Source organism: Lactococcus sp. FSL K6-0773, assembly GCF_038006485.1.
Taxonomy (GTDB): Bacteria; Bacillota; Bacilli; order Lactobacillales; family Streptococcaceae; genus Lactococcus; species Lactococcus lactis.
Genome location: NZ_JBBOVF010000004.1, coordinates 1 through 47,508, shown reverse-complemented (window position 1 = coordinate 47,508; position 47,508 = coordinate 1). Strand labels below are relative to the sequence as shown.

Here is a 47,508-nt window from a genome sequence, read left to right as displayed (position 1 = left end):
CGCAAATTGTAAAATGAAGTTAGCCACCTTGAGTCAAGCAAAAAACATCTGAATCTCTTATACTAGAAGTTCGACCAAATAGTATAAAAAGGAAATTCAGATGCAAGACTATTCTATCACAAGCCAGAGCAAAGGGAAACACCTGACCAATCAAGACCGTTTAAACATTGAACGTTGGCACAATAAAGAAGGACTGAGCAACCGTGAGATTGCGCGCTTATTGAATAAAGCTCATGGGACGATTGACAGAGAGATGAAGCGAGGGGAAATCCAGCTCAAGCGGAAGGTAAAATACTCTGCTAAAAAGGCTCAAGAAAATTATGAAGGATTGAGGGCTCACAGTGTTCGTCCGAGTAAACTCACGACTGAGATTGATTGTTATGTGAGTACACGTCTTAAAGAAGACAAGGACTCTTTGGAAGTCATTCATCAGGCTCTAAAAGGAGTTTCTCTGAGCAGCCTCTACAATTGGGTCAACTGGGGCTGGTTAGAAGCCAAGCGTCATCATCTTTTCTATCCGCAGTATAAGGCGGCAAAGAAAATCAAACCTCGTGCGCCAAAGCATCCTTTTGGCAAGTCTATTGAAGAACGGCCTGAGTTCATTAACAATCGCTTAGAAGTGGGGCATTACGAGATTGACACGGTCATTCTTACGAGAGCTAAGAACAAGGTGCTTTTGACGCTCACAGAGCGAAAATACCGCACGGAGATCATTCGCTTGATTGATGGGAAAACAGCACAGGCGGTCAATGATGAGCTGGTGGAACTTCAAAAAAGTTATGACTTCAAATCCATTACCCCTGACAATGGCCATGAATTTGCAAGGCTCTCTGAGGTCGTAAGCTGTCCAGTTTACTATGCACACGCCTACGCGAGCTTTGAGCGAGGGACGAATGAAAACCATAACCGAATGATTCGTAGGCATCTGCCAAAAGGCACAACAAAGACGACCCCTGAAGAAGTCGCCGCTATCGAGTATTGGATGAACCATTATCCAAGAAAAATGTTCAACTATAAGAGTTCATATGAGATGAGCTTGGCTGGCTAACTTGGACTTGCAATTTGCGATCATAATTTTTTAAAGAAAGGGCACTTTTAAAAAGTGTAAGTATAATATTATGGGAATTGTGACACCAACACCTACTCCACCTCCTTAAAATGATAACTTTTTTAAGCAAATAGAAAAATTACAAGCCAATTTTTCAAAAGAAGATAATAAAATTTGGACTGATGTCAATAAAGAATATAAAAAACTAAAGAATAAAAAGTCCAAAACAGAGCAACATGAAAAATAAAACAATAATAAAAGCAGTTTTTAGTATGATTACTGCTTTTATTATTTCCTCCAAAACTGTTGTTTTACCTTTGTGTCGGTAGATTGTCGTTCTTTTGTCGTCTATCTGTCGTGTACATGTTTAAAAAAATAGTTTATTATATATTCATGAATAAATATAGAGTTGCTGAGTTAAGAAAAAAAAGAGGTTGGACGCAAGAAGTACTGGCTGAAAAAGCAAATATAACTGTTAGAACGGTTCAGAGAATAGAAAATGGAACGGATGTTAGTTTAGATACTTTAGCCTCAATATCTAATGCTCTTTTAGTTCCAGTAAGTGAACTATTTGAAAGCATTGAGGAAGAAGCAAAAGAGGTAGAAATCATGGATATGTCTAAAGAACAGCTTATTCAACTGAAATATAGACAAACTATAACCGTCTCAATTACTTTATTGGTTATAGCAGCTATACTTTTGGTTATGTCAATTTTAGGTGTTGAAATTAATGAATTAGCATCTGGCTATAATACTACACTTTCTTGGCTGGCATGGGTAAGTTTATTATTATTGTTAATAGGTCTAGCAAATTATTATTTAGGAGTTAAATTAAATGAAATGCTTGACCAAAAGTACCCTCTTACTAAGGGCATAAAATTAAAAGAAAAAAAAGAACGCTTTGAAAACTTTTGGCAATTTTTTTCAATTTATTGGTGGATGATTTTCCCAATTTTTGGTTTTATAACTTGGTTCATTTCTTTCTTTAATAATCTATAAAGTTTTTTTATCGAGCGGAGAGACAATATAATGATTAAAAAAAAGTCACATTTTTTTGTGGCTTTTTTTGGCTTTACCATGGTAAACCCGTTGCTTGCCCAGTCTTGAAAAAGTTACTGGCAAGCAACGGGTTTGTGTACACAACCCTCAAAAAGTAACGTTACGTACATTTTTGTTTAGGAGTACCTAATACAATACCCTTTAAAAAGAGTGTTTTGAATAAAACTCGCTTTCGCTCGTGGTAACGTTGAATGGATAAATTTTTTATCTCATATTTTAAAAAATAAATTGATAAATTGAGATTTTAATGTTGACAAAAAATTTAAAATTAAGAAATCCAGAGGATAGAAAAGCTCAAACACAAAGATAAGTCTTGAAAATAAAATAAAAAAAGAATATTATAAAATTATCTATAATAAGATTCCCGAACTAATTAAAATACCTTCAATCAATGAGATTATACCACTCAATAGAAAGAGACTACTATGGGATTTGGATTTAACTTTAAGGATTACAATGATCGTTTAACATTCAAAAAATCAACGCTCAAGGATGTAAAACAAACTCTAGATGAACGAGATTTTGTAAAAGCCGAAATATCCAAAAAAGAAAAGAAGTTAGTTAAAAAGTAATAGAACAATAGGGATTTGGTCACTTCCAAAATCAACATAAAATTCAAATAAGCGTCAACACATGGTTTTGAGTTTTTATTTTTTTGAGCAAGTGAGTACCCACTTGCTATGACCGCGAGAGCAAAACTCTCCCCAAAGTGGGTTTTTAGAAATTAGAAAATAAATGGGTTGGCAAAAGATGACTAAATTTTGAAGTAGCTTTACAAACTCATATTTTTCATTTTAAAAAGTCTTAAGTAGTTTATCGTAAAGTAACATTCAAAACGGATAAAAACATCACATTGAGCCTAATATAAGTCCTTCCAGGGTATTCCAACAAATACTTACGTTTTTTCAAGACTATCATATGATTTTTTGTAATAAGGAATACCCACGGAGCAACAAACAATTACAGGAGGAATGACGATTGAAATATTTTGTGACCACTTTATCTCCATCAAAAAATATGGGAACAATGAATTGGCAAACGATGATATTGAGTGATTATTGTGTCAATGATTCTTATTGGGAGAAGGCAAAACGAGAATTATCAGAAGAAGTTCAATGGGTGACACAAAGTGACCTTTATAAAAAGATAAAGTGGAATCATGATTCGAACGATGACATTATATTATCAAAACCAGTAAGTATCATTTTAGAAACGGTAAAATCAGATTTTCCGCATGCCAATGTCTGGGTTTATCAATAAAAAATTATTATGAAAGCAAAGTATAAGCTTGATTATTGAGTCTTTTTAAGCACTGTACAATCCTTTAAAAAGACTATATTATGAGATTTTTCTAATTTCTCTATTTTATATAAAGCTGTGGTTGAGCGATTTGAAACACTTTACAAACACTATAAATGAGAAAAAATCTTATTCCTCGCTAAAACAAGTCGTACTGCGGCTTTAACCAACTTTTGGGGACACTTTCCCTTATGCTCTTGGATAAAAAATAGGAAAATAAAATGAGAAACGTTTTGATAATTATGAGAACATTATCATAACTATCAAATCATCTTATGAATCTGATATAAATTATTGATAAACGTATGACGTTCACATACTGGATTAGTCCGATTGTATTTTGATGCTGTTTATCAAGAGCGTAAATATGGTTCTAAAATCGACGAGGAAACAGGCGAAATTTTATAAATATAATTTAGTGATTCTATTTTTACAGCTAAATTAGTGAAGTTATTCTTGATAATTTTTTTATTAACAATTGTTAATGATTTTTTTAATTAAAGAATTATAATCAAATTATTAACAATATCAAAGGAGTTAGAAAATGGAAATTCAAACAAATTTTCAAATTATATCTGATGAAGAACTTTCAGAAATAGTTGGGGGTGGTTATCCTAATAATCAAAGTATGAATGATGTTCTTCATTGGCTTAATGGTCATAATGATGGGAATCCTAAACAATTACCTAAATGGATGTGTGGATTGGGGTGAATTAGATTGACAAAATATATTTACCCTAATTTAAAAGATAATCAAAAATATTTATTAAAAATTATTGATGGGATTTTAACTAGCAATAATATTTCAAGCGAAGAAAAGAAGCTTTTTCTGATTGCAAAAAGCAATATTGAAAAGGGTAGAAATTTTGATCCCCAAATCAGTGAATTAATTTCTAGTTTACAGTACCTTGTTCATTCAGATGATGTGCTTGTTTTTTTTGAAGAAGCACGAAAAATAATGCAAATTAACCCAGGAACCGGTGGTTCTCCATATGGTTGGTCAAATTTTGAAAGTAAATAGTCATTTACGGCCCAGCGTACACATAACCCCCTAAAATCCATATAAGAGATTTGAACTTTATTTTTTGTTATATAATCCATAAACAAACAATATTTCTATTCTTTGTAAGCCTCATAAACGCTCGTTTAGGGCTTTTTTAGTTTCTTCGCACATTTGAGTTTATAGAATATCTTATTAAACAAACTCATATGTATGCATAACTTAACAGTTTTGCATATGATATTAAATTGTGATAAAATCAACTCATGTGGATGTGCAAATATTATATGCGAATCAAAGGAGCGAAATATGGTAAAAAAAGAGTATCTTAGTCGAAAAGATTTAAACAGTAGAGAAACTTTAGCATATGAATATATGCTTGACGGATTGAGTCTTAAACGAATAGCTAAGTCTACGGGTTATCAGTGGAATACGATCAAACGTTTTAAAAGCCTTTGGTTTGATAATGAAGGTAATTCAAGATTGGAGAAATTTTAATGATGAAAAAGTCAGGGGAGCTATTACAGAATACGCTTATTCCGTTTTTAAAGGGTACTTTTGATAATTATCAGGAAGAACATCAAAATAGTGAGTATGAGAGTTTTTCTTTTAGCATTAATCAATATAGTTTTCGTAATAGACTTGCTAAGAAAACACCGACTAAAAAGGGATATTTCGTTGTTTTCTGGGAGAAAGATAATAACAATAAAAATAAAGCATTTGATTATAAAAACAGTCCTGATTTTTTAATTGTTAATGTGTTTGATAATGAACACAAAGGACTATTTGTATTTCCGAAGTCAGAGTTATTAAAGCAAAAAATATTAAGAACATCTCAAGTTAAAGGAAAAATGGCAATACGAGTTTATCCTTTATGGGAACAAAGTTTAAATAAAACAGCTGAAAAAACACAACAATGGCAACTGGATTATTTTATAGATTTATCTTGTAAGACTGTAGATTACAATAAATTAGAAGATATCTTAAAACTAGGTGAAGTACAATGAAATATGGTTATGCAAGGGTTTCAACAAATGAGCAAGATTTAGCGAATCAATTAGAACAGTTAAAGAATGCTGGGGCAGAAAAAATTTATAGTGAAAAATACACAGGAACAAAACGTGACCGCCCCAAACTCGATGAATTGCTTTCTATTCTTTCAGAAGGTGATGAATTAATTGTCGCAAAACTAGATAGACTTTCGCGTTCTGTCCAGCAAGGAACAGAATTAATTTCAGAGCTACAAGAAAAGGATGTTGTTGTAAATATTCTTAATATGGGAAGAATTGATAGGACCCCCAACGGTAGCCTTATGTTGAATATGTTTTTAGCCTTTGCGCAATTTGAACGAGATATGATTGTTCAAAGAACCCAAGAAGGTAGAGAATATCAAAGACAACATAACCCAAATTATCGAGATGGTCGAAAACCAAAGAAAACAACGCAACAGATTAAAGAAATACTGGACTACTTAAGAGTTCATACGTATACAGAAACAGCTCGATTGTTTGAATTGGATAAGTCAACAATCGTGAGATATAAACAAAGGTATGGTCAAAATAAAAAGTAAAGGAAACAACATTTTATCACCTTACCAATAAGGAGGCTTAATATTTGGGCGCATATAAACTGACTTCATCGGCACAGCAAGAAGCATTATTATCTTTAGATAAACTATCAAAGGATGAGTTTCAGGGATATTTTAGCTTTTCACGGTCGGATGTGAAGTTTATTCTCTCTCACAGAGGTGTTGAAAACAGATTAGGAATCGGTCTGCAGTTGTGTCTTGCTCGATATCCAGGAATTTCTTTAAATTCGGTTGATAAAGTATCAAAATCTTTAGTTGAGTACGTTGCTGACCAACTAAAGATATCAACTATAGACTTAGATAACTATTTAAGTAAGAAAAATACCCCCTTAGTGCATTTAAAGAAAATTTGCAGACACTATAATTATTCCCTATATTCTTCAAAAGCATCGGATTATTTGAAAAATATTCTAAATGAAGCGATACAAGAAAATAATGATGAACTTTTTCTAATTAATTTAGCTATTTATCGATTAAGAGAACAACATATCTTACTTCCAGAACTTTCAGAGATCGAACGTTTGATTTCAACTATTCGACAGAATCACGAAAAATATCTCTACAAAAAAATAATTGAACTTTTGTCTGAGAATCAAAAGGAACAATTAGATAGCTTACTAGTAGTAAATTTGGATACCAAAAAATCTAAACTAGCCTGGTTGCAAGATATTAGTGGAAAACCAAGTAAAGATACCATTCTATCAATTTGCGACCGGATATCGGTTATTAAAGAGTTGAAACTGGAGCAGTTAACATTTTCGTTTACCAATGAGAAGAGATTAAGTCAGATAGCAAGATTAACAGAACGATATCATGCTTTTGACCTACGCAGATTTGAAGAAACAAAAAGATATGCTTTGCTTGTAGTTTATTTAATTCGTTATAGAAAAGCTCTAATTGATTTGGCAATTGAAGTACATAATAAAATTGTACAATCAATTAAACGAAGTGGGTTACACAAGAAAAACGAAGAAAATAAAAAAACGGGCGAGCAATCTAACCGCATGTTAAAGCACTTTTCTCAGGTTGTTAGTATGCTGGATCACGCAATTTGTAATAATGATTTTCAAAACTTAGCCCGCCAATTAAAACAATCATTCGATTGGAACGAGCTGATTGAAGAAGGACAACAAGCAGCTCTAATTGCTAGTCCCAGAAAGAGAACTTATATGGGTTTAGTACAGTATAAAGCTCAATATATTCGAGGATACTTACCAAGACTAGTAGAAACACTTGATTTTAAATCACCTAGAATGGATGATGATGGTTTAATTAATGCGCTCAGATTAATTACTGTATTGAAGAAAGAAAACAAACGGAAAATACCTGTAGATATTGAATTAAATTTTGTTAAAAAGCCATGGCAATCTCTCGTCAAAAACCCAGATGGGACAATTGATCGTTCTTATTTTGAATTAGTTGCTGCTACTGAATTAAATGATCGACTTCGATCAGGAGAAGTTATCGAGCCTCAAAGCGTCTTACACCAGGAATTAGATAATTATCTTGTGAGTTCAGACGCCATGATGGGATCGCATACAATTCCAGATACTTTTAAAGAATATTTATCGTCGAGAATTGAAGTTTTAGAAGAACGACTAGAAGCTTATCAGAAACTTGGAAAATCGTTTGATAGACTTACTATTACTAAAAAAGAAAAAAATACTCCTGAAGAAGCTGAATATTACAAAAAATCATTGTACAAACTGTTACCAGATGTAAATCTTGTCGAATTACTTATTGAAGTCAATAACTGGACGGGGTTTATGGACGAATTTATTCATGAGGCCACCAAAGACTCAGCAAATAAAGAGGAATTAGAAGTATTATTTTCTACATTAATGGCTATGGGCTTAAACATTCGCTTTCAAGATATGGGAAAATCTACGCATATTACTTCCGCTCAAATGGCAAATGCTAAACAATGGCGTATGTCTCCTGAGTCTTTCAAACGAGCACAGTCAGTATTAATTAATAAGCAGATTACTTGTCCTTTTAGTGAATTTTGGGGTGATGGATCAAAGGCTTCCTCAGATGGTCTTCGCATGCAGCTAGGAGTTTCGTCTATTCATTCGGATTTCAATCCTCATTATGGAAATAAAAAAGGGACAACTATCTATCGTCATACTGCAGATAAATATATTTCGCATTATGTCGAAGTGATCGCAACAAATCAACGAGAAGCTGCTAGTGCTATTGATGGTGCCATTGGACATGATACGGAATTAAATATTGAAGAACATTTTTCTGATACAAATGCTTATACTGACACCGCATTCGCGTTATTCCACTTGTTAGGATTCAAATTTGAACCACGAATTAGAGATATTGGTTCAATGAACTTATATACAATAAAATCTCCTGATCAGTATAAAAAAATGCAACCTCTAATTAAGCGCGCTGTCAATTTAAACTTAATAGAAAAGCATTACGATGAAATTAAACAAATCGCTTATTCCATTCAAACAAGAAAAACTAGCGCTAAAATAATTTTAAATAAGCTTGGTTCTTATGCTCGAAAAAATAAAGTCGCCCAGGCATTGAGCGAACTGGGAAAAATTGAGAAAACTATTTTTTTGTTGGAGTATGCGATTAATGAAGATTTACGAAAAGTAATCACACAAATGCTAAATCGTGGAGAACTTATTAATGATTTAGCCAGGGAGTTATTTAATGGTCAGAGAGGAAAGTTTATGGAGAAGGATTTTGAAAAGCAACTTCAAAGTGCAAGTGCTTTGAATATCCTGATTAATGCGATAAGCCTTTGGAATACTGTATATTTGCAACAAGCGTATAACTATTGTAAAAATAGCGAACCAGAAATAACGAAGTATTTAGAGTATACGTCTCCTATAATTTGGAGACACATTAATTTGTTAGGAGAATATAAAATTGATTTAACTACTTTACCCGAAGAACTTCGCGAATTAAATCAAGGTAAGTAAAAAGCCTATCATTTTTAAAATGATAGGCTTTTTACTAAGATTCAGTGATAGAAAAAGACCGATAAATCAATAATATAATCTCTTATATGGATTTTAGGGGGTTATGTGTACGCTGGGCCTTTACTAAAAGCAGAGAACAAAAGAGACAGGAAACTGTCTTTTTTGTTTGCTTGGGGTCTGGGGCAAACGCCCAATTTTGGCAACTGCAGTTGCCAAAACTTTCCGCAGGAATCGTCAGACAGATCTTACCTTTATGTTAATAAAGTCTAGTAAGTTATACTTTTTATTTTCTTGATAGTTATCAATTTTTATCTGTAAGGGTAGCGCTATACTAGTATCATAAAGAAAATTAAAGGAAGTAGAAAATATGGCAAAAATAACACTGAACTTTCAAAAACGACTTCAACAACACAGTAATCACTTGGTTATCCTCTCAGCCATTCTCATTGTACTCGGATACCTTGGTAAATATGGTGTAAATCAAATATGGATTTGGAATTCGACAATGATTATTGCAAGTATTATCGGTTTTATACCTGTTGCAATTCATGCCTATCAAGCAATCAAAGTGAAACAAATTTCGATTGACCTGCTAGTTTCTATTGCAGTTATCGGTGCTTTGTTCATCGGTGAATATGAAGAATCAGCAATTGTCACTTTTCTCTTCGCTTTCGGTGGATTTTTGGAGAAAAAAACGCTTGAAAAAACGCGATCAAGTATCAAAGAACTCACGAATATGGCACCCAGCACAGCCCTATCTGCTGATGGCGAAGAAATGGACATTGATGAAGTTGAAATTGGCGACAAACTCTTAGTAAAAACCGGACGTCAAGTTCCTGTTGATGGTCGTATTTACCAAGGATCTGGCTATGTCAACGAAGCCAGTATCACAGGTGAATCACGTGAAATCAGAAAGGAAGCTGGTACCAAAGTTTTTGCAGGTTCTATCTTAGAAAACGGTACAATTTACGTAGAAGCAGAAAAAGTCGGCGAAGATACAACCTTTGGTAAAATTATTGAACTTGTCGAAGAAGCCCAAGATACCAAATCTCCTGCTGAGAAATTCATCGACCGCTTTGCTAAGTATTACACGCCAGCGGTACTTGTTATTGCAGCTATTACTTGGGTTTTTAGTCATAATCTAGAACTAGCCATCACGATTCTCGTACTTGGTTGCCCTGGTGCCCTCGTGATTGGTGCACCTGTTTCAAATGTTGCAGGAATCGGTAATGGTGCAAAAAGAGGCGTCCTTATCAAGGGAGGTGATGTTATGAATACCTTCAGTCACATTGATACGCTTCTGTTTGATAAGACGGGTACTCTGACGAAAGGCAATACAGAAGTTGTTGTTGTCAAAAATTATGGTGCTTCAAAAGAATTGATTGATGCAGTTGCTTCAGCAGAAAATGAATCTGATCACCCATTAGCAACGGCAGTTGTACGCATGATCGGAAAATTCAATCCTATCAAATTTGAAAAAACGGACGTTGTTAAAGGACAGGGAATCATCGCAGACGACCTATTGATTGGTAATGAAAAAATGATGGTGGTTAATCATATTATGATCTCTCCCGAGCAGAAACAGGACATCACAGAAATCACTGATTCAGGTGCATCAGTTGTTTTGGTCGCAGCTGATAACAGATTGCAACTAATTTATGGTATTGCGGACGAAATACGTTCTGGTGTCAAAGAATCCCTCGAAGAACTACGCCACGAAGGTATTTCTCGTATGATTATGCTGACTGGAGACAACGAGACAACAGCTAAAGCAGTCGCCGCCCAACTCGGCATCGATGAAGTACGTGCCAATCTCATGCCTGAAGAAAAAGCTGAAGTTGTCAAATCACTCAAAAACTCTGGTAAAAAAATTGCTTTTATCGGTGATGGTGTCAACGATTCTCCTAGTTTGGCACTTGCTAATATAGGTATCGCAATGGGTTCTGGTACTGATACTGCGATTGAAACGTCCGATATCGTGCTAATGAAGTCTAGTTTTGATGAACTTGTCCACGCATATGGTTTAAGTAAACGCACGGTTGCCAACATGACACAAAATATTGTGATTGCGATTGTAGTTGTGCTCTTTTTACTGGCTAGTCTAATCCTTGGAGGTACAGGCTTAGTACCTAGTTTCGTCAACATGGGAACAGGTATGTTCGTCCACGAAGCTAGTATCCTCATCGTCATTGTCAATGGCATGCGACTGATTAGGTATCGAGAGAAATAGAAGAATGGAAACAAACCAAAATTTACGCGGTTTGTTTTCTTTTTTTTTGAGAGGAATTAATTTTTTGGTATCAATAAATTTTATAATAACTTTATCAAAAATAATTTGATAAAATCATCGAGACATTTTCGATGGCTTCTAGAATCTTTACAATTAAAGTTTTCCTTGCTAATAGGGACGTTCAATACGAGATTGAATTTGAGGTCGTGAAGTAGACTATCGCAGGCAATGTAGCAAGTTAGGGATTTGAACTTATTTAAAAGCTTTGATAGCTATCTCAATATAACTTTTTTATAAAAATAGATAGTGAGTTCCAAATGACAATTATTTAAAAAAGGGAAACTCGCACATTTACTAGATAGGAGGATTATCAGGTAAGAAGGTATATGTCGTTTTCAGAGCACTTCAAACATTTTATGGATGAAGGACGCTTACAAAAAGTGACTAATGGATTTGCTCTTTTAATTTTATACAGGCAAAATTAGGGAATAATTTAAACACCGTTCCGCGGACCGTCTCGGTAGACTCTAGTTGATGCTACTTTACGCTCCTCATATCAGGTTATTCAGCGTTAAAAAAGAGAGTTGAGAAATTTTATCATTTTGTAGATAAAAAAATAAAACTGTTATTCTTGATAGATATCAATTTTTTGTTAGTACTGACGAGCTATAATTAATTTATAAAGAAAGAGAAAGAGGTAAATCTTATGTCAAAAGTAATTATGAGACTCAATGAATTAAGCTGCCCATCTTGTATGGCAAAAATCGAAGCTGCAATGACTACAACTAAAGGCGTAGCAAATGCAAAAGTACTTTTCAATGCATCAAAAGTTAAAGCAGAATTTGACGAAAATGTTGTCAGTACTGATGAACTTATCAGCAAGGTTGAGAAACTTGGATATCCTGTTTTGAGTAGCAAAGTAACTGTTGTGTGATTTATACCAGGAAAGATACCACTATAAATTGAATAAAGGAAAAAAATGATGACTAAATTAATGATTGATGAAAAATATGCTAAAGAACTTGATAAAGCAGAGATTGACCACCACAAACCTACGGCTGGTGCGATGCTAGGACATGTCTTATCCAATTTGTTCATAGAAAATATACGACTGACTCAAGCAGGAATATACGCGAAAAGCCCAGTTAAGTGTGAGTATTTACGTGAAATTGCACAAAAGGAAGTTGAATATTTCTTTAAAATTTCGGATTTACTTCTTGATGAAAATGAGATTGTACCAAGTACAACTGAAGAATTTTTAAAGTATCACAAGTTCATTACCGAGGATCCAAAAGCCAAATATTGGACTGATGAAGATCTGCTTGAAAGCTTCATTGTGGATTTCCAAGCACAAAATATGTTCATTACGCGAGCAATCAAGCTAGCAAACAAAGAAGAAAAATTTGCTTTGGCGGCTGGTGTAGTCGAACTTTACGGCTACAATCTTCAAGTTATTCGCAACTTGGCAGGTGACTTGGGTAAAAGCGTTGCTGATTTTCATGACGAAGATGAAGATAATGATAATTAGTTTTTACGAAACTGTAGGCTTTAGTTGAATGAGGCTTGCAGTTTGATAATTTTAGCGCGATAATAAGATAAGGAGAATCCCCAAAATGAGTAAGTATAAACATCATTTTAGTCATCATGAACACCACTGTGTACAGCTCGTGCCACTATTTGGTTTACTTTCAGAAAGTGAATTAGTGCAAGTTGAGCAGGTTGTTAATCATAAAATTTTTGAAAAAGGTGAAACAGTCATCAGCCCCTTTGCAGTGCCTCAACTTGCAATTGTGGCGCATGGTACCTTGAAAATATACCAGCTTTCTAGTGCTGGTAAAGAGCAGTTACTACGTGTGATTGAACCTGGTGGATACGCAGGTGAAGACGCCTTGTTTGGAGTAATGAATGATAATCTCTATGGTGAAACATTGGAAGAAACGCAAATTTGCTTTTTGCGACAACAAGATTTCAAAAATTTGTTGTTAAAATATCCCGAGCTCAGTTTGAAATTGCTTGAAACCACCGTGAGAAGAGCTGCGGAAATGCAATATCAAGCACAATTTCTCATGATGGAAGATGTTGAAAGTCGAATCGCTAATTATCTTTTGCAACTCGTCAAAGTAGTAGATTCAAATTCTGTTATGATTCCAATGAAAATGAAAGATCTTGCAACGTTCATCGGAACAACTCCCGAAACTATTTCTCGTAAGTTCAAAATACTCGAAGAAAAAGGATTCATTGAGCGCCGAGGAAAGATAATCAAAATACTAGATATTGATAGCCTTGAAGATGATTACGCTTAAAATGGTCTAAAGAGCCAATAGATTCTGATCCTACACAAGATCCAGACCTAATGCCAGATTGGACCAATGTCAAATATTTAGACACAAAATGAAAGGGTATTTACATTATTTGCAATTGCTCAGGCAATTCCGGTATTCAATGTAGCAGTAGATGCAATTTCTTTAACTTTAACCACACTTTGGGGAGGAAGAATAGGAGCAGAAGATATAATCTTACTGGTATCTTATATAATTAATTTTATAAATTATCAAAATGGAGCTTCTTCATGTTTTAACTCATTATGAAAATTATAACCGCAACTTTACTTTTAGTAATTTCTTTATTAGGAATTTTAGGAACAGCATTTCTCTACTTAGGAGAATTAACTCAAGGAAAGGGGGAGGGTATTTATTTATTCTAGGATGTTTTCTAATACTAGGAATTCAATCCTTTACCTGGCTTGAAATCATTTTCGGAAAAAGACAAAATGGAGAAGTTAAAAAATATGACTATTTTTTATTTAACATTCTGAAAGTCATTTTTTCAATTGGAGCCCTTCAACTTTTTATTCAATTGTGCTTCTTTCAAGTTTAAAAAAAAACACCTTTAAAAAATTTAGCAGAAAATACAAAAAGGCTAGCATATCAATCGTTTAGTCTTTTTTATGTTCCTCACTATACCAAAGTTAAACAGTAGGTAAAGAAATAAACATGGTTAAGCTAGTTTCATTTTTTTAATATTTTAGTGTTTGTTAAAAAATAGATAATTGATCTTTTAAACCAACTAAAATCTAATCAGCTCATAACTTAATCGTTGTGAGCTGGTCTTTTATTTTATTCTAAAACTTATTAATATATCTATAAATTGTGGTTCTTGAAACTCCCCAAGAATCCGCAATCGACTTAATCGGCGTACCACTTTCTACCAAGGTTTTAAGAAGCTTTACGTCTTGCTCCGAAAATTTCTCAGGTCTTCCTCCAAGTCGTCCTCTTGCACGTGCGGCTTCTCTACCAGCGGCAGAACGCTCCAAAATAAGATTTCGCTCAAATTCCGCAAAAGCCGCAAACAAATGAAACATCAATTGTCCAGTCGAACTTGATTTATCCATTGTAATATTTTCTTGTAGACTATGAAAACTTACCCCTTTATTATTAAGAGAATTAACAATATTAATGAGATCTTCCATATTTCTACCTAGTCGATCCAATCGCCAAACAACAATCGTATCACCAGGACGAGAAAATTCGATGGCGGATTTTAATCCAGGTCTTTCTCTGTTACTTCCTGACATATGGTCAGTAAATATTTTTTCACAGTTATATTTTTTGAGACTATCTTTTTGTAAATCTAAATTTTGAAGTCCAGTTGAAACTCGTGCGTATCCTATATTCATTTTTTTCTCCTTCATTTTAATTTATTGTATTGTATCATAACTTAGAAAGATATGTATAAATGAACATAGAATAAATCACGGGTTTATGAACAATAAATATAAATGTTTTTGAGAATTTTAATAAGAAAAGAAGAGTGTCCATAAAATGACCTTTTTCTGGACAGAGGATAGAAATATTTTTATAAGTTTATTAAATAACGAAGGAGCAACTTTAGCTACAAATCTTGCTATTTGTAAATCTACATTTTTTTATTGAAAAATAGATAGTTTATAGTTACAGTTGCAACTGCTTTAGCCGCGATTAAAATACTTTTCTCATTCATTTTAAATAAAGGGCTATGATGGGGATAATTTCCGCCGTCTTCAGGCTGTGCACCAATGTAAAAGAAAGTACTTGGTACAACTTGCCCATAATATGAAAAATCTTCAGAAGGATTTTGTGGTCCTAAATCGACTATATTGTTGACTTCTGAAATATTCTGATCTTTTAAGCTGTCAACTACAAAGTGAGTGAGATTTTCTGAATTAAAGAGTACAGGATAGTTATCGTCATAATCTACAATCACTTCAACCCCAAAGGTTACTCCAACGCCTTTAGCAATTTGTTTCACTTGGTCTCGGATGACTTTTCTAGTTGTTTCTTTCATCATCCGAACATCCCCTTTTAACACTACTTTATCTTGTATAGCATTAAAACTTCCTGCTCCATCAAATGATCCAATAGTTACAGTACCCATGTCAAATGGATCTATTCTTCTTGAAATTACTGTTTGGAGTTCAGTTACAAAGTAACTAGCGGCTACTATTGCATCATTACTTAATTGTGGCATAGAAGCGTGACCTCCGTTTCCTTTGATTGTAATGGTGAAATTAGAACGTCCCGTTTGAGTTTCTTTATTATGATAGGCAATGACCCCTGTTTTAATTGTAGTCATCACATGAACCCCGATCATATTATCGACACCGTCAAGAGCTCCTGCTTTAATCATACCTTTGGCACCACCAGGAGATACTTCCTCTGCTGGTTGATGGACAATTCTAACTCTTCCCGGAAGTTCTTGTTTTATTTTTACTAGTTCTCTAGCAAGTACCATCAAATATGCAGTATGTGCATCGTGTCCACAGGCATGCATTACTCCTGGATTGACCGATTTAAAACTTAAATCATTATCTTCAAAAATAGCAAGAGCATCAAAGTCTGCTCTCAACGCAAGAGTTTTTCCGGATTTTCCACCTTCAATATCAACGATGATTCCAAATCCCTTTCCGATAAGTTTTGGTTCACAGTCAAGTTCTTTATAAAAGCCCATAATATACTTAAATGTTTCTTTTTCTTGAAAAGAAATTTCTGGGTATTGATGAAGATGACGCCTAATTTGAATCATTTCATTCTCATATTGTGTTAAGCTAGTCAACAAATTATTAAGTAGTTTCATATGATACCTCTAAACTTTCTACCCGAATTGCTAGTTAATTTCATTGGAAAATAAATAAGTCGTGCTATCCTAATTTTAAAGCACTAAGCATTAGAAAGCGCACGACTTATATGACTTATAATAGCACACTTCCAAAAGTTTTTGTTTATTTACTGACAACCATTGAGACGCTTTATCAAACGAGTGTTCCCCTTGAGGTTCAAAACCGAAAGAACGTCCATCTCGCAACATCAGATTGCTTAGTTATCGCTTGTTACCTATGGGGCGTACTGCATTTTAGTGAAACACTTAAAGCTAAGCACCAACTTGCTCAAAGTGGTTCTGTTGCAAAGTTTTCCAAAAAATCTATTTTAGTGTAAAATTGAGTAAAAAGACAGAGAGGACAGAGTAATGAATCATTTTAAAGGCAAACAATTCAAAAAAGACGTCATTATTGTCGCTGTTGGTTACTACCTGCGTTACAATCTAAGCTATCGTGAAGTTCATGAATTGTTATATGATCGTGGAATAAATGTTTGTCATACTACGATTTATCGTTGGGTGCAAGATTACAGCAAAGTCCTCTATTATCTTTGGAAGAAGCAAAATAGACAATCCTTCTATTCATGGAAAATGGACGAAACCTATATCAAAATTAAGGGACGTGGGCATTATCTTTATCGTGCAATTGATGCGGACGGCTTAACCTTAGATATCTGGTTACGAAAGAAACGGGATACGCAAGCAGCCTATGCTTTCTTAAAACGACTCCATAAACAGTTTGGTGAGCCGAAAGCAATTGTGACCGATAAAGCACCTTCTCTTGGCTCCGCCTTTAGAAAGTTACAGAGTGTGGGTTTATATCCTAAGACAGAGCACCGAACTGTGAAGTATCTTAACAATTTAATAGAACAAGACCATCGACCTATTAAACGACGGAATAAATTTTATCAAAGTCTCCGTACAGCCTCTTCCACGATTAAGGGCATGGAGACCCTTCGAGGAATATATAAAAAGAACCGAAGAAATGGAACGCTCTTCGGCTTTGCGGTGTCTACTGAAATCAAGGTATTAATGGGAATACCAGCCTAAGATATTTGGAGTTCAGAGAGGGCGAGTTTGATTTTCAAACTTCGCAACAGAACCAAAATAAGCATAACTTTTAAAGTGCTCCATAACTGTTAGATTTCTTGTCTAACAATTATGGAGCACTTTAGGTTCCCTGTGCTTTTTTATTTGTTCAAAAACAGCAACCGTAATTTGTTTTTTCCCAGTACTATAGCTAACTTAAATGTACTTTTCATTAGCCAACGTTAAAATTCGTCTTATACTAAAATTTAATTGTTTAAATGTGATAATCAATGTGATATTATTATTATATGACAACAATGGTTGTTAACAACGTTTAAATTATTCGTATACTTATTCGTATACTATCAAAAATGGAGGAATAGGTATTGAAAACAAATCGCTATGTTGTTGCGTTTGCAGGTGTCATGTTTCATTTAATGATTGGTTCCGTTTATGCTTGGAGTGTTTTTACTAATCCAATTGCAAAACAAAATGGTTGGGCAGAATCCTCAGTCGCTCTTGCATTTAGTATCGCTATTTTCTTCTTGGGAATGTCAGCCGCCTTTATGGGCAAAGTCGTTGAAAAAATAGGCCCTAGACTAACGGGAACTATTGCTAGCTTTCTTTACGGAACTGGAACCATTATGACTGGTTGGGCTATCCATCAAAATTCAATTTGGCTATTATATCTCTCATATGGTGTCATAGGCGGCTTAGGACTGGGAGCAGGATACGTTACCCCTGTATCAACAATTATTAAATGGTTTCCAGACAAACGCGGTTTAGCAACGGGGTTAGCTATTATGGGATTTGGTTTTGCAGCAATGCTGACTGGTCCTGTTGCTCAACAGCTAATGGCTAGTGTTGGTCTTGAACAAACATTCTATCTCTTAGGAACATTTTATTTTGTTATTATGCTGCTCGCTGCACAGTTTATTGTTCGTCCAAATCTGGCACTATCAAGCACTACTGAAAATAGCATTTCTCAAAAAAAGGGAACACGTCTAACCCGAGGACCGGAGCTAACAGCTAACCAAGCCCTCAAAACTAAATCCTTCACTTTTCTTTGGATAATGTTATTTATCAATATTACATGCGGGATCGGCCTTGTCTCAGCTGCATCCCCCATGGCTCAAAGTATGACCGGCATGTCTGTCCAAACAGCCGCAATTATGGTTGGAATCATAGGCCTTTTCAATGGCTTTGGACGTTTGATATGGGCAACTTTGTCTGATTATATCGGGCGCCCTGCTACTTTCAGTGCCATTTTTATTCTCGATATTGTAATGCTTTCAGCCATGCTCATCTTCAAATTACCGCTCCTATTTGTCATTGCATTATGCTTGTTGATGTCTTGTTATGGAGCAGGCTTTTCTGTCATCCCAGCCTACTTAGGTGATGTCTTTGGTACTAAAGAATTAGGAGCTGTTCATGGATATGTACTGACAGCATGGGCTGCTGCCGGAGTTGTTGGACCATTACTATTATCATTAACACATCAACTGTTCCACAATTATACTTTGACATTAGCTGCCTTTATTTTGATTGATCTATTGGCACTGCTAATCTCATTCTGGATACAACGAGATTTCATTAAAGCCAGCAAATTAATAAAAAGCAAATCATAAAAAACTACTTTAAAGCGCATTAAATTATTAAAAACTAAGACAAAATTGCATAAAAAAGAGTCTAAAACAGCATGAGCCGTAAAGTGCAACACAAAAGTTAGACAAAATTGAATATTTATAAACTGCTAAGGCATGTTCCCTGTATTCGCAGGGAGTCATGCCTTTTGTTTTCTGTGATATTCGTCGATTGTTAAACCAATCGACGTAATTCTTTGTGATTTCCTTGAATTCTCCAATAGGTTCTGTTGCAAAGTTTTCCAAAAAATCTATTTTAGTGTAAAATTGAGAAAAAAGACAGAGAGGACAGAGTAATGAATCATTTTAAAGGCAAACAATCCTGAAAAGTATCAGTATGATAAAAGTGAAGTTGTTGCTCATAATGGTTTTAGATATCGTCAATATTTAACAGACGTTGGTGTAGATACAGATGTTATTCTGCAAGAAATAGTACAATGGATTCGTGAATCTAATTGTTATGAATATGGCGACTTGGTTGATGAAAAGTTTGATGAATGGTTTCCTACTGTTAGAAGTCAGACGATCTTTTTAACTGCTTATTTACGTTCTAATCGGTATAAGCCTTTTAAAAAAATAGATAGAGAAACTGGAGAAATATTGGAATGATGGATAGAGAAAAATTTGTATTTTGAAAGGTTTCATAAGACAGTTGATAAATTATGGAGTGACTATTCAGTATAAAATTTGAATAGGGAGTTAATAAAAATGACAATAAATTTCAGTATAAGTAAAGATATCGATATTAAGCAATTAGAAGAATTATATAATGACGTTGGTTGGAGTGCGTATACTCAAGATTTGGAAGTATTAAAGCAAGCTATATTACAATCGTTAGATGTTATAACTGTTTGGAATGACGATAAATTAGTAGGGCTTATTAGGGCTATTGGAGACGGATTAACGATTGTGTATATACAAGATATACTTGTTTTGAATGCTTATCAGAATAAGGGTATTGCAAGTGAATTATTGCAAAGAATATTAAATAAATACAAAAATGTTCGTCAAAAAGTTCTTTTAACTGAAGAAGCTTCTGGTGTTAGATATTTTTATGAAAAGAATGGTTTCGAATCCTGTGATCAGGGATTGTTAGTTGCGTTTGCTAAAATGAACTAAATTGTGATCTTGAGAGTGGCTTAGCCTCTCTTTTTTTGTTTTGGCTTTATTGAACGAAAAAAATTGATAAATTTTTGAGTGAATTATCGCCCATTTTTTGGGCGGATTTTTTTGTGATTGGCACAAAAAAAGGTGTTTTTTGACACGAAGTGTCAATTTTTGCGCTAGCAAAAACAAGCCTCGCAGAGCCCACACTTTACCATGTGAAGAAATGGAACGCTCTTCGGCTTTTCGGTGTCTACTGAAATCAAGGTATTAATGGGAATACCAGCCTAAGATATTTGGAGTTCAGAGAGGGCGCGTTTGATTTTCAAACTTCGCAACAGAACCTTTCATGCTCTCAGCATTATTTTCTAGCTTTGCAAATTTTTTTGAAACAAGTTATATTGTAGTTAAAAAAACTACAGGAGGATTTATCACATTTTTATTTGGAGCAATCGTTTGTGTCATTGCACAAGTATTACTTATTCCATTATTTGGCTTGAATGGTGCTGGATTAGCTTCAATGCTTGGATTCTTAACAACGTTTTTATTTCGTGTCAAGGATACGCAAAAATTTGTGGTGATTCAGATTAAATGGCGAACTTTTATAAGTAATTTTGTGATCATTTTGGTACAAATTCTTTGTTTATTTTATCTGCCGAGTAAAGTCTTGTATCTATGCCTTGCCCTATTATTTTGTGGCATGTTAGTGGTTAATCAGCGTACAATTTTATACATTATCATGGCGCTAAAAAATAAAAAATAAGACATTTGGAATGAAATCCTCATAAAAATAGACAGGAGATATATCTCGATACCATTCGAGATATATCTCCTGTCTATTCTTATGCTACTTTTGGGTTAGCTCAACTCAACCGCCTTTTAATCTCCCAACAACAATAATACCCAATCAAACAACCCAAAAAATTCAAGATAATATCACTAATGGCAAATGTGCCCAAATAAAAGATAAATTGAATCGTTTCAATTCCTAAAAGTGTGACCAAACTGACAATGACAAACTGTTTGAAATCAGTATTGATACAGTAAAGGCCACCTAAAGGAATGAAGTAGATAATATTTAGCACTGCCTCTTGAATCGTTCTGGTATCCGCTTTTATAAAGTCAAAAGGATTCAGTGATATCGCCTGAAAATCCGTTGTTTTAGTAAAAAGCACCATGAATAACAGTAATAAATACACACTGAAAGCAAGATAGAGATAAATAACTGAAAAATGTTTGAGGTGATACTGGATGCCAAACAACCAGATAATCAGCGTTAATAAGAGTATTAAAGTTAATGCGGTATAGTCAAAGTGGTTAATCAACCTAGCCAGGCTTTGATAGCGAGTGAGAACGGGCATAATCAGCCAAGTAATCGTCGCATAACTCAGGATAAATGTGACCAATAAACTGCTGAGGTAGATCATATATTTTCGCAACTGTTTCTAACTCCTTTTCTTGATGAGATTAACCCTATTTGGTTCTGTTGCGAAGTTTGAAAATCAAACGCGCCCTCTCTGAACTCCAAATATCTTAGGCTGGTATTCCCATTAATACCTTGATTTCAGTAGACACCGAAAAGCCGAAGAGCGTTCCATTTCTTCGGTTCTTTTTATATATTCCTCGAAGGGTCTCCATGCCCTTAATCGTGGAAGAGGCTGTACGGAGACTTTGATAAAATTTATTTCGTCGTTTAATAGGTCGATGGTCTTGTTCTATTAAATTGTTAAGATACTTCACAGTTCGGTGCTCTGTCTTAGGATATAAACCCACACTCTGTAACTTTCTAAAGGCGGAGCCAAGAGAAGGTGCTTTATCGGTCACAATTGCTTTCGGCTCACCAAACTGTTTATGGAGTCGTTTTAAGAAAGCATAGGCTGCTTGCGTATCCCGTTTCTTTCGTAACCAGATATCTAAGGTTAAGCCGTCCGCATCAATTGCACGATAAAGATAATGCCCACGTCCCTTAATTTTGATATAGGTTTCGTCCATTTTCCATGAATAGAAGGATTGTCTATTTTGCTTCTTCCAAAGATAATAGAGGACTTTGCTGTACTCTTGCACCCAACGATAAATCGTAGTATGACAAACATTTATTCCACGATCATATAACAATTCCTGAACTTCACGATAGCTTAGATTGTAACGCAGGTAGTAACCAACAGCGACAATAATGACGTCATTTTTTGAATTGTTTGCCTTTAAAATGATTCATTACTCTGTCCTCTCTGTCTTTTTTCTCAATTTTACACTAAAATAGATTTTTTGTAAAACTTTGCAACAGAACCTACTAGACAAAAGATCGGCTCCTAAAAATGGGTTTGTGATAAACACCATTTTAAAGGAAGCTGGTCTTTTTTGTCCGAACAGCGTCGGATTAATTTTACAATCTACCTATTAACCAAAATATCAAAAAAAGCGTATCATTGAAAGCGTAATGATTAAAACGTTTTTTACAAACGTTATAGAGGGGAGAAGTTAATATGGACTTAGTCGAAGAACTAGTCAATGTTGTTGGTAAAAAAAATGTTATTACTAACAAAGCAAAATCTTTACGTTTTAGGAAAGGGTACCGCTCAGGTAAGGGCGATGCAGTTGCAGTCGTATTTCCAACCACTTTAATGGCAATGTGGCGTGTGCTTAATGTTTTGCATGATAACAATATTATCATTATTATGCAAGCAGCCAACACTAGTTTGACTGAGGGATCCGTACCAGCCCCAGGTTATGACCGTTCTGCAGTTGTTGTGAACGGCATGAAAATTAAAGATTTACAGTTAATCAATAATGGGGAACAAGTACTAGCATTCCCCGGTACGACACTGTTTCACTTAGAAAATGAATTGCGACCACTTAAACGTGAACCACATTCAGTCATTGGCTCATCTAATTTGGGTGCATCGGTCATTGGTGGTATTAACAACAATTCTGGTGGTGCTTTGATCAGAAGAGGTCCAGCTTATACAGAGCTATCATTGTATGTTTGGATTGATGAACATGACGAAATGCACTTAGTTAACCATTTAGGCATTGATTTGGGCAAAACGCCCGAAGAGATTATTACTAATTTGCAGAACCGCAATTTTGATTTGAATCAAGTACCAGCTACTGAACATCATGGTTCAATGTTCCATCATGAACAGGTTGTGCGTGACGTTGAATCTGATAAGCCTATTCGATACAATGCAAATCCTAAAGAATTGTATGAAGTATCTGGATCGTCCGGTCACGTTGCGGCATTGGCTGTCCGCTTAGATACATTCCCAATGGATAAAAAAACACAAATGTTTTACATTGGAACGAATAATCCCGATGAGTTGGAAGATATTCGTCGCCATATTATGACGACATTCAAAGAATTGCCTGTTTCTGGTGAATATATGCATAAAAATGCTTATAAATTGGCCAAGAAATATGGTAAAGACTCACTAATTGTGATTGAAAAAATTGGTACGGGTCATTTGCCCCAAATGTTTGCGCTAAAAGCATGGGGCGAACGCTTTTTGAAGCACATTCCGTTTTTCAAACCTTATTTCCCAGATCGTTTGCTTCAAACATTAAGTAATTTATTTCCTAATCAAATGCCAAAGCGGTTAGATGATTATTACGAAAAGTACGACCATTACCTACAATTGAAAATGGCTGGTAATGGTATTGAAGAAGCGCGAGAGTATCTCAAATCTTATTTTGACAAAGCCAGTGGCGACTACTTTGAAGCCGATGCCAATGAGACCAGTAAAGCGGCAACTCACCGCTATGTAACAGCTGGGGTTGCGATTCGATATCAAGAATTAAAACAGGATAGTATTGACATTTTGCCACTAGATATCGCGTTGGCAAGTAATGATTATAAGTGGTTCGAGCATTTGCCTAAAGAGATTGAAGACAAAATAGAACACAAAATTTATTATGGTCACTTACTTGATCACGTTATGCACCAGGATTATATTCTAAAACCTGGCGTCGATGCGCATGAACTTAAAAAAGAAATGCTTAAAATTTTGGATGAGCGTCACGCTGTTTATCCAGCCGAACACAATGTTGGGCATCTATATTTGGCAGCACCGGCCTTAATCAAGCACTATAAGAAAAATGATCCAACTAATAGTTTCAACCCTGGCGTTGGTAAACAAACAATGTCTAAATATTGGGGCGAATACTAGAATAAAAAGTTTGTTAAAAAATAACCGTTATCGTCATTTGTCGATTCTGTAGTGACCCCTACTGATTGTTCTTAAAACAGTAACCAAATATTTAAAGATATACTTTAAAAAAACTTTTTTAAAAATTTTTAAAAAAGTTTTTTATTGTTTTTTATATGATAAAATATAGCTATTAAAAGATTTAATAAAATTAAATTGAAAGTTTTTTTAAAAATTTTTAAAAAAATTTTATAGAAAAAGAAAGGATATTTTTTAAATGGAGAAAAGTTATTCTGATTTTGCAAAAGAACTGGGAGTTAGTAAACAAAAGTTAAATTATTACGTCAATGATGAAAATAAAGAAAAAATTTTTATTAAAAAAGGCAACAAAAATTATGTTACCGAATTTGGACAAGAATACCTTTATAAAAAGACTAAAGATAAAAATGAAAAAAAAGAAAGCGAAAAAAAAGAAAAAAATTTTGAGGTATTTTTTGATAGCATAAAAGAAAAAGATAAGCAGATTGACAAACTTCACCAATTATTAGACCAGCAACAAAGACTTTCCTTACAGGATAAAAAACTTTTGGAAGAATATAAAACAGAATTAAGTAACTTAAAAGCTCTTAAAATGCCAGAAGAAGAATTAAATATAGGAATCGAGCAACTTAAAAAAGAACTCGAAAAGGCAAATGATGAGATAGACCAAAATCAAGCGAAACTTGCTGAAAAGGACAAACAAATTGAGAAAGACGAAAAAATAAACAAAGAATGGTCTGAAAGTAACAAAGAACTGGAAAAAGAAAACGAAAGCTTAAAAATGGAACTTCAAAAAGTTCAATCTAAAAAATGGTTTCAATTTTGGAAATAGAAAAAGGAAGAAATTTTATAAATGAAACATGTTGATAATGCACTAAGAAAAACTTTATTCATTCTTTTAGGCTTAATCTCTTTATTTTGGCTTTTTTGGACGTTCAAATATTTATTTACTGACAACTTGCGTAGCACAAGATATATTTTTTTGTTTGTCACTATTCTTTTAGTGTTGCTTATATTTTTTTTAAATAAAAAATTTAAAGACTTATTATTTAAGACTTTTAAATTTATTTATGGACATAAGTATTGGTTTATTGGTATTCTTTTTATTTTACAAGTAGTTATATCATTATTTGCTCAGGCTTTAGCACAAGGAGATTCTGCTGTCCTTTATACTGTTGGTACTAATATACCTGATACGAAACAAACAATTCTAAAATACTTTTCTATCTATCCCAATAATTTTTTTATTCTAATTATAATCAAGATTATAAATAGCATTGTTACCCCTAAATACCTTATATTGTCATTTTCTATACTGAATGCTTTATTAATAGACAGTGGAATTATCTTATTAACTTCTATCGGTAAATATCTTAAAGGAGAAAAGTTAGCGCAAATTGTATTTATAGAATCATTTTTTTTGATTGGTCTACAACCTCAATTCCTTTATTTTTATACTGACCCAATTACCTTTTTCTTCACAAGTTTACTTTGTTTTTTAGTTGTAAAATATACTTATAAGAAATATTTAATTTGGTGGTTTGTTATTGGTCTAATTTTTAGTATTGCTTATAAAATTAGAGTACCTGTCGTTATTTATCTTATAGCATTAATCATTGTTGTTATATATCAATTGGTCTTTTCGCCTGAAAAAATAAAAAAAAGAAAATTAGTCAATAAAACTGTCGTTTTGTTTAGTGGAATACTAATAACAATCATCGGAATTAATTATTATGCTCATCATCAAAAAATAACAGAATATGATACAAAATATAGCAGGAATTTTATGTATTTCATTGATTTAGGACTAACAGATACAGGAGCAAACCATTCTCAATTACCTACTGAAATTCTAATTCCAGAAAAAAATGGAAAAATTCAAACAAGAACACAACTAGAATCTAAACTAAACAAAGATATAAAAAACAGAATTAAAAACTATGGTATATTAGGTCTTATTAAACATCAAAATACAAAATTTAAGTATTTTGTTCAAGACGGTACTCTTGGTTGGACAACCGAGGCTGTGTTAGTAGAAAGTAATGTTGTAAAAACAAAATTTACTGAATCAACAATTGGTCATAAAATAAGAGATATTATTTATGTTCATAGACCGTATTACCCCAAATATGCGATATACATGCAAATAAGTTGGATTTTTGTTGTGCTAGGACTAGTCCTTTACTTTAAAAAATATAAAAAAGTTACCTATACTGAATTAGTTTTTCAACTTGTTTTATTAGGAGGGATTCTATTCTTATCATTATTTGAAGCAGGAAGAAGTCGGTATCTAATACAATTTTTACCAGCCATTATACTATTATCATCAATAGGTTATTTTAAAATGAATAGCTCCAAAAGCTCATAATTTAAGTTTTAAGCACGATCAACCCTTAATCGGATAAATTTATAACTCACTCATTTAAACAGGATCTAACGTTCAAAAAATGCTATTCTCGTGTCTTTTATCCGAAAAGCCTTTCCTGCGTTCGTTCTTTCAGAAAATAATGTTCTCTTTTTTAATCGAGGAGTACAAGCGGAGCGACAAAAGCAAACAGGGAATCTTGAACTTGTCGCTCACTTTTGCTATACTAAAGCCCTTAAACATAAGTAAAAGCGCTAATTTAGCGCTTTTTTTGTTGATTTTTTGGAAAACTTTGCAACAGAACCGTTTAACCTTAGATATTTGGTTACGAAAGAAACGGGATATGCAAGCAGCCTATGTTTTCTTAAAAAGTATTCATAAACAGTTTGGTCAACATAGAGTCATCGTAACAGATAAAGCACCTTCTCTTGGCTCCGCCTTTTGAAAGTTACAGAGTGTGGGTTTATATACTAAGACAGAGCACCGAACTGTGAAGTATCTTAACAATTTAATAGAACAAGACCATCGACCTATTAAACGACGAAATAAATTTTATTAAAGTCTCCGTACAGCCTCTTCCACGATTAAGGGCGTGGAGATCATTCGAGGAATATATAAAAAGAACCGAAGAAATGGAACGCTCTTCGGCTTTTCGGTGTCTACTGAAATCAAGGTATTAATGGGAATAACAGCCTAAGATATTTGGAGTTCAGAGAGAACGCGTTTGATTTTCAAACTTCGCAACAGAACCAATTTGTCCAAGATATTGACCCAAATACATATTATCTGCAATATTTACTTAATAACTGTAATTGAGATTGGAGAATTTTTAACCATATAAGTAGCATGCGAACCAAAATATCCTTTAATTCCATGCATTGATCGCGATCCAATGATTAAGATATCTGCAGATGTTGCTGGCAAAATCGTCTTAGTAATTTCCTCGGCCGGATCACCTTCTCCACTGTACAGCTGAATGTTTTTTACACCGCTATTTTCTGCATATTGTTTGTACTTTTCTAAATTAAGTGACAATTGACTTTGTTTCTGGCTCAAGTACTCAGGGTCTAACGCTTCATAAACATTCAGCTCTTCAATTTCTAAAATTGAGGCAATCAGTAATGCGGCTCCAGTTTTACTCGCTTGCTTTACAGCATATTGAAAGGCTTTTTGAGCTCCTTCTGATTCATCTACCCCAACTAAAATATTTTTAAATTCATCAAATCCTTCCATAGTGCATCTTACCTTTCATTAATTAATTGATTATATTTTTTATTTCCTTTATACAGTTCAATAATTGTCCACGCTAACAGTAGTAATACTGCGACGATAATGACATAAGCAATAGAATCAGCTATTACAAGTTGGGTTGATGTCACCTTTTCACCAAAAAAACCTTCAATTTGGCCGGGCAATCCAATCAAATTTAAATATGTCAATCCAATTACTGAACCCCATCCTAGTATCCGAATAACTATCGAATTTCTAAACCGGCTTCCCATTTCCACCTCACTATTGGTCATCATTAATAATGGTACCATCGAAAATGGTAACGCAAAAGCTAAGAAGACTTGTGAATTAATCATTAGTGTATTTAACGCTGTGTGCTCCCGAATCGTTCCTTGCCTGCTTGTAATAATTACACAGATTAACACTGGGATAACTGAAATCAAACGCGTAATTAAACGTCTTAGCCAAATTGGCATTCTCATATGAATGAATCCCTCCATAATTACTTGTCCAGTTAAAGTTCCGGTAATCGTTGAATTTTGTCCAGAAGCTAGTAACGCGACTGCGAATAATGTAGAAAGAAGACCTGATTTTGCAACGGTGATTAAAATTCCGTTACTCAATGTATCCGAATTTGATAAAGCCTCATACAACCCAAAGAATGATGGATCTTTCACTGCCCCTGTTTTAAAAACAGCAACTCCCATTATGAGCAATAAGGAGTTAACAAAAAAAGCGAGAGTCAATTGAATGTTAGAATCCCATGTTGAAAATCGTACAGCATTGGCGATTTCATCTTCATCCGTACGATTTATCTTTCGAGTCTGAGACACAGCCGAATGTAGATATAAATTATGAGGCATAACGGTTGCACCAATAATTCCTAATGCACCAGTTAAAGGCGTTTGACCACCAATTGAATGTGTAGAGGAGAACGTTTCACCAGTCGGAACCAATCCTTTAAGTACATCCCCCCAATTAGGATCAGACAACGCTACTTGATAAACAAACACAAAAAGAATTACAAAAATCAAACAGACAACTATTGCTTCAATTTTTCTAAAACCAACTTTCGTTAACAACAATAATAATAAAACATCAAATACCGTAATAAAGACTGCGACGACAAGCGGAATATTAAAAAGTAAATAAAGAGCAATTGATGCGCCAATTACTTCCGCAATATCTGTTGCCATAATCGCTAATTCCGTTAAAATCCATAAAATGATTCCTAGTTTTTTACTCGTTCTCGCTCGAATTGCTTGAGCTAAATCCATTTGACTAACAATTCCCAATTTAGCAGCCATATACTGTAATAGCATTGCAATTAAACTAGACATTAAAATGACCGACATTAATAAATACTGGAAGTTTTGCCCACCCGTAATCGAAGTAGACCAGTTGCCTGGATCCATATATCCCACAGCAACTAATGCTCCCGGTCCAGAATAGGCGAACAGGGTTTTCCAAAAGCCTTTGCCTTTGGGTACCTCGACAGTTCCGTTAATTTCCTCTAAAGAGGGACCATTCGCATGCTGAATTAATCGAGGTTTGTGCTCTTTACCAGACTGACTTGTTGTATCTTTCAAAATATTTCCACCTTCCTTTAAGAATATTATAAGTATACACCTCTTTTTTATAAAATTAAAGCAAAATATTAGGCAAACCTAAAAAAAAATAAACATCGCCTAATTTAATATTATTTGCCTTCATTTCATTTGTATCGGAATGAATCAATTGTACACTGGATCAATGTCAAATATTTAGACACAAAATGAGCTATATTTTCTTAAAATAATTTTCTTCTTTCTGATTTGGAGTTAAACCCTTGTTGGCGGAATGAGGATTATAATTGTTATAAAATTGTTCGATGTATTCAAAGCAAGAGAGTTGAACTTCTTGAATGGAGTGATAAGTTCTGCGATTAATTTCTCGTTGTTTAAGATACTTGAAAAAGACCTCAGTGACGGCATTATCATAAGGATATCCAGGCTTGGAGTAAGAAGCAAGCAATTGATGCTCATCTAATAACTTTCTAAAGGAAGCTGATTTAAATTGGCTTCCTTGATCCGAATGAAAGATAATTGGTTCCTTAGGCTTCCTCTTATTTATAGCTATCTCTAAGGTGTCACAGGCGAGTTTGGCATCAATTCGATCACTTACTTTCCACGCAATACATTTCCTTGAGTAGAGGTCAAGAATAGCACAGAGATAAACATGTCGTTTAGGTCCTATAGAGATATAAGTGAAATCTGTTGTCCAAACTTGACTTGGGGAGTTCGGGTTAAATTCTTGTTTAAGCAGATTATCAGAAGAAAATACAGGAGCTTTCTTTGATTTAAAACGAGGTTTGATGGTTGACATTTTAGGGAGTGTCATAGACTTGAGAAGTCTTAAGATACGGCCTTCAGAAATATTAACGCCATAATCACGCAGGAGAATGATTTTAAAAGCTCTCGTTCCAATTCTTTTCTTGGCTTTCATATAAATCTCAAGGAGTAATTTTCTCAAGCGTTGATTTTCTACTTCACGCTTCGAAGGCCTCTTGTTTATGAAGTTATAGTAGGTGGAACGATTGACATGTAAAACACGACAGAGCATAACTGTCGTGTGTTCAAATCTGAGTCGATAGATGGCTTTCAATCTTACTTGGAGTTTTGCATGAATATGGCACTCGCTTTTTTTAAGATCAGATTTTCTTCCTCTAGTTGGGCATTCCTTTTTTGTAATTTTTGAATCTGTTTAGCAGTCAACACCGTATTATCTTCAAGACGCACTTGAGAGTACTGCTTAATCCATTTTGCAAGTGCAGAAGAAGATACCCCATAATCTTTACAGAGTTCAGTTTGTGTTTTACCAGTTTGATAGAGATTAACAAGCGATTGTTTGAAATCCTCGTCGTAACGTTTAAAAACTGACATAAAAGTCCTTTCATTTTTGTGTCTTAATAGACAGATTATAACACCCAATTTTCTGTCCACTTTTATAGTATAGCTCCATGGCACGTGTTGGTGATCTTTTAGGAATCAACTATCTAGGGACGCATACCATGCGTAAAACAGGCGCTTATCGTGTTTATACGCAGTCGAATTATAATATTGGTTTAGTCATGCATTTATTAAACCATTCAAGCGAAGCCATGACTTTAACATATCTTGGATTAGATCAAGCTAGTCGAGAAACGATGTTAGACCAAATTGATTTTGGGTAATGAATGTTTAGAACTTAGTAGTCGTCCAAAAAACGACTACTTTTTTAGTTGAATCGTCCAAGGACGATTCAATGCTTTTGACTTGTAAGAACAGGATTGAATGAAGCCATACTGTTCGCATATTTTTAGTGGATGAACAAACAAAATACGAGAGATTTTTTGTTCGTTCATCCATGGTTTTAGAAAAAAGAGGGACGATTTCGGAAGAAGAAAATCGTCTCTTTTTTTTCTTCTTTTTGTATGACAAAAAGAAAGATTTTTTGCCCATTTTATTTTTATAAAATGGGTAGGTGGCGTTTGCGTAAAGCAAATCGACACAATCCAAAGGGGATAAAAGGGGAAAGTGAAACTTCCCCCTTTTCAAGCCACATTGTAATACAAGAACGAAGTGATTTGTATTACAATGTGATAGCTTGCAGTATTTATGGTTTTATATGGTCTATTTTGTTATAATGATTGTAACCGAATAGGGCGCAATGCTTATTACAAAATCAATGATAAAGGGCGATTGAGGAATGAGCGCTGGGGCATTTTATCTTTGAGGAGGCTATTTATGGATCAGAAAAATGTATCACAAAATCAAACAAAGTACATTCAATTTAGATTGTCTGAAGAACAATACAATAAGCTGAAAATTTCAGGAGAAACATATGGACTCTCTCCGAATCTTTATGCGAAAAAATTAGCACAAAAATCTCATTTAAAAAAACCTTATCTCGAACATGACCAAGCGAAATCTTTATTATTAGAACTCTCAAAACAAGGAACCAATTTAAATCAAATCGCCAAGAAACTCAATCAATTCGATCGGATGGACAACCAAGATAAAGAGCTGATCGAGGCTTTACGCTATACATACGGAGTACTCGCTCAAGCTCAAAAGGGGTATCAAGAGTTATGGCAACAATTGCAAAAATAAGCAATGGCGCAAGTGCAGCGAGCGCCCTTAATTATGCTTTAGGGCAAGACAGACCCATGCATGAAAAAACTGAACAGTGGCTACAAGACCATCAATTGGAACGTCCTGTGGAGCTGACAAATTGTCGGGCAGTTGCCGTGGGTGGAACCAACGGGATTGATCCCTTTATCGCCAAAGAACAATTTGATGTCATTCGACAACTTCATAACCAAACCAAAGAATCCAATCAGGTCTTGCGTATTACCCAATCTTTCGCCTTAGATGAACTGAATCCGAAAGTACAAAAGGACTGGCAAAAAGCCAACGATTTAGGCGTTGAATTAGCAGAAAATCTCTATCCTAACCATCAAAGTGCTGTGTATACGCATTTAGACGGAAAAAATCACGTCTTACACAACCACATCATTGTCAATAAGGTCAATTTAGAGACAGGAAAGAAATTAAGAGAACAAAAAGGAGAAAGCGTTCAACGAGCACGAGAAATGAATGATCGACTCGCTTCTCGAGAAAACTGGCACATTTTAGAGCCACCAAAAGAGCGCCAAACAGAGACAGAAAAAGAACTAATCGCCAAAAATGAGTATTCTTACATGGATGATTTGAGAGAAAGAATCAATAAATCGCTTCAAGATGTCTCTGTGAGCTCATATGAGACGTTTAAAGAGCGCTTATCCGATAATGGTGTAATTCTATCAGAAAGAGGCCAAACGTTCTCATACGCCTTTTTAGACGCCAATAATAAGCAAAGACGAGCACGAGAGACCCGATTGGGTTCTGATTTTGGAAGGGAGACCATTTTACATGAGTTGGAAAACCGAGCAAGACAAAACGAATTTAGCGCTGTTGAACAACGAGAACCAGCGATTACTCCGCTTGAGCGAGACACTCAACAAAGAGAATCAGAAATTGTTAGCCTTGAACAAGCAATTGAACCAAGAAAATCAGAAGCTCTCAAGCGAGAATCAAAAATTAATCGATTTATTGACACAATCAAACAGTTTGCAGGACGAGTACCAGAACTTACTCAACGCGTTACAAGAAAATTAAAGCAAACAAAAGAGAAAATCCTCGATGATTTTGAACGTCGCTTTTCAAAGGACATGAAAAATTACGAGCAAGAACAACAGAAAAGCCTAGAAAAACAAGCGAATAGAGACGTACAGTCCGAAAAGAAACCAACAAAAGATCATGATCGGGGGATGAGTCGATGAATAAAGATGAACAACTCGTTGTTCAAGTATTAAATGCTTATAAAAATGGCAAAATTGATTTCAGTCACGTTCCAGAACTAGACCTCTTAGTCCGTCAAGAAGTTAATAAAGACTTTCGGGACTACCAAGAAAAAATAGAAGCTGTTGCGAATCAAAAAATGGAGTCTGCCATTCAAGAACAACTCCATCGTTTAGAGGCAGAAAACTTAAAAGCGACCATACTGAAAGACATTCAAGTTGAAAAACAAGCATTACTCGCTTTGAAAAAAGAACTGAATGAACAAAAAGAGCAGATAAAAGCAGATCGCAAACGTGAGATTGTCGAACGTTACGGTATTCTGATTGCGAATATTGTCTGCCTGTTCTGTTTCTTAGTTGTCGGTATTCTCATCGGACGATGGATTTATAAAGGTATCTGGGATGGTTGGGGTTTGCATATTTTGTATGACACAGTGATGGAAATACAGCCTAAACATCCTTATGGGGCAGTCGTTCTTGGATTAGGTGGTTTTGGTTTAATCGGTGCTGGAATTTATGGCAGTTTTCGATTAATGTATACCGCTTCAACATGGTTTGATCAACGTCCAAAAATTTTCAAAAGGATCTTTCCAAAAAAATAGAGAGTGAGGGGATATTTTGGTTTTAGACAATAAATTAGGTTTAACAAATTCAGCAGAATTAGCTAAACAAGAAGAAATCTTAACGAAAAAAAGAGCCAAAGAATTGTTTGAGTCTGGCAAAATAGAGGATCTGGAAATTGGGACGTTTCAAGGCTTATCTGATATTCATCAGTTTTTATTCCAAGATATTTACGACTTTGCAGGAAAAATTCGAGAAGTGAATATTGCGAAAGGAAACTTTCAATTTGCGCCACGTATTTTTTTAGCGCAAACACTTGAATATATTGATAAATTACCTCAAGAAACATTTGATGAAATTATTGATAAGTACTCGGATATGAATGTGGCGCATCCTTTTAGGGAAGGCAATGGACGAGCCACTCGTATCTGGTTGGATTTAATTCTTAAAAATAAACTACACAAAATCGTCGATTGGAATCAAATTGATAAGGATGAATATTTAAATGCCATGATCCGTAGTACAGTCAGCACCAATGAATTAAAATATTTGATTCAAAAGGCTTTAACCGATGATTTAGGAAAAGAACAATTCTTTAAAGGAATTGATGCGAGTTATTATTACGAGGGCTATTATGAAATAAAAACAGAAGATTTATAAATAACCGATACAAACAGACTGATCAAATTCTATATTGATTAGTCTGTTTGCTTACGGGATGATTTTGACTTTTGATTTTAAATTTTTGAAAAAAATAAAAAAAGGCGAAGCCTATATTAATTTATCATATATATTTTAATCTTTTCTTCTTTTGCGTCAAAAAAAAGTGAGTGTTTTCAAGGGGTTAAAGAATAATATGTGGAGAAAAAACTGTTTATATATGGAGAAAAAACTGTTTATATATGGAGAAAAAACTGTTTATACATGGAGAATGTCTATTATCTTCTCCATGTATTATGGTATAATAAAAGCATGAAGAAACACTTTTCGTCGAGAGAATCTTCATGCGTATCTAAAAACACTCAAAGGAGCGTATTTCTATGTCTAGTATACCAAAAAATGAACAAAATCAGAAGCAGGTGCAAATCTTGAACGAATTATCAAAACGAAAAGTAGTGGAGCATAATTCTTTAATTACCAGCATTGCCAAAATGGATAAAACCCCACTCAAAATGTTTGAGTTAGCCGTATCGTGCATTGATACCGAAGAACCGCCTAAAGATCATACAGTCTATCTCTCAAAAGAAGAACTTTTTACGTTTTTTAAAGTTTCTGATAATGACAAACATAGTCGTTTCAAGCAGGCAGTTGAGAATATGCAGAAACAAGCTTTTTTCAAAATTAAAGAAAAAAAAGAACATGGGTTTGAGTTTGAAAATATCGTCCCTATTCCCTATGTAAAGTGGACCGATTATCATGATGAAGTTACTATTCGATTTAGTCCTGAAATCATGCCTTATCTAATCAATCTTAAAAAGAATTTCACACAACATGCCTTGTCCGATATTTCAGAACTCAATAGTAAACATTCTATCATCTTGTATCGTTGGTTATCCATGAATTATAACCAATACGAGCATTATAGTTATAAGGGTGGACGGAGAGAAGAACAAGTGGAAGCCTACCGCAATCCTTCAATTTCAATCCGAGAATTACGAGAAATGACGGATATAGTCAATGAATATAAACTTTTTGCAGATTTAGAAAAATGGATATTAAAAAAACCTTTGGAAGAAATCAATGATCATACTTCTTTTACCGTGACGTATGACAAAGTCAAAAAGGGGCGCTCGATTGATTCTATCGTCTTTCATATTACGAAAAAACGTCGAGCAGACGATAACAGCTACAAGTTGGAAGATAAAGTCTACCAAGAAGATAAAGCACGTAAAGCAGAAACCGAAGACATGCTGACGGTACAAGCCCTAAAAAGTCCGTATACCAAGCTGCTTATGGAACATTTCTTATTGTCTTATCTAGACTTGACGGATACTAAAATTCTTTCAGGCTTACAAGCACACGTGTACCCTCTCTATGACGAACTGAAAGACTTACGAGGTTTGAATGGGGTCAAAGACCACTTGTCTTATGTGAGAGCCAAGCGAGAAGACTACTCAAAGAAAAATATCACTAAGTATCTCAAAAAAGCAATCGAGCAATACCTACCCACGGTTAAAAGGCAGGACTTATGATGAGTGAAAAGTTAAAGACAATCAAAGAGCTTGCGGATGAAATAGGTGTTTCAAAGCAAGCTGTATGGCAAAAAATAAAAAAAGAATCGTCAATAGATTTACGTCAATTTACGTCAAAAAAAGGAAATACCGTTTACGTTGACGTTGATGGTCAAAAAGTTATTAAGAATGCTTTTTTTAACAAAACGTCAACTAAAAAACGTCAACAAAAAGTTTTTGTTGACGACAACGTGAATAATTCAGTTGATGACAATCCAGAGGGGAATGAAGAGATTTTATTTTTAAGGAATCTAGTGTCCGAACTCCAATCAGAAAAAAAAGACCTTCATAAGCTATTAGACCAGCAACAACGCCTAGCTTTGCAGGATAAAAAATTGCTAGAAGAATATAAATCAGAAATCAATGAATTGAAAGCTCTTAAAATGCCTCAGGAGGATATGAAAGATGGCTCGTCTATAAGGGGTGAGGCACAGGAAGAAATTGAACGACTGAAAGCTCAATTGAAGTTATCAGAAGAAGAACGAAACAAGGCAAAAGAAAAAGAGCCGGTAAAAACAGAATCTAAAAAATGGTGGCAACTATGGAAATGAGGGGGATCAAATGAGTCATTCGGAACAAATGATTGAAAACCAGTTCATACAGATCTTAAGTGAGAAAGAAAATCAGTGGACTTATCGTCCGGACTTGAAGTCGGAAGAAGCACTTTGGCAAAACTTTAGAAGCCATTTGAACCGAATAAATTTAGCAGTCTTGGAAGAACAACTATTAACGGACAAAGAATTTAAGCAAGTCAAAGTCGAGTTTTCACGTTTGACCGGAACACCTTTTTTAGCTTCTCAATGGCTTAGAGGAGAAAACGGGGTGGCTCAAGTTTTATTAGAGCGAGAAGATGGGAAAAAAGTGACTTTAGAAGCCTTTAGAAATAAGGATATCTCAGGAGGAACTTCTTCTTATGAGGTGGTTCACCAAGTGGTCCCAGATTCCTCTAGACTAGATCGTGGAGATGTGAGTTTGCTGATTAATGGGCTCCCAATCATTCATATTGAGCTCAAAAAAGAGTCCGCTAAAGACGGTTTTATGCAAGCTTATTATCAAATTCAGCGTTATGCAGAAGATGGATTTTTTAAAGGGATTTACGCAACTACTCAAATCATGGTGATTTCAAATAAAGTCGATACCCGATACTTTGCAAGACCTAGTGAAGATACCGCTGAAGCCTATGCTAGGATGAAGAAGTTTTTATTTAATTGGCGGACTGAAGACAATCAAACGGTTTCCGATTTGTTTGATTTTACTCGTATAGTTTTGCGGATACCCGATGCCCATGAATTGATTAGCCAATATACCATTCTCGTCGATGATCAAAAAAATCAAAAATTCCTCATGGCTTTAAGACCTTACCAAATTCATGCTATTCGTAAGATTCGTCAAAAAGCAGCACAGCATGAAGGAGGATTTATTTGGCATGCGACAGGTTCAGGAAAGACCATTACCAGTTTTGTCGCAACGAAATTATTAGCTCAAAATGCGATCGGTGTCGATCGTACGGTCATGGTTGTTGATAGAACAGACTTAGATGCTCAAACGCAGGATGAGTTTACGAAGTTTGCCTCGGAATATCATACCGGACAAACGACCGGAAATTCGGTAGCCAATACTTTGATTGTTGGGATCAAAAATCAAAAACAGTTGGCTCGAAACCTCCTTTCATCAAAAAATAATAATACGATTTTAGTGACCACGATTCAAAAACTCTCTGCGGCTATGCGGAGTGCCCAACAAGAGAGTGAAGAAAAAGGCTCCAATCAATTTGAGAAGCTACGGCAAGAACATATTGTTTTTATTGTTGATGAGGCTCATCGTGCGGTTAGTGATGAGGAAATGAAGCGGATTAAGAAAATATTACCCAATTCAACCTGGTTTGGATTAACGGGGACGCCTATTTTTGACCAAAATAAAAAGCAAGAAAATGGAACCTTTGCCAGAACGACGAGCCAGCAATACGGGCCACTCCTTCACTCCTATACAACCAAAAACGCTATGGATGATGGCGCTGTTTTAGGCTTTCAAGTCGAGTATCATTCACTGATTTCAGAAGAGGATCAAGAGGTAATTGTCACCCAACTCAATAAAGGAAAGTTACCAGACGATGTCTTACAACAAGAAAAATTGTTGCCTACGGAACTTTATGAAACAGATGAACATATTCGTACCATGTTACAAAAAATCTTTAATCGGAGAAGTGTGATCAAAAAGTTCAAGGTACAGAATGGTTTTCCTACGATGTCAGCCATTCTTACCACTCACTCGATTGCCCAAGCCAAACATATTTACCGGATTTTAAAGGAAATGAAAGATAATGGGACACTCTTGAATGGGCGACAATTTGATGAACGTCATCAACTGATTGATAAAGCTTTCCCAAGAGTAGCTATTACCTTCTCAACCAATCCGGATCAATTAGAAAAAAATGAACAAGACGATGAATTAGTAGAGATCATGAAAGAGTATTCGAAACAGTTTGATGTCTCTCCTTATCAAGATGAGAAACTCTACAATCAAAATATTAATAAACGGTTGGCCCGTAAGGAAAAGCAATATCAATCGGATGGTCAGTGGCTAGATTTTGTTATTGTTGTCGATCGTTTATTGACAGGCTTTGATTCTCCAACGATTCAAACCTTATATATTGATCGAGAAATGAACTATCAAAAGCTCCTTCAAGCGTTCTCAAGAACCAACCGTATTTATACAGGAAAAGATTCTGGGTTGATTGTCTCTTTTAGAAAACCCTTCACCATGAAAGAAAATGTGCAAAACACGTTTCGTCTATTCTCAAATGAAAATCAAAACTTTGATCAACTGATTCCAAGAGAATATGAAGAAGTCAAAAAAGAATTTATCGAATGTTCAACACTTTATAAACAAAGCGAAGCCGACCTATCGGATAATCTCAATGATCTTAAAACGATGATTGCGCAAGTGAGTGCTTATCAAAAGCTAGAAAAGAGTTATAAAGCGCTCCGAAGCTATGATCAATACGAAGAGGAATTTGAAGCATTTTCAGAAGTAGTGGAGCAGATGCCACAATATCAAGGTAAAACGGAAAATGTTAAAACAAAGATTAAAGAAATGATCGAGGATGAGGAGCATCCTGAGGAAGACTTCGAGAAGCTTTTACAAGAGATTGCTTTTTCTTCGCAGCTCAATGCGACACATAAAGACGTCGTGGATAGTTTTTATATTAATCAACTTTTGAAAGCGATTCAATTAAACGAAGCAGGGGCCGTTGAAAAATTTGAAAAAGAAATCCAACAAAAGGATCCTCGAATCCAACAGATGTATCACACCTTGAAAGATCAACTCGTCAATACGACTGAAGAGATCGATGTGGCTCAATTAAAAGAGACTTCGATTCAAAATGAAATTCAAAGACAACTTCAAAAAGAAGCCGAAGAATTTGGATTATCCTTCGACTTTTTACAGTCTGCAATGAATGAATATCAAGGCGATAAGAAAACGATCCCTTATTTAACTCATTTACTGGATTCGATGACTCTTAGTAAAGAAGAGTTTGAAGCCAAAACGGGTGAAAAATACAGAAGAAGAACAAAAGTTTTAGAAGAACGACTACAACAAAACTTTGAACAACTTCAAAAATGGAAAGAAGAATTATAATGGCGACAGGTTTAAATCAACAACTATGGGCTTCTGCGGATATCTTACGTGGGAAGATGGATGCAAGTGAGTATAAAAACTACTTACTGGGATTAATTTTCTATAAGTACTTGTCTGATGCGCAGCTTAGAGAAGTTTATGAACAAGAAAATGGCAAAACAGATACCTTCCCAGAACGTTCCACTCAGTATGCAGGATTCATGGAGTGGTACGAAGAAGACAAAGATGATTTAATCGAAAATATCCAACCCAAACAAGGTTACTTTATCCAACCCGATCAATTGTTTTATCACTACCGCCTCAAAGCTGATAACTATGAATTTAACTTGACCGACTTACAAGCAGGTTTTAATGAGTTGGAACGTCAAGGAGAAGAATTCAGTGGATTGTTTGCGGATATTGATTTAAACTCCACAAAATTAGGCTCAAATGCACAACAACGTAATGTGACGATTACTGAGGTCTTGCGTGCTTTAGATGAGATTGACTTATTTGAACACAATGGCGATGTGATTGGGGACGCTTATGAGTATTTAATCGGGATGTTTGCGGCAGGTGCAGGTAAAAAAGCAGGAGAGTTTTACACCCCTCAAGCTGTTTCACGCATCATGTCAGAAATTACGTCGATCGGACAAGAAACCCGTGCGCCTTTTCATATTTACGATCCTGCGATGGGGTCAGGTTCTTTGATGCTTAATATCCGTCGCTATCTCATCAATCCAAATCAAGTCCATTATCATGGCCAAGAGCTAAATACGACGACCTTTAACTTGGCACGTATGAACTTAATTCTTCATGGGGTGGATAAAGAACGCATGAACCTGAATAACGGGGACACTTTAGACGCTGATTGGCCGTCAGAAGAGCCTTATCAGTTTGATGCTGTGGTGATGAACCCTCCTTACTCAGCAAAATGGTCAGCGGCAGATAAATTTTTCTCTGACCCTCGCTTTGAGCGTTTTGGAAAATTAGCGCCTAAATCTAAAGCGGATTTTGCCTTTCTCCTTCACGGTTTTTACCATTTGAAAGAATCGGGAACAATGGGGATTGTCCTGCCGCATGGCGTTCTCTTTAGAGGAGCCGCAGAAGGAACCATTCGTCAAGCCCTTTTAGAAATGGGAGCCATTGATGCGGTCATTGGCTTGCCGGCCAATATCTTTTTTGGGACCAGTATCCCGACAACGGTTATTATTTTGAAGAAAAACCGCTCTCGTCGTGATGTCTTATTTATCGATGCTTCTCAAGACTTTGAAAAACAAAAAAATCAAAATGTTCTGTTGGATGAACATATTGATAAAATTGTTTCTATCTACAAAAAGCGAGAAGATATTGAAAGATATGCTCATGTTGCAAGTTTTGATGAGATCCAAGAAAATGACTTTAACTTAAATATCCCTCGTTATGTAGATACCTTTGAGGAAGAAGAACCGGTTGATTTGGTTGCAGTGAATACCAATCTCCTTAAGGTCAATGAAGAATTAGTTCAACAAGAGCAAGTGCTCTTATCGTTGATTGACAATTTTTCAGAAAGTGAAGAGAATCAAGCCTTGATTGAATCGATGCGTCTTCTTTTGAGAGGTGGGCATGATGAGTAAAAAAAGTCCACAATTAAGGTTTGAAGGTTTTACGGATGATTGGGAAGAACGTAAGTTAGGGGAATTAGGTTCTGTAGCGATGAATAGAAGGATTTTCAAAGATCAAACTTCAGAAAACGAAGAAGTCCCATTTTTTAAAATCGGTACTTTTGGAAGCAAACCAGATGCTTTTATCTCTCGTGAATTGTTTGAAGAATATAAATTGAAATATCCATATCCAGAAATAGGGGATATTTTAATATCTGCTTCTGGAAGCATAGGTAGAACTGTTGTATATCAAGGGAAAGATGAATATTTTCAAGATAGCAATATAGTTTGGTTAAAGCATGATGATCGCTTGAATAATAAGTTTTTAAAGCAGTTTTATTCGATTGTTAAGTGGCAAGGATTAGAAGGAAGTACGATTAAACGGCTATATAATAAAAACATTTTAGATACAGATATTAGTATCCCTAGTACCATTGAACAAAATAAGATAGGGATGTTCTTTGAACAATTAGACGACACTATCGCTCTTCATCAGCGTAAGTTAGATTTGTTGAAAGAACAGAAAAAAGGATACTTACAAAAAATGTTCCCCAAAAATGGGGAAAAAGTTCCTGAATTGCGATTTGCGGGGTTTGCTGACGATTGGGAAGAGCGTAAGTTGGGGGACGAAGTTAAAATAAACGGAAGGATTGGTTTTCGTGGGTACACACAAGCTGATATTGTTACAAAGGAAACAGGAGTTCTAGCATATAGTCCAACTAATATCGTGAACAATAGACTTTACAGAAAGCGAAGTGATACATATATCACAAAACAAAAATATAGAGAATCTCCAGAAATCATGGTAAAAAATTCTGATATTTTATTTGTTAAAACAGGTTCAACTTTAGGAAAAAGTGCATTGGTTCAAAGTATTAATTATCACGCAACTGTGAATCCTCAGATCGTTATCATACGTAGTAATGAATTAGATGAATATTTTCTGTCGGTCATTTTAACAAGTTACAATATTTTAAAACGAATTAACACAATAAAAATCGGTGGTGCAATTCCTACAATGACTGAGACGGAGTTGAAGAAATTTCCTATCCAAGTTCCTAAAAGTACGGAACAGAAAAAAATTGGATCATTTTTCAAACAGTTAGACAACACTATCGCTCTTCATCAACGTAAGTTAGATTTGTTAAAAGAACAGAAAAAAGGCTTTTTACAAAAGATGTTTGTTTAGGGTCTATAATTATAAATTAGATAATACATTAGAAGCTGGAGACGAGATTGTCTAGATAATGTGCGAGATAAAATTTTTAGCAGGTTATCATACATAAGACAAAATGTTTTTAAAACTGATAACGTATTTATTCCACAACAATTACGCATTTATTTTTGAGAAAAATATAAAGCAGGAGGATTACAATGCTGAAAACTTATTCTTTAACAAAAAATACATTATTAGTTTCGTCAGAATCAAATATCAAAAATTCGTCTGTTGTTTATGTGTATGGTGACGAACGAGAATATATCGAATCTTTTGAACATAAATCTGACTTTAACATAGACAATATACTAACGTTTGATGATCGAGTTGCATATGACACGATGATAGATCAGAACGATGAAAAAAGTTTGCTCGTAAGTTTTTTGTTTCCCGAGATACATGAAGGTGGGCATCTAGATAATCTGACGACATCTGTTGTTTTCTTGGTATTTAAAAATAAGTTGATAATTTTTACAAAACAAAAATTAAAATTCATTCCCGAACTCTTATCCAATATGGTTTTACATGATGTCGATAATTTCATGCAGGAAGTACTTTTAAAGATCATGCAAAAAGATTTCCATGTGATGCTTGACGACCTTCGTGGAGTCAAGGAAAAAATTGATGATTTAGACTCAGAAATATCAACGTCCGGTTCACTCAGACCAACGTTTGGTGATTTATTGACTCTTCAAAAATACATGATAGCTTTGTCAACAACCTATGGCGCTAATCACAAAGCGCTGGATTTCATTAAAAAAAATTTTACAACTATTAATGATATTGATTTTACCACCCAAAAAATAATTGATGAGATATACAATACAAGCGACACAATGGATAGAATTATTTTAGGTTACAGTCAATATTTGGATCATTTGGAAAATATGATAAACAATATGATTTCGTATCAGCTAAACATGATTATGAAAACTCTAACAGAGATATCAATCGTTTTGACTATTCCAGCAATCATTTTTGGTTTTTGGGGAGTCAATGTCGATGGCCCGTTTGAAAAATCTTCTTATGGTGTTTTTGCTGTGCTGATTATCTCTGTTATACTAAGCCTAATTTGCTGGTTTTTGCTGCGACGCAAAACATATTTGTAAAGTATTTGTGATACCCCAATATGATTTAAAGCAGAATTTCTTTGTTGACTTATTAAAAGGCTGTTCCTTTCAATAATTTAATAGCTTCAGCGGCTTCCTTCACAGTATGAGAGTTAGAATATTCAAAGATAGCCATATATCCTCTGACAATTGATATGTTGATTAAATGGTCACATGATAAGGGTATAAACGAAAAGTTGTTTGGGATGCCAGACTAGGGACTATACTAGAAAACATCAGTACATTCCTTAGCTCAGGGTCTATAATTATATAATGGCCCCTAGGAAATACCATTAAAACACCCCCTATAATCTTTAGTTCATATTACAGGGGTTGTTTTTCTGTTTATTGATATAATAGTTCTTAAAAATGGAGGTGATATTTTGAAAGTGAATTGGTTAAAGTTGATTGGAATTTTTTTACCTTTAAAATGATTCATATTTACTGTCTTCAATTGCTTTTTTTAAAATTTTAAACTAAATACAAGTATTGATAAACTTTTCAAATATAGTATAAAAGTCCTAACTGATTATATCTTGATTAATGCATTACTATTCCGAATTTAAGAACTTGACTTAATATCATAATAAAAAACCTCCAAAAGTTTAAATTTTGGAGGTCATATAAGATATATGTTTATTTTATTTGCTTACTGTGGTTAGAATGAATAAAATAAATACTATAGCTATACTAAAAGCACCTAAAATAATAGTATTAGTTGAGTTAGACTTAGTATCTTTAGAAAACTTAGCTATTATCACTGCACTTAGAATGAAACATAGAAATATAAAAGCTAAAAACATTGTTGGAGAGATGCCAACTTGAAATTTCTCAAAAAACAAATGATAAATAGAAGTAACTACAACTCCTAACATTCCTATTATATAAAGTAGGGTTACGAGAAAATTTAAATTAATTAATTGATGATCGAGATTTTTATTAGTCATACTTAAAAGACTTTCCTTAAAAAATTTATTATATTTATATTCTAACATAATAAAATTGGCTCTGTTGCGAAATTTCCAAGTTCCAAAATTTTAGTGTAAAATTGAATAATAAGTTAGTGTATCTATAATATATTGTTCACCTATATACTTTACCAATTGCAAGAACATAAAAAATACTACCAATAAATGCAACTATTAACCCCAGTAATAACATCCAAATAATATTTTCTCCATTGCGAATTAGCAGAGGAAGAAGAAATCCTATCATAGATATTAATGGTGTATATGTTCTTTTGTAATAAGGCTCCCAATTTAATATTAAAGAAATCAAACAAATCAAAACTCCTAATAGGTAGACGATAATTAACAAAGGTGAATTGAGTTGAGAGAAATTACCATTAAGTTGAAGTAACCCTTTTGGTAAAATTGCACTCATCTTATTATAGTAATTAATATCATTACTATATCTAACCAAATCTAATTTATAAAAAGTGGAATTAAACATGATATAAATTACTGTAACAACCGCAGAAAAGATTGAATAGATGAGCAGACACCAACGTTTTAGATTAATAAGATTGATGTACATAGTTCTTACGTCCTTTCTTATATTTTGGATAATATCAGTATACTCCAAAAAAAAAAAAATACAAGAATTTTCAAACAATTTAAAAAGGTCAATTACATTATTAATTATTTCACATTCCCTTATCTAATGGATATTGTTTTAGTGATCCCAGAAGATAGTATTATACTAGATTTAGGGACCGGACATGGACTTGTACTGATAAAGTTCGCCTCTAAAATATCAAGCGAAGGACATGTGACCGGAATAGATCTATGGAAAAATAGGGATCAATCCAATAATAGTTTTAAAGGCACACAACAGCTTTTACAGGAAAAAAATCTAGAAAATAGATCTGATTTAAAAACTGCGGATATGATAGAGCTACCTTTTGAAAATAAGAAATACGACTTTGTAACCGCAAGTATGGCAATTCATAATATTAAACCAAAACAGAACCGATACAAAGCCTTAGATGAAGCTACACGTGTACTAAAAACAGAGGGGCTATTAATAATATTAGATACTGGAAATCATAAAAAAGAATATCTCAGTTACCTGATCGCTTTAGGTTATCGTATTAAATATGCTAAGACTTATGGCATTATTGGTTGGTGGACTGGCCCTTGGATGTCTAGCTATGCTATTATAGCTGAAAAAAATTATGATATGATTGAGAAAGGATATCTAATTATATGGTTCAACAAATCGTTCTTCCCATCAAAGATTCGAACGTTCTAAAAATGGTGCAAGATACGTTACTTGATAGTTTTCGGGCTGGCCGTCGTAACTATACGATCTTCCAAGTCGGTAAGGCCACACTACTCCGTGTGAGTGATGTCATGACATTAAAAAAATCCGATGTCTTTAACCCAGATGGTTCTATCAAAAGCACGGCTTTTATTCATGATAAAAAAACAGGAAAAGCGAATACGTTATATTTGAAACCAGTAAAACAAGATTTATTGATTTATCATGATTGGCTGGTCCAACAAAATCTTAATTCTGAATGGTTATTTCCGTCAACCTCTCGCCCAAAGCGTCATATCACTGAAAAGCAATTTTATAAGGTCATGGCGCACGTTGGAGATCTTTTAGGTATCAACTATTTAGGAACACATACCATGCGTAAAACGGGCGCTTACCGTGTTTATACGCAGTCAAATTATAATATTGGTTTAGTGATACATTTACTAAACCATTCAAGCGAAGCAATGACTTTAACTTATCTCGGTTTAGATCAAGCCAGCCGAGAGAATATGTTAGACCAAATAGATTTTGGATAGTTTAAAACTAAGAATGATAGAATAAAGAAAAGAGAAAAAGGGTAAAATCATGGATAATTATGTAGATAATCCACTAACTATAGTGGGAGTAGTTGTTTTTTTAATCGGAATGAGTATTTTTTGCTTTGGAAAAAAATGGATTGTTTTACGCTTAGTTTTTGGTGATAGAAGTATGTTTTCTCAAATATTTTTTGGGGGTATTATAACTATCTTTGGATTAATCTTATTGTATTTATCTGGAGCTTTTAACTAGCATACAAGCAAAAATCCGAAGGCTTGCACGTCTTTCGGATTTTGAATATATACGGAAATCAAAGTTTTAACTACAAACCAAAAAAATCAATCTATTTCCAAAATAAAATAAGAGATATAAATTTTACTAATGCAGTATCTTTTTAGAGTTGTTTCCCACTTAAAACACTCTGCCCTTCTCTATTCACTTTCTTTTTATCTCATTTTAAACTAAAATAGACTTATTAATCAAAGCGTAAATTAAAGTCAATGGCACTATATCTAATTTATAAATAATGGAGGTGTGTTTTGAAAAGAAAAAAGACCTATGGACAGAAGAAGACAATCAAATCAATTTTTGATACTTTAGTCGATTCTATCACTACAATATTTTTATTTTTACGATAGGGATTTTAATTTAAATACTATAAAATTTTTAAGAGAGGATGATAACAATGAAATATAAAATGAGCAAGGGGCTGAAAATCATGATAACAGTTTTTATTTCTGTTTATCTTGGTAATTTGGTTTTAGATGTACTAAGTGACGAGTCTAATATCAATATTTGGATAGGTCGTATTATTGGACTTTTTGTTGTCCTCATCATTTATCTTCCTTTAAATTTTTTATGGATAAAAAATTCAAAAAGTCAGAATGATTAATAAAGAACTGGGAGAACTTAAATGATTTATACAATTGGTTATTACATTGCTGTTATAGGATTAGTCATTATGATGTTCGGTTTTAAAAGTTTTTATTCACAAATGAATAAATGGAGTCGTTTTGGCTTTATCTTTTTAGCTTTAGGCCTTGCATTTCCAATATTTTATGATTTTATTGTTGGATTTATAAATGGTTTATTAAAAAATGTTTAAATCATAATTTTTT

General features: G+C 34.3%; 45 protein-coding genes and 5 pseudogenes. 42 read left to right on the top strand and 8 right to left on the bottom strand.

The window, feature by feature from the left end; genetic code table 11:
- Nucleotides 1-100 precede the first annotated feature (100 nt).
- From MHB61_RS13650 to MHB61_RS13580, 15 genes and pseudogenes are all read left to right on the top strand, one after another.
- Nucleotides 101-1,048, top strand: a complete 948-nt coding sequence (locus MHB61_RS13650; RefSeq protein WP_003130410.1) for an IS30 family transposase — start codon at nucleotides 101-103, stop codon at nucleotides 1,046-1,048.
- 393 nt (nucleotides 1,049-1,441) lie between these two features.
- Complete coding sequence (locus tag MHB61_RS13645) at nucleotides 1,442-2,047, top strand: helix-turn-helix domain-containing protein (RefSeq protein WP_023349234.1); 606 nt, start codon at nucleotides 1,442-1,444, stop codon at nucleotides 2,045-2,047.
- Between the two features lie 485 nt (nucleotides 2,048-2,532).
- Nucleotides 2,533-2,679, top strand: coding sequence for a hypothetical protein (locus MHB61_RS13640; RefSeq protein ID WP_023349233.1), 147 nt, complete (start codon nucleotides 2,533-2,535; stop codon nucleotides 2,677-2,679).
- A 406-nt stretch (nucleotides 2,680-3,085) separates the two neighbouring features.
- Nucleotides 3,086-3,367 (top strand): hypothetical protein, encoded by a 282-nt coding sequence (locus tag MHB61_RS13635; RefSeq protein ID WP_011834682.1) that lies wholly within the window; start codon nucleotides 3,086-3,088, stop codon nucleotides 3,365-3,367.
- 348 nt (nucleotides 3,368-3,715) lie between these two features.
- Nucleotides 3,716-3,814: pseudogene (locus MHB61_RS13630) on the top strand (replication protein); the annotation flags it as partial.
- A 136-nt stretch (nucleotides 3,815-3,950) separates the two neighbouring features.
- Nucleotides 3,951-4,118, top strand: coding sequence for a lactococcin family bacteriocin (locus tag MHB61_RS13625; protein WP_011834683.1), 168 nt, complete (start codon nucleotides 3,951-3,953; stop codon nucleotides 4,116-4,118).
- 6 nt (nucleotides 4,119-4,124) lie between these two features.
- A complete protein-coding gene (locus MHB61_RS13620; protein WP_011834671.1) occupies nucleotides 4,125-4,427 on the top strand; it encodes a hypothetical protein in 303 nt (100 codons plus the stop codon).
- 288 nt (nucleotides 4,428-4,715) lie between these two features.
- A complete protein-coding gene (locus tag MHB61_RS13615; RefSeq protein WP_003130770.1) occupies nucleotides 4,716-4,904 on the top strand; it encodes a hypothetical protein in 189 nt (62 codons plus the stop codon).
- Entirely contained in the window at nucleotides 4,904-5,413 is a 510-nt protein-coding gene (locus MHB61_RS13610; RefSeq protein ID WP_003130771.1) for a MepB family protein, read from the top strand. The genes MHB61_RS13615 and MHB61_RS13610 overlap by 1 nt, the downstream gene beginning before the upstream one ends.
- Nucleotides 5,410-5,976, top strand: a complete 567-nt coding sequence (locus MHB61_RS13605) for a recombinase family protein (protein ID WP_003130773.1) — start codon at nucleotides 5,410-5,412, stop codon at nucleotides 5,974-5,976. The genes MHB61_RS13610 and MHB61_RS13605 overlap by 4 nt, the downstream gene beginning before the upstream one ends.
- A 44-nt stretch (nucleotides 5,977-6,020) precedes the next feature.
- Nucleotides 6,021-8,939 carry a Tn3 family transposase gene (locus MHB61_RS13600; RefSeq protein ID WP_010002095.1) on the top strand — a complete coding sequence of 973 codons (2,919 nt, stop codon included), beginning with the start codon at nucleotides 6,021-6,023 and terminating at the stop codon, nucleotides 8,937-8,939.
- 367 nt (nucleotides 8,940-9,306) lie between these two features.
- Entirely contained in the window at nucleotides 9,307-11,169 is a 1,863-nt protein-coding gene (locus MHB61_RS13595) for a heavy metal translocating P-type ATPase (protein ID WP_137016235.1), read from the top strand.
- 706 nt (nucleotides 11,170-11,875) lie between these two features.
- Nucleotides 11,876-12,103: a heavy-metal-associated domain-containing protein gene (locus MHB61_RS13590; protein WP_047686754.1), complete on the top strand. Its 228-nt coding sequence runs from the start codon at nucleotides 11,876-11,878 to the stop codon at nucleotides 12,101-12,103.
- A gap of 48 nt (nucleotides 12,104-12,151) precedes the next feature.
- Entirely contained in the window at nucleotides 12,152-12,697 is a 546-nt protein-coding gene (locus tag MHB61_RS13585; RefSeq protein WP_032951503.1) for a DNA-binding protein, read from the top strand.
- A gap of 85 nt (nucleotides 12,698-12,782) precedes the next feature.
- Nucleotides 12,783-13,472 carry a Crp/Fnr family transcriptional regulator gene (locus MHB61_RS13580; RefSeq protein WP_011834689.1) on the top strand — a complete coding sequence of 230 codons (690 nt, stop codon included), beginning with the start codon at nucleotides 12,783-12,785 and terminating at the stop codon, nucleotides 13,470-13,472.
- An 818-nt stretch (nucleotides 13,473-14,290) separates the two neighbouring features.
- Here the strand turns inward: MHB61_RS13580 and MHB61_RS13575 are convergent.
- The gene (locus MHB61_RS13575) at nucleotides 14,291-14,845 is read right to left on the bottom strand and encodes a recombinase family protein (RefSeq protein WP_137016237.1); all 555 of its coding nucleotides are present in this window, start codon (nucleotides 14,843-14,845) and stop codon (nucleotides 14,291-14,293) included.
- 239 nt (nucleotides 14,846-15,084) lie between these two features.
- Nucleotides 15,085-16,281 (bottom strand): M20 family metallopeptidase, encoded by a 1,197-nt coding sequence (locus MHB61_RS13570; RefSeq protein ID WP_015082999.1) that lies wholly within the window; start codon nucleotides 16,279-16,281, stop codon nucleotides 15,085-15,087.
- A 110-nt stretch (nucleotides 16,282-16,391) separates the two neighbouring features.
- On the opposite strand from MHB61_RS13570, the pseudogene MHB61_RS13565 reads away from it, so the two are divergent.
- The 3 genes and pseudogenes from MHB61_RS13565 to MHB61_RS13555 all read left to right on the top strand — a co-directional run.
- Nucleotides 16,392-16,598 (top strand): annotated as a pseudogene (locus MHB61_RS13565) (IS982 family transposase); the annotation flags it as partial.
- 73 nt (nucleotides 16,599-16,671) lie between these two features.
- Nucleotides 16,672-17,352, top strand: a complete 681-nt coding sequence (locus tag MHB61_RS13560) for an IS6 family transposase (protein WP_262652373.1) — start codon at nucleotides 16,672-16,674, stop codon at nucleotides 17,350-17,352.
- A gap of 365 nt (nucleotides 17,353-17,717) precedes the next feature.
- Entirely contained in the window at nucleotides 17,718-18,959 is a 1,242-nt protein-coding gene (locus tag MHB61_RS13555; RefSeq protein WP_003132411.1) for an L-lactate MFS transporter, read from the top strand.
- A 27-nt stretch (nucleotides 18,960-18,986) separates the two neighbouring features.
- On the opposite strand, the gene MHB61_RS13550 is transcribed toward MHB61_RS13555, so the two are convergent.
- Nucleotides 18,987-19,220, bottom strand: a complete 234-nt coding sequence (locus tag MHB61_RS13550) for an IS3 family transposase (RefSeq protein ID WP_212715799.1) — start codon at nucleotides 19,218-19,220, stop codon at nucleotides 18,987-18,989.
- Between the two features lie 54 nt (nucleotides 19,221-19,274).
- Between MHB61_RS13550 and MHB61_RS13545 the strand changes: the two genes are divergently transcribed.
- The 3 genes from MHB61_RS13545 (at nucleotide 19,275) to MHB61_RS13530 (ending at nucleotide 20,841) form a co-directional block, all read left to right on the top strand.
- Nucleotides 19,275-19,583, top strand: a complete 309-nt coding sequence (locus tag MHB61_RS13545; protein WP_306453294.1) for a Rep family protein — start codon at nucleotides 19,275-19,277, stop codon at nucleotides 19,581-19,583.
- 99 nt (nucleotides 19,584-19,682) lie between these two features.
- Complete coding sequence (locus tag MHB61_RS13540; RefSeq protein WP_014570902.1) at nucleotides 19,683-20,093, top strand: GNAT family N-acetyltransferase; 411 nt, start codon at nucleotides 19,683-19,685, stop codon at nucleotides 20,091-20,093.
- Nucleotides 20,094-20,427: 334 nt separating this feature from the next.
- Nucleotides 20,428-20,841 (top strand): polysaccharide biosynthesis C-terminal domain-containing protein, encoded by a 414-nt coding sequence (locus tag MHB61_RS13530; RefSeq protein WP_003132403.1) that lies wholly within the window; start codon nucleotides 20,428-20,430, stop codon nucleotides 20,839-20,841.
- Nucleotides 20,842-20,941: 100 nt separating this feature from the next.
- Here the strand turns inward: MHB61_RS13530 and MHB61_RS13525 are convergent, their stop codons facing one another.
- Entirely contained in the window at nucleotides 20,942-21,517 is a 576-nt protein-coding gene (locus tag MHB61_RS13525) for a VanZ family protein (protein WP_014017398.1), read from the bottom strand.
- Nucleotides 21,518-21,611: 94 nt separating this feature from the next.
- A protein-coding gene (locus tag MHB61_RS13520; RefSeq protein ID WP_262652374.1) for an IS6 family transposase occupies nucleotides 21,612-22,293 on the bottom strand; the annotation gives its coding sequence in 2 pieces (ribosomal slippage) (nucleotides 21,612-22,259 and nucleotides 22,261-22,293; 681 coding nt in all).
- A 268-nt stretch (nucleotides 22,294-22,561) separates the two neighbouring features.
- Here MHB61_RS13520 and dld point away from each other — a divergent pair.
- The 4 genes and pseudogenes from dld (at nucleotide 22,562) to MHB61_RS13500 (ending at nucleotide 27,321) form a co-directional block, all read left to right on the top strand.
- Complete coding sequence (dld, locus tag MHB61_RS13515; RefSeq protein WP_003132716.1) at nucleotides 22,562-24,241, top strand: D-lactate dehydrogenase; 1,680 nt, start codon at nucleotides 22,562-22,564, stop codon at nucleotides 24,239-24,241.
- Nucleotides 24,242-24,497: 256 nt separating this feature from the next.
- Entirely contained in the window at nucleotides 24,498-25,091 is a 594-nt protein-coding gene (locus MHB61_RS13510) for a hypothetical protein (protein WP_014011557.1), read from the top strand.
- 21 nt (nucleotides 25,092-25,112) lie between these two features.
- On the top strand, nucleotides 25,113-26,627 hold the full coding sequence (locus tag MHB61_RS13505; RefSeq protein WP_003132712.1) for a membrane protein: 1,515 nt from the start codon (nucleotides 25,113-25,115) through the stop codon (nucleotides 26,625-26,627).
- A 79-nt stretch (nucleotides 26,628-26,706) separates the two neighbouring features.
- Nucleotides 26,707-27,321, top strand: a pseudogene (locus MHB61_RS13500) (DDE-type integrase/transposase/recombinase).
- A gap of 98 nt (nucleotides 27,322-27,419) precedes the next feature.
- On the opposite strand, the gene MHB61_RS13495 reads toward MHB61_RS13500, so the two are convergent.
- The 3 genes and pseudogenes from MHB61_RS13495 to MHB61_RS13485 all read right to left on the bottom strand — a co-directional run bounded on the left by MHB61_RS13495 (nucleotide 27,420) and on the right by MHB61_RS13485 (nucleotide 30,775).
- Nucleotides 27,420-27,857: a universal stress protein gene (locus MHB61_RS13495; protein WP_003106725.1), complete on the bottom strand. Its 438-nt coding sequence runs from the start codon at nucleotides 27,855-27,857 to the stop codon at nucleotides 27,420-27,422.
- Between the two features lie 8 nt (nucleotides 27,858-27,865).
- Complete coding sequence (locus MHB61_RS13490; RefSeq protein WP_032398719.1) at nucleotides 27,866-29,473, bottom strand: Nramp family divalent metal transporter; 1,608 nt, start codon at nucleotides 29,471-29,473, stop codon at nucleotides 27,866-27,868.
- 144 nt (nucleotides 29,474-29,617) lie between these two features.
- Nucleotides 29,618-30,775 (bottom strand): annotated as a pseudogene (locus tag MHB61_RS13485) (IS3 family transposase).
- 68 nt (nucleotides 30,776-30,843) lie between these two features.
- On the opposite strand from MHB61_RS13485, the pseudogene MHB61_RS13480 reads away from it, so the two are divergent.
- The 17 genes and pseudogenes from MHB61_RS13480 to MHB61_RS13400 all read left to right on the top strand — a co-directional run.
- Nucleotides 30,844-31,065: pseudogene (locus tag MHB61_RS13480) on the top strand (hypothetical protein); the annotation flags it as partial.
- 553 nt (nucleotides 31,066-31,618) lie between these two features.
- Nucleotides 31,619-31,984, top strand: a complete 366-nt coding sequence (locus MHB61_RS13475) for a plasmid mobilization protein (protein WP_014570907.1) — start codon at nucleotides 31,619-31,621, stop codon at nucleotides 31,982-31,984.
- Nucleotides 31,963-33,195 (top strand): relaxase/mobilization nuclease domain-containing protein, encoded by a 1,233-nt coding sequence (locus tag MHB61_RS13470; protein ID WP_095348645.1) that lies wholly within the window; start codon nucleotides 31,963-31,965, stop codon nucleotides 33,193-33,195. The genes MHB61_RS13475 and MHB61_RS13470 overlap by 22 nt, the downstream gene beginning before the upstream one ends.
- Nucleotides 33,192-33,815 (top strand): mobilization protein, encoded by a 624-nt coding sequence (locus MHB61_RS13465; protein WP_047687103.1) that lies wholly within the window; start codon nucleotides 33,192-33,194, stop codon nucleotides 33,813-33,815. The genes MHB61_RS13470 and MHB61_RS13465 overlap by 4 nt, the downstream gene beginning before the upstream one ends.
- Nucleotides 33,816-33,831: 16 nt before the next feature.
- On the top strand, nucleotides 33,832-34,434 hold the full coding sequence (gene fic / locus MHB61_RS13460) for a protein adenylyltransferase Fic (protein WP_002410828.1): 603 nt from the start codon (nucleotides 33,832-33,834) through the stop codon (nucleotides 34,432-34,434).
- Nucleotides 34,435-34,814: 380 nt separating this feature from the next.
- Complete coding sequence (locus tag MHB61_RS13455) at nucleotides 34,815-35,966, top strand: replication initiation protein (protein ID WP_014570892.1); 1,152 nt, start codon at nucleotides 34,815-34,817, stop codon at nucleotides 35,964-35,966.
- A complete protein-coding gene (locus tag MHB61_RS13450; protein WP_120785005.1) occupies nucleotides 35,966-36,556 on the top strand; it encodes a RepB-like protein in 591 nt (196 codons plus the stop codon). Before MHB61_RS13455 ends, MHB61_RS13450 begins: the two co-directional genes overlap by 1 nt.
- A gap of 10 nt (nucleotides 36,557-36,566) precedes the next feature.
- The gene (locus tag MHB61_RS13445; protein WP_137016259.1) at nucleotides 36,567-39,644 is read left to right on the top strand and encodes a type I restriction endonuclease subunit R; all 3,078 of its coding nucleotides are present in this window, start codon (nucleotides 36,567-36,569) and stop codon (nucleotides 39,642-39,644) included.
- Nucleotides 39,644-41,239: a type I restriction-modification system subunit M gene (locus MHB61_RS13440; protein WP_137016257.1), complete on the top strand. Its 1,596-nt coding sequence runs from the start codon at nucleotides 39,644-39,646 to the stop codon at nucleotides 41,237-41,239. The genes MHB61_RS13445 and MHB61_RS13440 overlap by 1 nt, the downstream gene beginning before the upstream one ends.
- Complete coding sequence (locus MHB61_RS13435; RefSeq protein ID WP_137016264.1) at nucleotides 41,232-42,455, top strand: restriction endonuclease subunit S; 1,224 nt, start codon at nucleotides 41,232-41,234, stop codon at nucleotides 42,453-42,455. The genes MHB61_RS13440 and MHB61_RS13435 overlap by 8 nt, the downstream gene beginning before the upstream one ends.
- 185 nt (nucleotides 42,456-42,640) lie before the next feature.
- A complete protein-coding gene (locus MHB61_RS13430) occupies nucleotides 42,641-43,591 on the top strand; it encodes a magnesium transporter CorA family protein (RefSeq protein WP_003131454.1) in 951 nt (316 codons plus the stop codon).
- A 663-nt stretch (nucleotides 43,592-44,254) separates the two neighbouring features.
- The gene (locus tag MHB61_RS13425; RefSeq protein WP_170959148.1) at nucleotides 44,255-44,416 is read left to right on the top strand and encodes a hypothetical protein; all 162 of its coding nucleotides are present in this window, start codon (nucleotides 44,255-44,257) and stop codon (nucleotides 44,414-44,416) included.
- A gap of 852 nt (nucleotides 44,417-45,268) precedes the next feature.
- The gene (locus tag MHB61_RS13420; RefSeq protein WP_249351753.1) at nucleotides 45,269-45,844 is read left to right on the top strand and encodes a class I SAM-dependent methyltransferase; all 576 of its coding nucleotides are present in this window, start codon (nucleotides 45,269-45,271) and stop codon (nucleotides 45,842-45,844) included.
- Nucleotides 45,799-46,389: a site-specific integrase gene (locus MHB61_RS13415; RefSeq protein WP_032398729.1), complete on the top strand. Its 591-nt coding sequence runs from the start codon at nucleotides 45,799-45,801 to the stop codon at nucleotides 46,387-46,389. The genes MHB61_RS13420 and MHB61_RS13415 overlap by 46 nt, the downstream gene beginning before the upstream one ends.
- Nucleotides 46,390-46,438: 49 nt before the next feature.
- Nucleotides 46,439-46,642 (top strand): hypothetical protein, encoded by a 204-nt coding sequence (locus MHB61_RS13410; RefSeq protein ID WP_023349238.1) that lies wholly within the window; start codon nucleotides 46,439-46,441, stop codon nucleotides 46,640-46,642.
- A gap of 433 nt (nucleotides 46,643-47,075) precedes the next feature.
- Nucleotides 47,076-47,282 (top strand): hypothetical protein, encoded by a 207-nt coding sequence (locus MHB61_RS13405; RefSeq protein ID WP_225509927.1) that lies wholly within the window; start codon nucleotides 47,076-47,078, stop codon nucleotides 47,280-47,282.
- Nucleotides 47,283-47,303: 21 nt separating this feature from the next.
- On the top strand, nucleotides 47,304-47,495 hold the full coding sequence (locus MHB61_RS13400; RefSeq protein WP_032398730.1) for a hypothetical protein: 192 nt from the start codon (nucleotides 47,304-47,306) through the stop codon (nucleotides 47,493-47,495).
- The last annotated feature ends 13 nt before the right edge of the window (nucleotides 47,496-47,508 follow it).

Bases quoted from the DNA above. Each gene is read 5' to 3' on its own strand.
- MHB61_RS13470 (WP_095348645.1), top strand. From the start codon at position 31,963: ATGGCAACAATTGCAAAAATAAGCAATGGCGCAAGTGCAGCGAGCGCC.
- MHB61_RS13430 (WP_003131454.1), top strand. From the start codon at position 42,641: ATGCTGAAAACTTATTCTTTAACAAAAAATACATTATTAGTTTCGTCA.
- MHB61_RS13405 (WP_225509927.1), top strand. From the start codon at position 47,076: ATGAAATATAAAATGAGCAAGGGGCTGAAAATCATGATAACAGTTTTT.
- MHB61_RS13650 (WP_003130410.1), top strand. From the start codon at position 101: ATGCAAGACTATTCTATCACAAGCCAGAGCAAAGGGAAACACCTGACC.
- MHB61_RS13510 (WP_014011557.1), top strand. From the start codon at position 24,498: ATGGAGAAAAGTTATTCTGATTTTGCAAAAGAACTGGGAGTTAGTAAA.
- MHB61_RS13415 (WP_032398729.1), top strand. From the start codon at position 45,799: ATGGTTCAACAAATCGTTCTTCCCATCAAAGATTCGAACGTTCTAAAA.
- MHB61_RS13425 (WP_170959148.1), top strand. From the start codon at position 44,255: ATGAATAAAATAAATACTATAGCTATACTAAAAGCACCTAAAATAATA.
- MHB61_RS13625 (WP_011834683.1), top strand. From the start codon at position 3,951: ATGGAAATTCAAACAAATTTTCAAATTATATCTGATGAAGAACTTTCA.
- MHB61_RS13615 (WP_003130770.1), top strand. From the start codon at position 4,716: ATGGTAAAAAAAGAGTATCTTAGTCGAAAAGATTTAAACAGTAGAGAA.
- MHB61_RS13445 (WP_137016259.1), top strand. From the start codon at position 36,567: ATGAGTCATTCGGAACAAATGATTGAAAACCAGTTCATACAGATCTTA.
- MHB61_RS13640 (WP_023349233.1), top strand. From the start codon at position 2,533: ATGGGATTTGGATTTAACTTTAAGGATTACAATGATCGTTTAACATTC.
- MHB61_RS13540 (WP_014570902.1), top strand. From the start codon at position 19,683: ATGACAATAAATTTCAGTATAAGTAAAGATATCGATATTAAGCAATTA.
- MHB61_RS13410 (WP_023349238.1), top strand. From the start codon at position 46,439: ATGGATAATTATGTAGATAATCCACTAACTATAGTGGGAGTAGTTGTT.
- MHB61_RS13495 (WP_003106725.1), bottom strand. From the start codon at position 27,857: ATGGAAGGATTTGATGAATTTAAAAATATTTTAGTTGGGGTAGATGAA.
- MHB61_RS13475 (WP_014570907.1), top strand. From the start codon at position 31,619: ATGGATCAGAAAAATGTATCACAAAATCAAACAAAGTACATTCAATTT.
- dld (WP_003132716.1), top strand. From the start codon at position 22,562: ATGGACTTAGTCGAAGAACTAGTCAATGTTGTTGGTAAAAAAAATGTT.
- MHB61_RS13400 (WP_032398730.1), top strand. From the start codon at position 47,304: ATGATTTATACAATTGGTTATTACATTGCTGTTATAGGATTAGTCATT.
- MHB61_RS13580 (WP_011834689.1), top strand. From the start codon at position 12,783: ATGAGTAAGTATAAACATCATTTTAGTCATCATGAACACCACTGTGTA.
- MHB61_RS13605 (WP_003130773.1), top strand. From the start codon at position 5,410: ATGAAATATGGTTATGCAAGGGTTTCAACAAATGAGCAAGATTTAGCG.
- MHB61_RS13645 (WP_023349234.1), top strand. From the start codon at position 1,442: ATGAATAAATATAGAGTTGCTGAGTTAAGAAAAAAAAGAGGTTGGACG.
- MHB61_RS13575 (WP_137016237.1), bottom strand. From the start codon at position 14,845: ATGAATATAGGATACGCACGAGTTTCAACTGGACTTCAAAATTTAGAT.
- MHB61_RS13585 (WP_032951503.1), top strand. From the start codon at position 12,152: ATGACTAAATTAATGATTGATGAAAAATATGCTAAAGAACTTGATAAA.
- MHB61_RS13455 (WP_014570892.1), top strand. From the start codon at position 34,815: ATGTCTAGTATACCAAAAAATGAACAAAATCAGAAGCAGGTGCAAATC.
- MHB61_RS13505 (WP_003132712.1), top strand. From the start codon at position 25,113: ATGAAACATGTTGATAATGCACTAAGAAAAACTTTATTCATTCTTTTA.
- MHB61_RS13570 (WP_015082999.1), bottom strand. From the start codon at position 16,281: ATGAAACTACTTAATAATTTGTTGACTAGCTTAACACAATATGAGAAT.
- MHB61_RS13560 (WP_262652373.1), top strand. From the start codon at position 16,672: ATGAATCATTTTAAAGGCAAACAATTCAAAAAAGACGTCATTATTGTC.
- MHB61_RS13440 (WP_137016257.1), top strand. From the start codon at position 39,644: ATGGCGACAGGTTTAAATCAACAACTATGGGCTTCTGCGGATATCTTA.
- MHB61_RS13610 (WP_003130771.1), top strand. From the start codon at position 4,904: ATGATGAAAAAGTCAGGGGAGCTATTACAGAATACGCTTATTCCGTTT.
- MHB61_RS13530 (WP_003132403.1), top strand. From the start codon at position 20,428: ATGCTCTCAGCATTATTTTCTAGCTTTGCAAATTTTTTTGAAACAAGT.
- MHB61_RS13590 (WP_047686754.1), top strand. From the start codon at position 11,876: ATGTCAAAAGTAATTATGAGACTCAATGAATTAAGCTGCCCATCTTGT.
- MHB61_RS13450 (WP_120785005.1), top strand. From the start codon at position 35,966: ATGAGTGAAAAGTTAAAGACAATCAAAGAGCTTGCGGATGAAATAGGT.
- MHB61_RS13595 (WP_137016235.1), top strand. From the start codon at position 9,307: ATGGCAAAAATAACACTGAACTTTCAAAAACGACTTCAACAACACAGT.
- MHB61_RS13435 (WP_137016264.1), top strand. From the start codon at position 41,232: ATGAGTAAAAAAAGTCCACAATTAAGGTTTGAAGGTTTTACGGATGAT.
- MHB61_RS13465 (WP_047687103.1), top strand. From the start codon at position 33,192: ATGAATAAAGATGAACAACTCGTTGTTCAAGTATTAAATGCTTATAAA.